The organism is Acidithiobacillus sp. IBUN Pt1247-S3, assembly GCF_041146875.1.
Classification (GTDB): Bacteria; Pseudomonadota; Gammaproteobacteria; order Acidithiobacillales; family Acidithiobacillaceae; genus Igneacidithiobacillus.
The window spans coordinates 1-57,671 of the sequence record NZ_JBFRXP010000012.1; the positions used below are offsets into that span (position 1 = coordinate 1).

The window sequence follows — 57,671 nt, forward strand, 5'->3', positions numbered from 1 at the left end:
ACTGAACATCGCACCCATCTCTACCTTGGCTCCACGCATGATCGAATCCCTCCGTGCCCTGTTCCGGCAATTATACCACGGACTTTTTCAGCAGCCTGTTAGTGCCGCAAAGACCGCCATGGCCAAGGCCGAGAGCATTCACTACCAATGGCTGGCCACTCCCAAGTTGCTCAAGGAAGCCGAGGCCGCAGAAAAGGGTGGCAAATATGATGCGGCCGTAGCCAAGGCGCAGCATGCGGAAGAGTTGGCCAAGCTCTCTTACGCCCAAGGCGAGGCGCAGGCAAAAAAATACGACGTAACCCTGGGCAAAAACGGCATCACCCTCAACTAAAAGGGCAGGATACGAGCCTGCACACCCATACCGCGCAAGAGCCTCTCTGCTGCAGCCATTTTACTGGCCGCCGCAGCGGAGGCAGCAAAGTGCAGGACCAGCGGGCCGAGTTTTCTGTCGGGAGGTGTAAGCGGCTCGCGCCGCAGCAGGAGACGATAGAGCTGCCGCGCCACGCCATCGTTCCCATCAAAAATAGTCTTTCCTCCAGACCACGCGGAGATTTCCTCGCGTAACCAGCAGTAGTGGGTGCAACCCAAGACCAAGGCTTGCGCAGATCCCAGTTGTGGCGCGATACGTTCGTACCAATAATCTTGGGCATGCGCGCGCCAGTCGTTTGCTTGCCTCTCGATGATTTCCATCCAACCAGAGCAGGCTAACGCCCGCACCCGCTGCTCAACGTCGCAACCGCGCAAAAGGTGCTCCAGTTTGGCACCGTGTACCGTCAACTCGGTGGCCAACAAGAGTACCTCGCCTGCGCTCTCTTGCAAGGCAAGCTTAATGGCGGGTTCGATGCCAATTACCGGCATGGGCGCTTGCTCGCGCAGGGGCGCTACGGCAGCGCTGGTGGCGGTATTGCAAGCGATCACCAAGGCATCCACGTCTAACTGGAGGAAATGCTGGCAAGCTGCCTGCGTGAATGCCCGTACCTCTTCTGCCGTGCGATCACCATAGGGAGCGTTGGCGGTATCGGCAAAGAAAAAATATTCCGCGTTGGGGAGATAACGGGTACAGGCCAGCCACGTACTCAGACCGCCCAGGCCCGAGTCAAAAATTCCCACCCGCATCAAGCCGACAGCACTTCTCGGGCGAGCAGGGCAGCGCCGCGCACCCCAGCTTCGTCGTCGCCATTTCCAGCGGCGATCTCTACGGTGTCCTGCAAAGCAGGAATCATATTGCTTCGCAATTGCGTGCGCAGCTCTTCGCCAAAGCAATCCCAAGCTGCACTCAAACCCCCGCCAACGCGAATCTGGCGACAATCCAGCACCTTGATCACATGCGCCAGGGCTTGCCCGAGATGCTCCGCCAAGGTCTGGAAAGCACGCAAAGCAGCAGGATTTTCGTCCTGTGCGAGTTGCGCAATGATCTTGGGATCGGCATTCATTCCGGTAGTTTCCAGATAGCTGGAGATCAGCCCCTGTGCCGACGCATATTGTTCTAAACAACCCTGGTTGCCACAGCCGCAGCGGCGTCCGCCCGGAACTACGGTAAGATGCCCAATCTCCATGGCTGCACCATCTTCACCCCGCCAGGGGCGCCCGCCCTGAATCCAACCGCCACCAACGCCCGTGCCTAGCCCCACATAGATCAGCGAGGTGGCATCGGGCCGCTCTTGGCGTAGCGACCAGAATTCGCCAAAGGCTGCTGCATTGGCGTCATTTTCCAGCACCACGGGTACCTGTAGCGCCTCAGTCAGCGCCGACTCCAAAGCAAAATCTTCCAGATGCGGGATGTTGGGAGACTGGCGCAGCACCCCATCGGCGGTAACAAAACCAGGGAAAGCAACGCCGATACCATCAATCTGCGGACACTGCTGACGTAGGCGGTGGTAACCACCGGCCAGTGCTTCTAGCACCAATTGTTGCGCCGCCGCGGCCTCTCCCGCTTGGGCACAACGCTCGCGCAGGTTCATTGCCGTGCGGTAGCTCGCTATGCACTGCGCTGCATCAAAAACCCCAAAGCGCAGGTTGGTACCACCAACATCCACGCCCAGGTACAGAGAACTCATGACTGTACCACCTTGACTTGTATAGATTCTGCAAAACCATCGCCAAGCAGAGGCCAGGTCAATTCCAGCACCCAAGCCTGCATAATTTTTTCAAAGCCCGCCTCGGACTGTGATACCGTACGGTGCGGCCAAGCCCGCCAGCGCGTCTGGCCATCCAGCTGAATCTCGACACTGCCACCGAGAACTGCGTCGTCCAGACGAAACTCCCGTGACTCGCCAGACAGCTCCGCCGCAAAGCCACCCAGAACAGCGCCATCGACCGACAAACAGCCCGCCGGGCCATCGCAACTCGGCATGGCAAGAAAGATTCGCGTGGAGAATTCACTTGCCCGATCACTCTTGCCATTTGCAGAATAATGCAGAGAAAGTAGACTCTTTTTCAAAACAAACAATTTCTCTATCTTCCATGCTTCCTGCGTCGCTACAAATCGTGGCGGATTCGCCCCATCAATCGCTTGATATTGCAACACCTCTCCCGCCAAGCGATCAACAAAACTTTGACAGGGAAAGTCATCAAAAACCAAATCTTCGGCGTGTATGGCGGTTTTGAAGCTCACACGATCATGGGCGGAGCTGATGCCACCGCTGCCACTCTCGCTATCTGTCGAACGCTCGCCTTGGCGAATTTTATCGTAGTACGCCTCGTCGCGGCGTGCCAAGGTATCACCTAGATCGTGCTCGCAGGGGTAGTGGTTCCACTCCTGGATGCTGGCATAGGGAAGATGGATAACGACTTGCATCTCGGCACTGTGATAGAAGCATTCTTCGCGGCCATCGAGGTCGACATCATCCCAGTATAACCCTAGTCGTTTGCGCAGATGATCGAGCCCTGCCTCCAGTCGCGTCAGGTGATGATGTACGGCACGGCGCAGATGCGGCAGATAAATTCCGCCAAAGAGTCCATGCCAGTAGGCATCGTTTGCTTGCGCCGCGTGCAGGTCGGCACGCAGGGCATCACTCTGCAGGCGTTTGGGCAGGGCATGGAAACGGGCTGACAACTGCAACATGCGTTTGTGCATCCAATTGGATTCGGGATAACGATGCAAGAATCCTTTCCAGATACCCCCCCGAATCAGGGCCTTGCGCGCATCCAGGCGGCCCGCGTCGGATTCCTGCTGCAAGAAATGTTCGTACTCGCGCGCCACATTGGGGCTTAGGGTCCATTCATTCATCTCACTGTAGGACACCGTCGGCAGGTAGATCATGCCGCGCGGGCGCCGCGCCTTGCGATAGCTGGCAAAGTGCTGTGGCACGATCTGCTCGGAGGCGAGCACAGCCTCGATGAACTGCGCCAGCCAACCACGTTCGTAAACCCAGTTGTAGGTCTCTGGCCAAAGGCCAAACTTTTCGATGTCGTCGAAGTAGATCGCCGCACTGCCCGGTTGTTGCACCCCCTGCTCATGCAAGAAGGCAATGGCATCCGCCACTTCAGAAAAGGGCAGACGGTAGCGCAACGCCTCGGAGATGGGGAAGACATCAATGGCCTGCCCATTTTCCTCCGTGCGAAAAAAACTACCCAGATCTGCTCTTTCTAGTCCCGCGCAGAGGAAGTGGTAATCATCAACTACCACATAGCGAATAGCGGAATCGACCAGGGCCGGTACCACCGATGGATCCCAAACGCGCTCTGTCAGCCATGCCCCTTCCGGGCGCTGCCCGAAATCCTCCTGCAGGCGATTACTCATGGACTGCAACTGTTCCATGCGGTCGATATAAGGAATGGCTGCTAACACCGGTTCCGTGTCGCCCGCACCTACCAACTCTACCTGACCGCGTGCCACCATGGCACGCAGCAGCTCCATGGTCTCGGGATGATGTTCGGCAATGTAGGCGAGCAACCAACCGCTGCTATGGAAGGCAAAGACAAAGTCAGGGTAGCGATCGACAACCTGCAAAAACGGGTGATAACAACGCTGTACCGCGTCGTCTACGACCTCAGGAAAATTTCCAATGGGTTGATGGGCATGGACTCCAAAAAGAAGGGGCAGGGCATCGGGCATCTGTCAGGTTCCTTCGGCGTGACCGCGGCGCATGGTACCACCGGCCTCGGCGCTACCGCCTCCGTGGCTGATGGCTTGATCGAGTTCCGCTGGCGCAGCTTGCTCCAGCAGAGTGTAAAGTTGCCGCAGATGATCGCGGTACAGGCCATCGAAATCGCGTACGGCATCACCCGGATTATAGTCACCAAACCACCAGAACCAGTCCGAGCCCTCACAGCGAGCGAGTTGTTGGCGAATCTGTTCCTGGCGTTCGGCAGCGAAGCTACCGATCTTTTCGTCCACTGCGACCTTGGCATGGCAAAGCAGATCCCAAGCGCGGTTTTTGGCCGGGTCGCCAATCCAGGTGCTGAAATTTCCGTATACCCAACTACCCGAAGCGAGTACTGGCAGCGTATGCGCCTTATCTCCATGGTCTCGCACATAATCAGCAAAGGTACAGAGCTGTAAATGCGGATGATTACTCAAGGCCCGGTATAGCTCTCCGAGAAAATAATAGCCGTTGTAGGGGTAATATTCCCAGGCGTTTTCACCATCGAGAATAACGCTAACTATCGGTGCCTGCTGACCCTCGGTGTCGCGCCAGATCCCTTCCAAGCGCTGGATAAAGTCCGTGGCGGCGTCATGTCCCGACCAAGTCTTGTAGTCAAAGCCAATACGGTCGGAAAGGGCATCGTCACGAAAGAACAGATGTGGCCCTTGTCCTGCCAGGCGATAAGCATGATAGAGGTAGTCCGCGCGCCCACCAGCGGGCGAGGAATCCGGGAAAGAGTGAAACAGACTACGGCCCAGGACACCTTCTCCCGAGGCAGTCCATTGCACACCCTCTTCTCCTAACAGTTTGGCAAAATCCGCCGACACCCCGCCCTCGGCTGGCCAGATTCCCTGCGCCGCCCGACCAAAATGACGCTGATGGCTGTCTAGCGCACGCCGCAATTGCCACCGCACCCGCTCTTCTCCCCCTGGGTACTGCGGGCTTTCTGGCAATGGCGCATCGGGCAATCCGTCGCGCGCGGCCTGAAAATCAAGCAGCAACGGGGCGATAGGGTGCTGATAGGGGGTACTCGAGATCTCGATCTGCCCCGCCTGCGCCAGGGTTTGGTAGCGCGGCAAAAGGCCCGTAATCGTCGTTCCCAAGCAATCAAGCAACGCCGTACGATCAGCAAAGCTGAAGCCACTACCTTTGGCCATGAGCTCCTGAATCGGTACGCTGCGTCGGCGCAGGGTCTCACCCGTCCAGGCCAAGTGGTACCAGACCAGGAGATCGGCCAGATATTGCACCGAGAGATAATCGCCCATCTCCGCGGCATCCTGGCGAATGAACCGCCAAAGGTCGTAGAGGCGCCGATAGGCGGGGAAGGGGTTGAGCATATGCTCGGGATCAAGACGAAAGCACTGTTCGAGCAAGCCGTGGCGCAATCCTACATCCAGGGTCTTGAGATCAGGGGTCGCCAGTGCCAGCAGTAGCGGGTCGCGAAATTGGCGACTGCGAAATTGCTCGGAATAGTCATCGAGCTGTTCGACGAGCACCGGGACAAAGTTGAACACCGCCCGCGCCAGGGGATTCTCTTCCAGGTGCGAAATCATATCGACATAGTCTTTGCAGGCATGCAGATAGGTCCACGGAAACCGATACTCGCCCTGGGCATCACGATAGTCTGGCTGATGCATATGCCAGCAGAATACGACGTGTAGTGAGCGTGCCGGCACCATGAGATCACCTCACAAAGTGTAACTGCTGCCCAAGAGATTCCGGCGTGATCAGGGTCACGCCATTGGGAGTGCGATGAAAACGCCGAGCGTCCTCCTCGGGGTCCTCGCCTACTACCAAACCGGCCGGGACTACCGTGCCCTTGTCGACTACCACCTTACGCAGCCGTGCGCCCTCACCCAGACGCACGTTGGGCAGGATGACCGAATCTTCGATCAGGGTATGACCGTCATTGACCCGCACATTGGAGAAAAGCAGCGAACGGCGTACCGTTGCGCCACTGATGATGCAACCACCCGAAACGATACTGTCAAGGGCCATGCCGCGACGACCATCATCGTCAAAGACAAACTTTGCTGGCGGCAGTTGTTCTTGGTAGGTCCAGATCGGCCACCGACTGTCGTACAGGTCGAGATCCGGGGTTACGTGCACAAGATCAATGTTGGCGGCCCAGTAGGCATCGATGGTGCCCACATCGCGCCAATAACAGCGATGGCTGTCGGAGCCGCCCATGCCTGTGGTTACGCAGCTGTGGCGAAAGCGATGCGCCAGCACCCGATAGCGCGAAACCATGTAGGGGATCAGGTCCTTGCCAAAATCATGATCGGAATGTCGGTCATCGGCATCGCGAATGAGCTGTTCATAGAGGAAGTCGGTATTGAATACATAGATACCCATGCTCGCGAGCGCCTTCTCCGGATGACCTGGCAGCGGACTGGGGTCGTCGGGTTTTTCGCTGAAACCAATAATGCGGTCTTCATGATTCACCGTCATCACGCCAAAAGCGCGCGCCTCGTGCAGCGGCACCTCGATGCAGGCCACACTCATATCTGCCTGGCTTTGCACATGTTCGGCAAGCATCTGGCCATAATCCATACGATAGATATGATCACCGGCGAGGACGATCACGTAACGCGGTCGGTGCGCGCGAAGAATGTCGATATTCTGAAAGATGGCATCGGCAGTGCCCTTGTACCAACCGGTATTCATACGCTGTTGCGCCGGCAAGAGCTCGATGAATTCGCTGAATTCGCCACGCAAAAAGCCCCAGCCAAGCTGCAGATGTCGAATCAGGCTGTGCGCCTTGTATTGGGTCAGCACCCCAACGCGGCGGATACCGGAGTTGATGCAATTGGAGAGACAGAAATCAATGATGCGGAATTTTCCGCCGAAGGGTACCGCTGGCTTGGCACGCCAATCCGTCAGTGGTCCCAGGCGGCTGCCACGCCCACCTGCCAGCACCAAGGCCAGGGTATTCTTGGTGAGATTGCTAACGAAACGCGGTGAATTGGCAACGCTGACGTCTTCGGACATATTGGCAACTCCGGAGGCTAATGACCCAAAAAATTTCCCATTTTGAAAAAGTATAGCAACCCTGCCGCGTCTTCCCTCTTCCTGCTACCCTTAGTAATGAAAGTACCGCATACCGGGGCGCAGGAGCAAGACACACTGCGCACCCTCTACAGGAAGATTGCAGCATGACGACAATTCGAACAAATTCAGGATTCTGGAACTTCACCCGGGAATTTTTTCGCGACCCCCGCGGCATTGGCGCGCTATTTCCCAGCTCGCCGTTTCTCGCCAAGCGGATGGCAGGATTAGTGCCTGCTGGTGAGGGCGCAGTGATTGAATTGGGGCCGGGGCTCGGCCCGGTGACCCGCGCCCTGCTCGAGGGTGGCATTGCGAGGTCGGATCTCGTGCTCATCGAACGCTCCGCCAACATGGTACAGCACCTGCAACAAGAATTTTCCGGGGTAAAAGTTATCCATGGCGATGCCGCCGAATTGGCCACATTGGTTGCCGATCGCTTGCCGGTGCGTGCCATCGTTTCTAGTTTACCGCTGCGCACCATCCCGCCCGTCATCGTCGAGCGCATTCTGGCGGAATTCCCAAAATGTGCACGGCGCGGTACGGCCTTCATCCAGTTCACCTACCACCCCTTGAGCTCATGCACGGGCCTGAACACCGGATTTACCCACAAACGGGCCAGCTACGTCTGGCGTAACCTGCCACCGGCGCGGGTCGATTGCTTCTTATTCAGCGATTGACCACCCACAGGAAAGACCGGATCATGGCCGCCCATGAGTCTTTCGCGTCACAGCCGCTCCCACGCTGCCCGGGCACTCTGGCCTTGGCTTTGTCTTCCTGCCTCTCTCACTGCGGCCCTGCGCCGCGCCTATGGAGCGCCGCAGTGGCCGCAAGCGCGGGTACTCGGCTGCGGCCGGGCCCGCCCACGGCCAGAAGAGCGGCGTGCCCTGGGGCTGGCGCGTGGCGCTTGGGTCTATTGGCGGGAAGTGGAATTGCACGGACCCGACCCTTTAAAACCAGCCATCTGGGCGCGTTCCAGTTTTCCGATACGCGCCATCAGCCAGGGTTTGCAGCCACTCACGCGCCACGGTAGCCGCCCCATTGGTAACACCCTGTTTCGCCATCGGCGCTTACGCCGCAGCCCAATCCAGATTGGCGTCACCCCGGCGTTTGGCCAACACCGGCGCTGGCGGCGCAGCTCGGTCTTGCAACGCGGTCCGCGACGCGTTTGGGTAGAGGAGCACCTTCTACTGGATTTGCCAGCCTGGCGTGGGCGCGGCCGATGAAGATCAGCTGGCGTAGTCGCCTAGCGGCCTATGCGGCCCTGATGCGTATCGACCGCCCCATCGGTACCCTGCTTTTGCTGTGGCCCACCTATTGGGGGCTATGGATCGCCGCGCGCGGCACGCCGCCGTTGGCGCTGTTTTTGATCTTCACCCTGGGCACCTGGCTAATGCGTTCGGCTGGTTGCGTCATCAACGATTATTTTGATCGTGACTTTGACCGCCAGGTCGCCCGCACTTGCAACCGTCCTTTGGCGAGCGGGCGGATTCGCGCTCGCGAGGCGTTATTGCTCTTCGTCATTCTCTGTCTGTTAGCCGCAGCGCTGCTGCCCTTTCTGAATCGATTGGTGTTCTATCTCGCCCTGCTTGCCGTCGTCATCAGTGCCAGTTATCCGCTCTTCAAGCGCTTCACGCATCTACCCCAAGCTTTCTTAGGATTGGCCTTTTCTTTTGGCATCCCGATGGCCTTTGCCGCGGTGCAAGACCGCATCCCTGCGCTGGCTTGGTGGCTAATGCTCGCCAACGCCTGTTGGGTGATCGCCTACGATACCGCGTATGCCATGGCCGACCGGCCGGATGATCTGCGTGCCGGCATTCGTTCCACCGCTATACTCTTCGGACGTTTCGACTGGCTGGCCATTGCTCTTCTTGAAGTCGTTATGCTGGCGATTTTGCTCGCCATTGGTCTTGACCTGAAACTCGCTTGGCCATACTGGTTCAGCCTAGTAGGTGCTGCCATTCTCTTCGTCTACCAGCAAACTCTTCTCGATGGCGATCGCGACAAGGCCTTTCGTGCCTTTCTCCACAACAACTGGGTGGGACTATGGATTTTCTGGGGATTGGCGGCCACTCTTGGCCACGCTTGAGGCGAGAATCGACGATTACTTATACACAGTCTAGCCATGTACTGACGCTCGCTGGCAAGAATCAATGGCTTAGGATGCAGCCCAGAAAAAATATTAAAAAACAACATGTTATGTATGCCTGTTTTTTAGGCATCGGGAAAAAACGCAGATGGCTCAGAGCCTTTGCGAGGTTGAACCCATTTCACTCACAGACTTATCCACAGAAATTGTGGGCAACTTATGACAATTGATACAAACTGTATCGAAGTCGCAATCCTCGGCCCGCTACCGCAACATTTTAGCTACCGCTGCGATGCACCTTTCCCGAAGTCTGGATGCCGCCTTCGCGTGCCCTTCGGGCGAGGCGAACGCATTGCCATCGCCATTGGTACCGCAACCTGTCCCCAGGACATCCCAGTCAAAGGGATCCACCGCATCCTCGACGAACAGCCACTGCTGCCAGCCAGCTTGCAGGCCCTCCTGGGATTTGGCAGCAACTACTATCACTACCCTCTAGGCGCCGTCTGGGAAGCCGCATTGCCCGCGCGGCTCTGCCAGGGGCAACAGATACCCTCCCTCGCGCCCACAGCTTGGCGTCTGATCGCTGATGCGAACATTGCAGAAAGAGGTCTAGGCGCACGGCAAATGGTCCTCTTGCAGCGCTTAGGCAACGGCAACGTGCGCATGGCGGAATTGGATAGCAGCGACCGGCAACGCCTACGACAGTTTCTTGCGGCTGGCTGGATAGAGGCAGCACAGGAGCCACTGCAGCTACGGGAAGCTCCTCTCGCCCTGCGCCCGGAGCAGGCGCAAGCGGTCATGGCTCTCCGAGCGTCTACCGGTTTCCAAGCTTTTTTGCTCGACGGCGTTACCAGCAGCGGCAAGACCGAGGTCTATCTGCAGGCCATGGAACGCTTGGTTTTGTCGGGAAAACAGGTGCTGTTTCTGGTGCCAGAAATTGGCTTGATCACCCAGACCCAAGCACGCTGCGCCGCCCGCTTTGGCGCAGACGCGGTTGCCGTCTATCACTCGGGGCAAGGCGATGCTGAACGCTTGCGAGTTTGGACGCAGGCACGCAGCGGGAGCATCTCCATCGTCATCGGTACCCGCTCCGCACTCTTTGTTCCCCTCCTGCACCCGGCGCTGTTGATTGTCGATGAAGAGCACGACCTGTCTTACAAACAGCACAGTGGCTGGCTCTATTCTGCCCGCGACTTGGCCCTGCGCCGCGCCCAACTCGAGGATGTTCCCATCGTACTGGGCTCAGCGACGCCATCGCTAGAGAGTCTGCATAATCGCCAGATCGGTCGCTTTGCCGACCTGCGCCTGCACGAACGCGCCAGCGCCCAGAAAATTCCCCCAATCGAGATCTTGCCCCTACGCAAAAAACGCCTGGTGGCTGGACTCGACCCCTCGCTCCTGCGTGCCTGCGGCGAAACCCTCGCAAACGGTAAACAGGCGTTGTTTTTCCTCAATCGACGGGGTTTTGCCCCGGCCCTGCTTTGCCGTGCCTGCGGGCATGTGCCACATTGCCAACGCTGTAGCGCGCCACTGACTTGGCATCGCCGTCAGGCGCGCCTACGCTGCCATCACTGTGGACTCGAGGCGCCTGTACCGGAACAGTGCCCGAGCTGTGGTGCCGCTGAAATTGCCGGCATTGGTATGGGCACCGAAAGCCTGGAGGAATTTCTCCGCGAACGCTTTCCTAACATCCCACTCCTGCGCATCGACCGCGACGAGGTGCACACCCCACGGCAACTAGCCGAACGCCTGCAGGAGATCCTCCACACCCGTCCTGCCATCCTCCTCGGCACGCAAATGCTCAGCAAGGGACATCATTTCCCAGACGTCACCCTAGTCGGGATTGTAGATGTGGACCAAGGACTCTACAGCGCCGACTTTCGTGCGCCGGAGCGCTTGGCGCAAACAGTAATTCAGGTGGCCGGGCGCGCTGGTCGTGGCGATGCGCCGGGGCGCGTCATCCTGCAGAGCCATCTCCCCGAACATCCGTTATTGCTAGCACTGCAAAACGGTGATTATGCGACCGCTGCTACCCAGTTACTGCGCGAACGCCAGCAGGCGGGGCTGCCCCCGTTTCGCGCCCTCGCCCTGCTCCAAGCCGAGGCACAACGGGCAGAACCGGTCTATGCCTTTTTACGTGCAGCGCGTAGCTGTTTTGCCACAGAGCTGGACTGCAGTGGCCCGGTACCCGCGCTCCTCGAACGTCGTGCCGGCTTTCACCGCGCCTATCTCTGGCTCGAGGGCGCCAACCGATCTGCCCTTCATCACCTCCTCGCCAATGCCATCAGCCTGCTCGGCAATCTGCCAACTGCTCGGCGTGTGCGCTGGAGCTTGGATGTAGACCCGCAGAATTTTTAGTGCCGTTGTACTGATCTCTACAGAAGTTTGTATCTGGTGCAAGCTCGGGCTAATCTAGTGAAAAGTTCTAAGACGAGGGAAGACATGGCAGCAGTGGAAGACACACAGATCGTGCAGTCTAGCAACCTCCGTCGCGTCGCCTTGTACCTTGGTCCCGAAGAGATTATCGCGCGCGCGCAAGAAATCCTCAGCACAAACGAGTGGAAACTCCTGCAGTTTCGCCACATTGACGAAGTGTCAGCAGCACTGCGCAAACAGCAACCCGCAGTTGGTATATTGGTGCTGCAGGAATTGGACGCAGCGAAGTGGCAAAAGCATGTTCTTCGATTGATTGCGCAAAATGAAAGCATCCGTTGGTTGGCACTAGTGGATCGAGAGCTCCTCAGCCAATTATCGGTGCGGCAACTGATCGGCAGTGCTTTCTATGACTACCACACCACACCAATTGACCCTCAGCGTCTTCTCGTCATGTTAGGCCACGCCGCGGGTATGGCGGAGATCTCCCGCGAAGCCCTTTTCACTGCAGACCCGCATGCCGACCTAGTAACTACAGAAGATCAAATGGTGGGCGCCAGCAAGCAGATGCAAAAAATCTATCAAGACATTCGTAAGGTAGCCGCGACAGATGCGCCCGTCTTGGTCACTGGCGAGAGTGGTACCGGAAAGGAGCTGACGGCAAGGGCCATTCACGAACGCTCCTTTCGCAAAGGCGGGCCTTTCATCGCCGTCAACTGTGGCGCGCTCCCTGCCAACCTGATTCAGTCGGAACTTTTCGGTCATGAGAAAGGTGCATTCACCGGCGCCACGGAAAGGAAAATCGGTCGTATCCAAGCCGCTGATGGGGGTACGTTATTTCTCGATGAGATTGGCGACCTACCGCTCGATTTACAGGTAAACCTTCTCCGCTTCCTCCAAGAGCAAACCATTCATCGCGTCGGCGGCCGAGAGGAAATTCGCGTGGACGTCCGCGTTCTTGCGGCCACCCACGTAAATCTAGAGGAGGCCATCAAGAGCGGACGCTTTCGCCAGGACCTCTTTTATCGCCTGAATGTTCTACAGATTCACATGCCCCCCCTGCGCGCCCGCGAGGGAGATATTCCTCTACTAGCCAATTATGTGTTTCATCGCTTTGCCGACGAACGTGGTCAACGGGTCAAAGGTTTCAGTGAAGATGCCATGCAAATCATGAATGGCTACGCCTGGCCAGGAAACATTCGCGAACTGATCAATCGGGTACGTCGCGCCATGGTGATGTGCGACAAAATCCTTATCAACGCCGAAGATCTCAGCCTGGAGCGACGACAAAACCAACGCGCCAGGATTAGCTTGATTGAGGCGCGCGACGCCGCTGAGCGAGACGCAATCAAGGCCGCTATCGCCCATAGTCTCGGCAGTATCACACGTGCAGCAGAGTTATTGCAGATATCGCGCGTCTCCCTCTATCGACTGATGGAAAAGCATGGCATTACCCCGCCCGGGCAGAAGGATCGATAGTAGTCGTCACATTTCTGCGTTACGTTCACAAACAGCAAAACAATCAGCTTGTTACCAACACCTACAAAACACTGTTACGAACGTGTAACAAACCCCGAAATATCCACATTTTATCCATAAAAACAAAATATTATGCTTCTTCTCTGGATACCGGCAGGGTCTGCCGTATCCCCATCCTGTAACAACAGCAATACAAAGAGCGTATAGGGCGATCCCCGCGATAATAAGTTATCTACTTGTTTTGTATTGTTTTTATAAATTGGCACGCCTATTGCTTAGGAACAAGCGTCACAACGTTTCGAGGGAATTGGCCATGATCAGGAAAGCACATTGCGCGAGAGTCCGCAGGACGCGATCCATACTCCTAATGGGTATGTTACTCGCTTTTCTCAGCGGCCCAGCGTTCGCCAACAAGGCACCAGATCTTGGCCAACCTGTACAAACGAAGATGCTCGCCAAGGTATGCGGGAAGGGTGAACCAATCAACCTTCCGAAAATGCATTCTGGCAACCCCGGCGTGGTTCTCTGGGATGAGCTTCCCGGCAAAGGCGGCAAAGGGAATAACATCCAGATTGGCTCCATGAACCTGCAAAACAACACCATGATGAGTACACGTTGAGGGACGCAGCCATGTTACGCAATCATCACCTACTCAGCGGAATTCTTGGAATGAGTGCCCTACTGGCGCTCGGGACTGCCGCGGCATTCCCCCTACCCAATACGGCGCAAAGCATCATTTCCGACAACGCTATGGGCAATGTTCGTGGGGCGCTGCAAAGTAACATGGCGGCCGGCAACAACAATCTTCAGGCCAATGTTGCCAACATCATCATGAGCCCCAATGGCCAAGGGGTTGCCACAACATCAGGTGTAGAACAACAGGCCAGCGGCACACCATCCGCGAATTTCGTCCAGCAGCAAGCGAAAATCCTGGGCAACGCCTTTCACGGCGCCACCGGCCTGATGTCGATCAACCAAGCGGCTGGCGCGGGTAACGCCGAAGCAAACCACATCGAGATTGTTATGGGCGCGGCTCAGCCGGTATCGAACCAGACACTTGCCCAAAGTTTATCCAGTGTCCACAGAGACACAAGTAGTAGTAGTAGCACCCAAGGAGGAAATAGCAGTCAGGTCGCGGTCGCAGCCACTGCCTTCCACAACGCCGGCGGCATCGCCCAGGTCAATCAGACTTCCGGCTCAGGCAATGCCTCGGCAAACAGTTTCGCTCTCGGGGTGGCTCCCGGAGTGATGCAGTAGTGACACAACGTTCTTTCTAGTTACTCACTTAAGGAGATTACCATGAACACGGTTCGCAAGTTAACCCCCATCGCCCTTGCCGTTGCCGCTCTATGCGCGGCCCCGTTCGCTTTCGCTGGCGCTGCTGTAAGCAACAATCAGGCTAGTGCCTTGAACGAACAAGGATCCATGTTTAATGCCACCGGAAATGCTGTGTTGTCCGACAATGCGGGCGCGAACGCCAGTGGCAACATCGGTTTCAATATCGCCACCGGCTCCCAGAACCAACAGGCCAATGCCGGTAGTTTGACCTCTAACACTAACGTCGACGACTACGCGGCATCCGATGCCAGCGTCAATGCTAGCCAAACCGAACTTCTGGACTTTGCTTGGCAAGTCATGAACGGCGCAAACGCGGTAGATTTCATCGGCAACGCTTTGCAGGGTGCGAGCGGCAATATCGGCGTCAACATGACCTCCGGCATTTTCAATCAGCAAGGCAACAACCTTGCCGCCTCCTATGCCAAGTACTCGGACTACGCCAACGCCTATGTTGGTGCCAGCCAGACCAGTATGCTCAACCTGAACTATAGCAACTTGAACTATGGCCACGAGGTCGGTGCCAGCAACGAGACGGGTCTCTACGGTAACGTGTTGCAGAATGCCTCGGGCAACATTGGCGTCAACGAAGCGGCTGGCATCAGCAACCAGCAGAGCAACAGTCTTGCCATCGCCATGGCTGCCAACAATGATAGCGAAGGCTATTCCATTGGCAGCACGGCGAATGTCGGCGCAACCCAGACCTTGGCCGCAGACGGCACTGCCCAGGGCAACCCCTTCTTCTGGTGGGCTTGGTCCTATGTCAACAACACAGCTGGCTTGGGTAGCAACGCCCTTGAGGGTGCCTCTGGTAACATCGGTGTTAACATGGCTTCTGGTAACAGCAACCAGCAGAGCAACAACACCGCTCTGAGCGCCAGCAACAACACCTACAAGTATCAGAATAGCACTGATTATGCAGACGCTACCGCTGGTGCGACGCAGATGTCTCTGTACAACGGCACCATGGACACGAATGTGCAAGACAGCGCTACCGTCAACGGCAATGCAGGCGCGAATGCCAGCGGTAATATCGGCATCAACGTCGCTGCGGGTGCGCAGAACCAGCAGGAAAATGGCCTGGCCATGGCAACTATGGCTTCACCCAAGACGATGGCCAACGCGTCCGCGCCAGTGGAGCAGGTTGCCTACTACAACGGTGGTTCGACCACGGGTTCTATGTACAACAGCAATGTCAGCGGCAACGCCTTGGCAGGCGCCTCTGGCAACATTGGCCTGAACGTCGCTACGGGCAACGGCAATCAGCAGGTCAACACCCTGGCGATCGCCAGCGGCCAGTAATACGCTGGTTCTTTGCCATCCCGCAATGGGGTGGCAACATCTTACTTTTCTGACCCGGAGGCCATATGAACATGCCATCGATCTTGCGTAACTGGATGATCATCGGCGCCATGGCTTCTGGGCTTTTTTGTAGTCAACTATCGGTCGCCGCGCCCTTTGGCAATGTCATTCCCGGAGCCGGCGTTATCCATGTCCCCGTACGTAGCATGGTGGGCATGCATTTCATTCATGTAGTTCGTCAACATACGGACTTCTCCTGTGGCGCAGCCTCGCTGGCCACCATTCTGAAATACGGCTTCAACCGGGACGTGACGGAAGAATCCGTCATGAAAGGGCTGTTTACCGTCAGCAATCCCGCTGAAGTGGAGAAGGTCGGTTTTTCCATGCTCGACCTGAAAAACTATGTGGATAAAATTGGCTTACAGGCACAGGGATATGTGGTTACCCCTGCGCAACTCGAAAAAATCCACATTCCGATCATCGTCCTCTTGGATTTGAACGGATACAAACATTTCGTCGTTTTGGAAAAAACCACGACAGACAAGGTTTATCTAGCGGACCCTGCATTGGGCAACCGCATCATGCCGAAGAAGGTTTTTTTGCAGGACTGGAACAAGATCGTTTTCGCCGTGTTTGGCAAGGGCTTTGATCCACATTCCGTATTATTAACCCCTCCGGAAGCACCAAGTGCCCTGCGGATATTGCATGGCATCTTGCCCAAGGTACCGTTGGATTCTGTACATTTTGGTTACGATAATGTTAATTATTTTTGACGGGGAATGATCATGAACATCAAGACAAAAGCTCGTTTGATGATTATCACAACACTATTCGGCTACGCAGTTTTTTCTGGCTATGCCAGCGCCGCCCCCTTCGACTTGGCCGCACCTGTCGTGCCGGACCCGATCTTGGCGAAGATGGTGGGTAAAGGGGTAATCGGCGGTCACATCGTATATTTTGGTGTACAGATGCAAACCAATTGGACAGCACCGGGAAACAATGCTGCCCTACAAGGCAATTTGAATGTCGCGTTGAACAGTAGCAACAATGTATTCGTTCCCACCATCACGTATTCCGTTCACAATGGGCAACTTCCACCAACAATCAGCAATCCCGGTTCTGCCATTGATGGCGCCGGCCTTGCGAACATCAAAGGAGTTTCCCAGGGGATCCAGATTGCGGGTCAAGGCAATGGCGTACAAAACGCAATGACGCTGAATGTAGTGAACGGTACCCCCAGCACACCCCATACTGGTTCCAATCTGATGCCGGGAACCACCCAACAGGGTGACGTCACTATGACCGTTCAACCGGGTCAGCTGTCCATGCTCATCAATAATGGCGCCAATACCGTCCAGCAGGGAATCGGTGCCGGCGGTGCTTACCAACTCGCCCAAATTGCGAGCAACGGCAACTTGATTAGCAATACCATGCACATGACACTGGGGATGGAAACGGGAGCCGTACACAATATCTCCCAGCAGCAAATGCAGTCCATTTTACAAAGCGCTATGCCACCCAGCATGCCGTGATGATTCTGGGTGTACATAAGAAGAATAATTAACCGCCAAAGGAAGAAAAATGAAAACTATACAACAATTTCATACCGACTTAGCTGATCACCAACCGCTAGATGCTGCCCAGGAAGCGCCAGGAGAGATGCAAACAGCTCCGCAGAATGGGCAGCAGCACAGTGCGCGCCATGGGCTAAAGTGGTTTCGTTATCTTCCTGTTTTTGCGAAATTTATACTCGCACAAGTTGGAGCGCTCCTTTGGGTGCTGTTTAGTTTTTGGATAGCCCTCCCCTGGATTCACAACCTAGACCTGGTACTTGGTCCGATACTCACTGCCGTGATTATCTTGGGTGTTGCCGTCTTCCCTGGTTATATTTCCGGCTTCGTGCTCTTCAGCACCCTGATGGACCGCCGCCCCAAAATCTTGGAGATCACAGAATATCCGGCCGTTTCCGTTCTGGTTGCAGCTTACAATGAAGAGTTGGCGATTGCCGATACGCTGAAGTCGGTCCTTAGGCAGGAATATCCAGGCGCCTTGGAGGTCATTGTGGTTGACGATGGATCCAAGGATGGAACGGCGGCACAGGTAGAGGCCTTTGACCACCCCTCGCTGCGCCTCATTCGTCAGCCCATCAATGGCGGCAAAGCAAGCGCGCTGAATGCTGGACTACAGCACGCGCAACATGGCTTGGTCATCACCATTGATGCCGACACCTATCTCTACCACAACGCCATCAAATTTATCGTCGGCCGTTACCTGAGCGATCCCAGCAATACCGCTGCCGTGGCCGGAGCGATTGCGGTACGGAATTCCCGTAAAAACTGGATTACCCGCCTGCAGGAGTGGGACTACTTTCACGGGATCGCGATCGTCAAACGGGTTCAGAGCCTGTATCAGGGCACACTGGTCGCCCAGGGGGCCTTTTCTCTCTACGAAAAGTCGATACTGTTGGAGTTAGGTGGATGGGCGCCCGTGGTTGGTGAGGATATCGTCCTTTCTTGGGGTATGCTTACCAAAGGCTATCGCATTGGGTATGCCGAAAATGCCGTGGTGTTCACCAACGTACCAGAAAGCTATCGGCAGCTGTTCCAGCAGAGAAGACGCTGGGCGCGCGGTATGTTCGAGGCTATTCGCGCACATCCACGCATCCTCATTCAGCCACGCTTGACCTTGCAATTCGTTTTCATCAACCTGCTATTTCCATTTATTGACTTGAGTTATATGTTGTTTTTTGTGCCTGGCATCATCGCCGCGTTTTTCGGCTTCTTGCTGATCGCCGGCCCCATTACACTCTTGCTCATCCCTCTCGCGGCATTAAACAACACTGTCATCTTCCTGGTTCAGCGGAGAATGTTTAAGGAGAGAGGATTGCGCATTCGGCGTAATCTACGGGGCATGTTTCTCTATGTCTTCTTTTCTCAGCTTCTCATGAGTCCTGCATCTATCGCCGGCTATGCGTCCGAGGTTTTTCGTCTCAGCAAAACCTGGGGCACCAAATGAAGACGAGCACTTTGGCCATAGCAGGAGGATTTTGTGCACTTGCTATCAGTCAGTTTGCCGTCGCGGAGCATACTGACAATCCCGCAGCACAGATACGTGCGGGGCGCCACGCCCTGCAACAAAATCACCCAGAGGCCGCGTTACAGGACTTCAATGCTGCCCTACAGGGTATCAAGCAAGCACCACATCAATATCAGCCTGACCGCTTGGCAGCCCTTTCGGGTAAAGGATACGCCGCGCTCTGGCTGGGAAACGATCATCAGGCATATCGCGCCTACGCGCAGGCCCTTCCCTTGGCAAAAAAGCCCATCGACCGCCAGGCGGTCAGTGTTGGCCTGGCGCGCGCCTTGATCGCCAATGGCAGGCCTATCGAGGCCTATGATGTAGTGCAACCATACCGCCACACTGCACCCGCCGCCTTACAAAGTGCCATTGCTGCCAATTTGCTTGACTGGAATGTGATGGCAAAGCACGATCTAGCGCTGGCTGCCCCCACGGGAATCTACCAAGGACCGGATTGGCAATCCCGTCTTTATCAAATCACCCAGAATTATGTTGATTTTGCACTGCGCCCCAAGCTGCGCTTGGGTTTCCACTACAGTAGCGACAGCGATAGCAATATCAATCAGGTCTATTCCGCTGATGCTCTATGGCCGGGTCATTGGCTGAGCGCCGCAAATTTGAATCCAACGTTTTGGCAAGCCGGCTACCAGCAAACCCAAGTCTCCGATCCCACTGGTCAAGTGGGTCTAAGTGCCATTCGCGCTGGCTGGACGGCAGTACCCAACCGAGATTGGCACTACAGCATACTCGGTGGCCTAGGTACGAGCAGGAACTGGACGTACACTACCGTCCATGCTGCCGCCTTATATCAACCCTCCGACAGTTGGGGCATAGACGCCGGCGCGGACCGTGAACCCATCCGTACCTATACTGCTGTGCAAAATCACATCCTCGTCAATACCTTAAGTTTGGGTGGTTTTGGGCGTTTGCGCGACATTGGGACTCTGAGCGCGACCTATTTTCATCAGTCTTTCTCCGATAACAACCAGCGCAATGGCGTGGTGATTCGTGCAACGCCAGAATTTCTCAGCCTTGGGCGCTGGCCGATCAGCCTCGGGATCCAAGGATATTACCGTCAATATCACAGCAGCACGGTACCCTATAGCGGCTACTTCAATCCCCGGAATTATCGCGAAGCGATCGGTTATCTCATCTACGTACAAAAATTTTCGCCTTATTGGACGTTACGCTTTTATTCGGGTTTTGGTTCGCAAACTATTGATGGGGCCACCTCTGGCGTACAGGATTATTTTGGCACGCTAACCGGCCTGGTAGCCCCCTACTGTGCTGTTTCCCTCACCGGTGGTTATAGCAATATCGCCAATGCGTATGGTGGCGGTCCGGGATACCATCGCAGTTATTTCGGGGGGGAGATTTCCATCCCGTTTTAATATGGGGCTATATAGGTAGGAGCTGTGCCCGCGCATAGCTCCCAATGGCAAAACGATTATAGGTTGTAGGGAATCGTTGCCGTAAGCTGAAAGTTTGGCGCGCTTGAAGTCAGACCGATCCCGAGGTTCATGATCAAGGAGCTCGATGGGGTAAATGCATAGGTCAAACCGAAGTTCGCAACGCCGACATTAGCGCCACTGCCAACAATAGGGGTCCATGCCGCGCCGTCGGTACGAATACTGGTTTGCTGCTGTAGACGATCGGCAAAAGACGTACTTACACTAAGGCGATCGTTGAGCGCATAAGCGACCCCCATACTGAACTGAAAGGCATTGCCCAAGCGTACCTGACCTGGCTGCACCACTCCCAAGGTCGTGCTGATGTCTGAAAAACTATGCGGCAAATTGTAATAATAGTTGGCACTACCGAAAAATATGGCGGGGTCAGAGGTGGAAACAAAAGAAATACCCGGCGTAATCGTCCAGACGCCATTACCCGTCGGCAACGTGGTAGGTACTTGCAGATTGGTATTATTGGGGTCCGGTTGGTATACCTTGATACCATACGGCTTGATGCCGGTGGGCGCGGTAAGTAAAAGACTTGCCGTCAAAGTCGGCCAATTTTTTGATTCCTGGAGTAATTGGTAGTAGGCGCCGACACTGATGTCTCCCAATCGGGGGCCGTTGGAGGTCACTGAGGCTTCACTATACTGGTTGCTTGCATAGCCCGCCCCACCAATCTCATATGTGCTCTGGCGATACACCATCGGGACGTTGAGAACCAATTGTAACTTCCGTCCCAACGGAACATAAGCGGATTCCGTGAAGGTAAAAATACTCGACTTGACCTTACTCACGTTGATATTGCCGAGAAAAATTGCGCCAAGCGCGAGGAAACCATTCAGATTGATCGTATTCTGGTCCGAGTACGCATAGGACATGCTCGATTGCAGCGTAATATGGTCGTAAAAAAAATCCGTATTCTGCTGCAAAATTGCCTTTTTGCTTGCCGATTCAGGGGGCGCCTTGAGGTTCTGCTGCGCTGTATCCTGCGCCAAGGCGGCGCTAGAGCTGCCGAGCACGGAGAACATCAACACCATTACTGCTGCCGACTTTGTACGCCGTTTCATTGTTCACTCCAATCATGGTCTTTCCGCGCCAGAGAGTAGCACAAGACCCGCGCACTATCCTACTCTCCTTTGCTTTTGTCGCGGAAAGGCCTATACTGTCTTTGGCCAGTTCGGCTGTTTTTATTTATTTGGGGTGTAACATGGCGGTTGGTACGGTAAAGTGGTTCAACGACAGCAAGGGGTTTGGTTTCATTACGCCGGAAGATGGCAAGGAAGATGTCTTCGTGCATCACTCCGCTATTGAAGGCTCAGGCTTCAAGACCCTAGCGGAAGGCGAGCGCGTCAACTTTGAAGTGACTCGCGGCCCAAAGGGTCTGCAGGCTGAAAAGGTCCGTCGGGCCTAATTAGCCCGCGCAGGGCAGTGTGAGCTGCCCTCCCCCCTTGCGGGGAAAACACTTACCGGCCCGGTTTCTGAGCCGGTATTTTTATGTCCGCCGCTCGCGCTTGCGCGTACTTGGTCGTGCCTCGCGCCGATCTTCACTAGCATCCGTCTTGCGTTTTACCGCTGGCCGGCGCGGTTTCATCTCCCGTCCCGCATCACCGGACGACAGCGGGCGAATTTGCAGGGGGCGGCCACAAACCCAGGTCTTCTTGAGATGCTCGATCACCGAGCCGTGCAGGTCTGCAGGTAATTCCACCACGCTGTGATCACTAGCGATCTGTACTTTGCGAATCAAGCGACTCGGCAAACCCGACTCATTGGCAATGGCGCCAACGATATTTTTCACCTGCGCACCGTGTTCCTCGCCAACATCCAAGCGATACATACGCATGCTGGGATCGCTATCACCAGCAGAGAACTCGCGGCGGGACTCCCGTGCCGCCTGGGGCCTTTCCCCCCGTTTTTTCGCCTCGCCATCGCTATCGCGTCGCTCGCGACGTTGGCGTGCGGGAGATGAAACAGCTGTATCCAGTGCGGCGGAGGGGCGGGTTTCCGGTGCTGGCAATAGCGGCTTGTCTTTCTGCACCAAAAAGGCCAGGGCCGCGGCGATCTCGCCCAAGCCAATATCGTGCTCTTCTTGATATTCGGCGATCAGCGATTCAAAGGGTCCTAGGTCCTCCCCCTCGATCACCGCCAGGAGCTGTTCTTTGAATTGCGCGACGCGACGATCCGCAACATCCGCAAGGCTCGGCAAATGCATGGCTTCGATGCTCTGTCCGGTGGCCCGCTCAATGGCCTTGAGCAGATAGCGCTCACGCGGGGCAACAAAGAGGATCGCCTCGCCCTTGCGCCCGGCGCGTCCGGTGCGCCCAATACGATGCACATAGGCCTCGGTATCGTTGGGGATATCATAGTTGATGACGTGAGTAATACGCTCGACGTCCAGGCCGCGCGCCGCGACATCGGTGGCGATGACGATGTCGAGGGTGCCAGACTTGAGGCGTTCGACAGTCTGCTCGCGCAGCGCCTGACTCATATCGCCGTTGAGGGCACCACAAGCGTAGCCACGCGCCTCCAGTCGTTCGGCCAACTCGACCGTGGCGGTCTTGGTCCGCACGAAGATGATCCAGGCATTGCTGTCTTCGACTTCCAAAATGCGTGTCAGCGCATCGAGCTTGTGTGTGCCACTCACTTGCCAATAGCGCTGGCGGATGGCAGACACCGTTTTGGTGGCGCTCTTGATCTTGATTTCTACCGGCTCGCGCAGGTAGGTGCGCGCAATCCGATGGATCGCCTCGGGCATGGTCGCGGAAAACAGTGCTACCTGGCGTTGCTCGGGGGTATGCTGGAGGATGTCCTCAACGGCGTCGATGAAGCCCATGCGCAGCATCTCATCGGCTTCATCCAAAACCACCGCCTGGAGGCGGTCGAGCTGCAGGGTGCGGCGACGCAGATGGTCTTGAATCCGCCCCGGTGTGCCCACCACCACCTGCACGCCACGCGCCAGTTGTTTTAACTGCAGGCCCATGGACTGGCCGCCGTAGATGGGCAAGACATGAAAACCAGGCAGGAACTTGGCGTAGCTCTGCATTGCCTCAGCCACCTGGATGGCGAGTTCGCGCGTCGGCGCCAGCACCAAGACCTGCGGAAAGCGCTGCGAACAATCCACTCGGCTAAGCAACGGCAGGGCGAAAGCGGCCGTCTTGCCCGTACCGGTCTGTGCCAGACCGATAACGTCTTGGCCAGCAAGCAGTGGAGGGATGCTCTGGGCCTGAATGGGTGAAGGCTGCTCGTAGCCAATTTCGGCCACAGCACGTTGGAGCGGTTCGGCAAGGGCAAAATCGCCAAAACGCTGTATATTTTCCTGTCCCATTCCTACCCCCTACGCAAGCGAGTGCGCACTATACGCCAAATCTCGCGTCTATGCATGATTCAGTCAGCAGCCAACAGTTCCTGCAACGCCGCCGCGATACCCGCGTCGGCACCCGGACCAAAAGGCGTTTGCCCGGGGGTAAAGCGATCACAAAAGGCGTATTCGAAGGCCACATCTTGTAGGCCCAGGCTACCAAAAAGACGATTTTCCCAAGATTGATCGTCGGGGTGCGGTACCAGACTCGGCCAGCCCGTCGACTGAGCCGGCTCGAGGATGGGCCCGAAAAAGATGGCTCCAGGTTTGTTACGCAAGCGCAGTGCACAAGAACCTGCCGTACGGCCAGACATGGGCAAGAAATCGATGGTGCGCGTGAGTCGCAATTTGCTATCCAGCGCAACATCGAGGTCGATGCCCAGGGCCTTTCCTTCTACCGGCTGGGCTACCAGCCGTAGCCCCTTCTCCTGCCACTGGGGGAGGTCCTGTGCGCCGAAGCGACTCGGTAAAAAAAGGATAGTAGGCGGCGCCAATGTTTCTAACTGCTGCCAGGTTGCTGCATCATAACGTGGCGCATTGATGATAATGCCTCCAGCATCCTTGTCGGCAATGTAGTACACCGCCGGGGAATCTTCTCCCGCCTCGACATAGTGAATACTGCGGTCAAAGAAATGACAGAGCTCCTGCATAACACCCCCAAACAACAAGGACTCACCTTCGCGCAAAAATCTTGCAGGCGCAAGGACTAGGCGCCATCCGATCCGCCGATTATCCTAGCACTTCCAATCCACCGAGACCTTGACCATGGACATCGCTCAGCTTCTCTTCGCCCTCGCTCTCATCCTTCTAGCCGCTGAGCTGTTCACTAATTCACTAGAGCACCTGGGCGACCGACTGGGGCTCTCCGAGGGCGTTACTGGCTCCGTCTTTGCCGCTGTCGGCACCGCCCTGCCGGAAACCATGGTCCCGCTGGTGGCTGTTTTTGCATCGAGCAGCCTGGCCAGCCCCGAGGTTGGCGAGGAAGTCGGTGTTGGCGCCATTCTTGGGGCGCCAATGATGCTTTCTACCCTTACCTTGTTTTTGATGTCCGTTTTCGCCGCCGCGCAGCGGGGCTGGCGGGGCAAGCTATTGCCTGAGCGTAGCGGGCTGCGCCGCGATCTTTCTTGGTTCATGGCCGCCTTCGCCTTGGCTACCCTAGCGCTGTTCATTCCCCATCAAGCCGCTATCGTGCGCAGCGCCATCGCCGTAATACTCGTGTTATTCTATTTTTTCTATGTCCTGCTGACCATTCGCGCCTCTGCCGCCCTGGTCGCTGACGGACACGCCACCGAGGCGGAAGCAGCGCTGTATCTTTCTCGTCTTGGTCTACCCAATGCCCTGCCAGTCGTCTTCCTGCAGCTTGCGCTGGGTCTCGCTGGCATCATTTTTGGTGCCGAGCTTTTTGTCCATGGCGTTGAGCATCTATCCGCCTGGCTCGGAGTCTCGGCCCTGATCCTTTCCTTACTGATCGTGCCTGTGGCCACTGAATTGCCAGAAAAAATCAACAGTATCTTGTGGATACGGCGCAAGAAGGACACGTTGGCCTTTGGCAACATTACCGGCGCTTTGGTCTTTCAAGGTTCCCTGTTGCCAGCCATTGGCGTATCCCTAACCCCCTGGACCCCTAGCCCGCCAGTATTGCTTGGTGCCACATTGACGCTCTGCGCCGGTGGCTACACGTTGCTGCTCGTTTGGCGTGGCGTGCAGCTGCGGCCAATGCATTTCCTGCTCAATGGCGTGCTATATGCCGCCTATTTTGCCGTGCTGAGCTAGGCCCAAACTGTCATAACCTGCTACCATCGTACTGCAGCCCCAGTAGCTCAGTGGATAGAGCAACCGCCTCCTAAGCGGTAGGTCAGCAGTTCGATTCTGCTCTGGGGCACCAATAAAAACAAGGTGTTAAACAATCTTGCGGCATGGATGCAGCAGTGGCGCGAGGCCAGAGTCGGCGCTGCACTCGCTGCACGGGTGTGCCACCCGTGCCATGTCGCCTAATGCCGGGTGATGTAAAACAGGCTTGCATCTATCGCGCTTCAACGGCGGTATCTATTTTCACTCGTGGTGCTTCAAGGTCGTGCCATCAGGGGGCGATCGGTTTCGGAAATACTCCCCGCCTCGACGTTCTTTGACAGACAGATCAATTTAACGCTCAAAGCAGGTGGATACCTCTTGTCCATGCTGTCCTAAGTTCTGTCTCAAAATGCATTGATAATTGTTGATATCCAGAATACTATACCACATCAAGCTATGGAGGGCTGAATGATGATCAGTGCTGACTTGGGGAAGCAGCTCGAAACCTACATCTCGAAGCTCGTCGAATCCGGTCGTTACAACTCCAAAAGTGAAGTCCTGCGCGAGGGCGTGCGGCTCGTACAGGACCGTGAAGCGCGGCTTTCCGCGCTGGACACCGTGATCGAACGGGCTCTCGCGGATTCCGATGCAGACAGAGGCAAGCCGGTTGATGAAGTGTTCGACCGACTTGCAGCGAAGTACCGAGCCATGGCGGAAGGGGAATGATCGTCCACATCCTTCCCGATGCGGAGTTAGACCTTGAGGCCATCGGTGACTATATTGCCCGTGACAACCCGCGCCGCGCGCTGAACTTCATGGCGGAGCTACGCGAGAAATGCTTTGCCCTCGCCAGCATGCCGCTCGCTTTCCCCTTGGTACCGCGTTACGAGAAGCGAGGTGTGCGTCATCGCGTGTACGGGAACTATCAAATTTTCTACCGCCTGATTGGGACACCGGTCGAACGCATAGACGTGCTGCACGTCTTGCACAGCGCCCGCGATTACCTCCCGATCTTGTTTCCCGATTGACTCGGCGGTGGACGCATACAACTCTCGGGCTCGCCCCAAACACTCCATCCGAGCGTGTACTATTCTATAGACGTATCCAATTATATCTTTGTGCTAGGCCGCCGCGGCGAAAGTGAACCCCTTAATTTCCCCTGGAGGGCAGGGTATGAATGAGATGTCTACAGATGTACTGATCATTGGTGGCGGGCCCGCGGGCATGATGTGCGGCATCACTGCCGCGCAGTTTTCGCCGCACAAGCAAGTACTCGTTGTGCGCCCGGAGAGCGATGCCGTGATTCCCTGCGGCATCCCCTACATCTTCGGTACCCTGGGCGGCACCGACGAGGATATGGCCGGGCGTGCGCCACTATTGGCCGCCGGTGGCAAGCTCCAGACTGGTAGAATCAGTGAAGTGGATCGCCAGCAACAGACCGCCACCCTCGACAACGGCGATCTGATCCATTGGGAACGTCTGATTCTGGCCACCGGTGCCGACAACTTTGTTCCGCCCATCCCCGGCTTGGACCTCCCGGGTGTCTTCAGCATCCAGAAAGACTACAACTACCTTGATCAGCTCTTCAGCACCCTGATCCCGAAAGTGAAACGTCTGGCCATCATTGGTGGCGGTTTCATTGGCGTGGAATTTGCCGATGAGATCCGCAAGCGCGGCATCGAGGTGCATATCATTGAGATGCTACCACACCTGATGCAGGCCGCCTTTGATCTCTATGCCTGTGAAGCGGTGGAGAAAGAACTGCAAAAACACGGCGTACAGATCCACACCGGCTGCAAGGTGGAAGCGGTCATTGCCGACAGTATGGGAAAACAGGTTGCCGGGGTGCAGATTGCGGGACAGGATCTGCTGGCTGTCGATGCCGTCTTGGTCGCCATCGGCACCCGCCCGCGCACCCAGTTGGCCCAGGCCATGGGCCTCACCCTGAGCCGCTCCGGCGGGGTATGGGTGGACGCCTTTCAGCGCAGCCGCGAAGACCCGAGCATCTTTGCCGTGGGGGACTGTGCCCACAAGCAGGACTTTTTCACCCGCAAGGCCAATCACGCCATGATCGCTTCGCAAGCGGCGGCGGAAGGGCGGATTGCTGGCATGAACCTCTATGGACTGCGCGAGCTGCGCTTCAACGCCGGCTCGGTAAGCGTCTATGCCAGCGAGATCGACGGGCTAGCCTTTGGCGTTGCCGGCATGACCGAACACCAGGCGCAGCAGGAGGGCTTCCCAATCCTCGTGGGCGAGGCGCGCCTGCCGGATCACCACCCGGCGGCCATGCCCAATACTACGGAAATCTACTGCCGCGTCATCTTTGCGCGCGACTCCCTGCAGCTATTAGGAGGGCAGATACTGGGCGGGGCGACGACGGGCGAACTCATCAACACCATCGGCCTCGCGGTACAGATGCGCGCCACCGCTCCCGATCTGGCGAGCATGCAATTTGGCAGCCAACCGCGCCTTACGCCGTCCTTGCATCCCCTCGTCGCCGCCACCGGTGATGCGCTACACAAACATTATCAAAGCCTGCATCCCTGTGTGGAGACACCCGGTTGAGTTATCCAAAGCAGCTACAATAGGGTCAACTTACGATGGCGAGCTGGCCGCTTGGCGGAGTAGCTCCAGCCCATGCTGCAACTGTTGCCGAGGGGTTCCGTAATTGACGCGAACAAAGTTAGAGCCCCCTTCGCCAAAAGAGGGGCCCCAATTCAATCCTAAGCCGACGTCGAGAATCCTGGCTTCGATTCCCTCATCCCCAAGCCCCCAGGCGCCGAGGTCCAACCAGGCTAGATAACCAAAGTCCGGCTGGCGGAAGCGAATCTCTGGTAGATATTGATCCAAGTAAGAGTGCAAGAGTAGGGCGTTTTCAGCAAGATACTCTTGTAGCGCGTGTAACCATGGCGCACCCTCTCGCCAAGCAGCACGCATGGCGGCTTTGGCAAAGGTATGCGTACCGAGGATACCACTACGTCGCAGTTCTTCGACAAACCTTGCCTTTTGCGCGGCCCCTTGGAGCCAAGCAACTGCGCCACCCAAGCCAGCAATGTTGAAGCTTTTACTTGCCGACGCCAGGACGATGGCCGTGGGGTCCACCTTTCCTAGCGGGCGATGGGTTAGCTTGAGACAAGATAGATCGGCATGAATTTCGTCACTGACGATCTGCACGCCATGTCGCTGACATAGTGAGACCAGCAGTCGTAATTCGTCCCCGGTCCACACCCGTCCTACCGGATTGTGTGGAGAACAGAGCAGCAACATGCGGGCCTGTGGCAATTTTGCCTCTAACGCGGCGAAATCCATCTCATAGCGTAAGTCCGCATCCTTACGCAACGGCACGGAAATCAACTGTCGTCCTTGCGCTTCTACCGCCGCAAAAAATGGAGGATAGATCGGTGGCATAATAACGATTCCATCTCCCGGCTGGGAAAACGCGCGCACTGCAGCATATAACGCCGGAACAACACCTTGAACCAGAACGATTTCCTCCCGATTCACCGCCCAAGAGTACCGCCTTTGCCACCAGTCCGCCGCCGCTTCCTGTACCCTTTCATCATGATCTGGATACCCCAATACTGGTTCTGCAAGCCGCCGTTCCAAGGCTTGCAAAATACAGGGAGCGGCCGCAAAGTCCATATCAGCCACCCACATGGGGAAAACTGGTTTGCCAAATTTTTTTTGCGCTCCAGCCCATTTGACGCTGTCGGTATGCTGGCGATCCACAACCGCATCAAAATCGAATAGCGCATCAGTCATGGATTTTTCCTACGATAATCAAAATACAAGCCACCTATTTCTCGGCCCAACTGGGATGGACATTTCCGTGAGGCCCCATACGATAGGCATGATCGTACCAGCCCAGCGCAAATAGGGCGAGATTCTGGTTGTAATAGTGTACTGGAGGGCGCCCATAAACGCCCGTATTGGGGTCTTTTTCTCGCGCCAGACGCTGTAATTGAATGGAAATGGATTTTTGCATCTGATAGCGCGCCAAAAAAGGAATGATAGCCGCCGAGAATCCGCTGGGCCCAATCCCCTCTCCCTTCCCAGTCAAAACGTTCACTTTTAGTGGCGGGAGATCGTTAGACTGCATATATAGCGCCATTCCCCACAATGCATCCAGCACCGCCTTTGCACCTATCGTAGATGGGTCCGTCATCCCTGCCCACAGATAGACGCGAATAGCGTTATAACTTCCATAGACTCCTTGTGGTGCAGGGAAAAAACCCCGATTTTCATCATAGGCAACCCATCCCGGAGAGAAGCCATTCGGCGCCGTTTTTTGAGTAACATAAGGCAGTTTATCGAGCATTTCGGCCCATGGTCCGCCGGGCAGCTGTTGTGCCAAGGCTGCGAGCAGAAAAGGCGGCAGATAGCTTGGATTAATGATCAGCGTCGAGCCAAAATGAAAATATTTTTCTCCCGGTATCAACATTGGACCGACACCCTTCATTGGCAAGACTTCTTGCGCGGCAATATGCTGCGCCAAAGCTTTTCCCAAGCGAGTGTAATCGGGATTTTTCCACAAACGACCGGCCTGCAGTAAATCATAAGCAATCCAAAGATCCGAATCTGCCGCATGGTTTTCGCTCAATAGTCCCCATTTCCCATCTTTGTTTTTGCCCCAACGCCAAGCTGGTAGATTCTTTGCGAGATCACCCTGGGCAAGATTGCTCTGTGTCCACGCCAGGATTCGCGCGAAGACCTGCGGTTCATTCGCAACCAAAGCAAAGAATAACGCGTAAGACTGTCCCTCCGATGTAGTGATTCCACCCTCATACCAATCGATAACACGACCGGATTGCGGGTCTACGAAAACCCGTTGGTAATCCGTCCAAAAATGCTGCCAATCAGTCACGCCATCCGCCCGCGCCTGAGGAATCAACAAACTGAGCAGGACAAAGCCCAGTACAACTGGAGATAGTGCCCGTCCTACGCGCCCGGGCCATTGCCATATCCTTGCCTTCATGGATTGAGTCGCCACATATTCCCCAAAAGCGCAGCCAGAGAAAGGGTTCTAGGCATCAGACCAGAAAAGACGTAGCGAATTCCCACACCGACGTTGGTTTGGGAAAACGCCGGATTCGCCTGATAACTAGCACTGCTATCTAGATACCAATTTTGCCCAATTTTCTGGGTAACACGCAGGTCAATGCTGCCCGATATATTGCTATTATCTGCAGCGGCAAATTCCCCAATGGCCCCGCCGCCAGCCGCCAGTGAGAAGCCTTGCAGCGCAGAAGCTCCAATGAGTGGGGCTGCAGCGGTGCGTGCCCATTGGTAACCGATCCCAGCCGCAAGCGATAATGACCCACCGTCCCACCAATGGCTTACCGCTACCGCAAGTTGCGGCTGTAACAACCATTTTGGACTGTAGTAATTGCCATATCCTGGGGTGGTAAAGTTTTCGTTCCGCGCGTAACCCTCTGAGTATAATGCCGGTCCCACGGCAGACCACCAGGATTCGTTTACAACAACCGGCTTCATCGCCGATAGGTAGCTCGTCCAACCATAGTTGCTACGAATATTGTGACCCGTAATCGCATTGAAATGAACGGTAGCCAAGTAATTCCAGGACATTGTTTTTTGCCCGGCATAATAACCATTGATCCCAACCTGATTGCGCATCGCCGCACCCCACTCGTAAGGTATGGATTGCGCGCTTTTTCCAGGCTCATTCAGCGTCAAAAAGCCCCGGGTTCCATTATAGGAAATCCAGCTTTGCCGCAGCGCATCACGCAATGCGTCTACCGCCAAGTATGAGCCTTTGGATCCTATATTGTGCTGATATTGCAAAACGGCCTGCGGCGAACCACCGCCGATGCTGCTCGGCGAAGTCCAACCGAATCCAACACGCCATTGATATTCAGGCAAGAGGTCGTCAATACCAAGCAAAATACTGGGTGCACGCCAGTTAGACAACGATCCAGATGGCACAAAGCCAAGCGACTGCGCTGCACCAAACGGAGTTGTCGATTGCACGGAATCCACATTGGAGTTTAACCAGGAGCCATGTAACTGTGCGAATGCTGAGTAATGCCAGTTCAATCCCCATTGCGCCAAAACGCCAGGCGCAATCTCTTGCAGGCGGCTACTTCCAGCACCCCGCCCACCGCGTTGCATCCAACCCGCGCCCAGCAATAGGAAGCTGGCGCGTTTCGCTGGCAAGATAACCTGCCCCTTCGCGTTCATGCGCCAGGTGATTTTATTGATATTGTCCAAATTAGCGGCCATCGCTGGCATGGGCAAGTATGTCGACAAAGCCCCGGGGACTTGCTGCGCCAACAGATAAGCCGAGGCAAGTGATTTAGTGTTATAGTCCGCAAGGGCAACGCCTGCTGCATTATCGGAATTGGGCTCCGCGCGGTACAAAGAATGGAACATTTCGCTCGCATGCGAGTACTCATGTAGGTGAATAAGCGACCATGCGCTTATACTCTGCATCCCGGCTGAGAGTGGCTGTTTGCTTCTCAACTCCCGCAAATAATACAATGTCTGCTCATAGTCTTTGTGCTGAAAGGCGTTTACCGCACGTTGTTGAAAATACCATCCATATAGGGTGCGTGCTGGTGTTGATTCGGGCGGGAGGTGTGCCATAGCTTCTCCAGCCTGTACGGTGGCACCATCGGCCATAGCTAATGTACCGGCAGTCTGCCAATCTTCTTCTTTCCCAGACCAGCGAGCCGCCAAGAACCACCACTGTAATGCCGAGGCACTATGTTTCAGTGCGCCCTGAATGGCGGCAATCAATCTCGCGTCGCTGGGGCGCTTGGCCCGTTCGATCTCGGCGATCTGCGGCATTAACAGCAACCAGGCGCGCATATTCTGCCCCTGCGCATGCCAGCGCGCAGCAATACCTAACAGGTAATTCAGATGCCAGCGTTCCAATTGCGTCGTTGCATCCGGATATTTCTCCTTCGCGGTTTTGTAAAGGCTGTTAACCGCAAACTCGGGCAGCACCTCACTCGCGTCATTAAGAAGCAATTGCGTGCGTGCAAGATTTTTACTTGTTTGTATCTGCGAATAGTAATATCGACTTGCTTGCAGAGGATTGCCAGAAAGCGCTTGCGCGTGGGCAAGTAAAAGGGCGTTCTCGGGGTACTTTGCGGAGGAAAAGACCAGTGGATAGCGCTGAGCCAACGCAATGACAGCATTCCAGTCATTTTTCTTTGCCAAATCTGGGACGCTATCTGCAGCTTGATCCGTCTCTACCACCCTCAGCAGTGCCGGCGATGGGTGATATCCAGGGATTTCACTTTCCGCATTTTTAATTTTTGTGCGCATTTCGCTGGCAGTTGCGCGCTGCTGTAAGTCCCACCAAAGCCGGCGATCCATCAACACAGATTGCATGCTGATCTGATCTTTCTGCTCCTGCAACGCCTCCGGCCCCTTGGCATAGCGCGAGGTAAAACGCCGCAGTTCCTGCGTCGCATGTTCTATGCTACCGTGCTTTATTTCCTGCCACACCTTTAGTTCTGATAGAACAAAATCCATCTCGGCGTTCGGATGCCAGCCGTGATATTTCGCTTCTGTAGACTGTATCTCGGCTGTTGCCAACGCGATGTTTTTTTGATTTATTTTCTCCCAGATGTTCTTTACCGCCGCATCTAGCTCAGGCGAACTCGACCCTTTCTCGCCACTGATCTGCTCAACCAGGTTACTTGATTCATGGTGATTCACAACCGCTGCGAATACCGGTCGACTGGCAATCCAAATGAACAGTAGAAGAACCAAGCCCAACAACCTTCCAGTGACAAGGCCAACATAGAACCGGCTTTGATCGTTACTGTCCATGAGATTCCTCCATACGCCAACGCCGACGCCTGTTTTTAATAATTGCCCAACCAGAAAGTGCGCCTCCTGCGACGAGCAGGAGCGCAATTAATATCCACCAGTATGGTTGGACGGAAAATAGATAAATCCAGTACCATGGACTGTCTTTTTTACCATATATTTTTTGTCCACCAAATAGCGTTGAGCGATATTCCCCCCCCTTATCGAGCCAGGCGAAATTGCCGCTAAGAGTGTGCCAGCTTTTCGTGTTGACAAGCTGCCAAGCGGCTGTTGCGAAATGTGCGGCGTCACGCGCCGCAAATAAAACTTTCCACGTCCGACCATGCGGATCATTGGGGCTTTCCAAGAGAAACGCGGATGGTTGTTGCCCCTCCACTCCACTCCAAGAACTGGTGGAACTACCAAGCTGCCAACGTAATCCGGTGCGCGTCAACTGCAGCGGCGCGCCCACTAGTTGGGATTTGGAAAGGTCTGGCAACGTCCCAAGGACGATCTCATTGGACCCGCTCAGGGAATCACCGATTTGCGCGCTAGCGGCGGGTAGGTTACTCCTCGAAGCCTGAGCCAAGCGTGCAAACAGAGTAAGCCCCGCGCTTACCTCCTGTGCTGACGGATCAAGGTAGGCCACCCCCAGTTTTTCTCCATCCGTGCGCACCAAGGGATAGCCCGTGCGGGCAAATAATCGCAAATCAGGCAGCATCGCATAGTCATGGGTCTTGGGAATATGCAACGTCGAGCCGGGGAGCAATTTAGTTGTCCCACCGGTAACTTCCAAGCTGATATGGTTGGTTCCGGCATCCAGGGTTGAAAATGGCACCTTTGTCTCATAGTGTCCCGCACCAAGGCCCAAATGCCATTGTGATATCCATTCACCATTCGCGCGAATGGTAACCAATGGTGGGTTTTGCGTTGTTCCACTCGGCGCAACATCGAGATTTAATTTCATCGTCATCTGCGCCTGACGGTCCGCAAATTGCCCGCCGGGCATCCAAAAGGAAAAATGAATCAAGTTGGCGGCCAACTCCTCCGCGCTATTCGTATCCAAATTCACCTTATTAATAGGGACCTCGGTTCCCGGTCGCAAGACGGCGGCGAGTTGATCACCCTGTCGCATATCGCTCGCCAAAGGCAAGTGCTTTGGCACTTGCCACACGGCGCCAGCAGGCACGGCATTCCGATTACTCCCGAAAGCCAGGGCTGCCTGCAGGACTTCAGCAGGAGTGCGCCCGGTAACGATCAACTGCACACCATTCGCACCATCTTTGGGTTGGCGCAGAATTAGCTCAGGTCCTTCCGTCTTCCCAATATCTGAATAGCTATTTCCAATATCCTTTTCTGTGCCAATGACGACAGAAATTGGCACCGTGGAACTCTGGGAATCTGTATCCCCCGCCTTATCCCCAGCAACGCCAAAATTAGCCTGTACTAATAATGGCTCACTACCCCGCAGTGAAACACCTGCAACTACCTGTTGGGCTGCGGACAATAAGGTCGCGGAAACTGGACCAAGCAACTGTAGCGGCAAAATCCGTGGCTCGCTTTGATCGCTTTGGCGAAGAACCTTGTCCAAATCCGCAAAGTCTACTTGCCGCCAAGGAAGGTGGTCGACGGTATAGCTGAGAGATGATCGATAGAGGTCAACCTGCGTCCAGACTGGCGATGCGGAAGCAACAGTTTCTGTCGTCTCTAAGCGTATAGATATTTTATGGCTCCCCGCATCGATTGGTTGATTGGTGAGGCGAATTACGGCTTGCCCTTCTGGATATTTTGGATCTTCTTTAACCGCAGCGACATCCCGTCCATCCAAAGCAACCACCAGTTCGCTACCCGGTACCGTCCCCGGACCAACAAAATAAAACAAGTGAAGTAAAACTTGCTCCGCTTTTTGGTGCGCTGGGATCACCCAGGGAATATCGAAATGGGAGTCATGCGGCGAGAGGTGGACATATTGCGGCCCATGCAAAAGGTTGGCGACGGAGTGATCGACTGTAGCAGCATTTACCCCAGCGGATACCGACATCGCCGCAAGTAGAAGGATCATCCGGCCCAGCATGCGGAGAATCCCTTGCGCCAACGGAATGTAGCTACAAAATCTCATGATCGTGAACGTCCTACTAGCTCTGGAACGCGACGCACTACTGCGGCGGTCGCGACTGGCAGGCGCGCAATATGTCCGATAGTGTCACGCAGATTTCTGGTCCACAGAAATTTACCCCAATAACCGACCCCTGCCGCAGTTTTCGCTAAAAAATAACTATATGAATAGACAAAGCCTACCCGTTTTTTACGCCGCTCGGAATATCCCGCAATCTGCCCACTATCACAGTACAAAAGGCCAACCAACTCCTTTTTCTGTGTCATATCCCGATACTGAAATTCCAACCCCACTTCATCGCCGCGCCCCTGCACCATACAAACGGGTATGAGACTTGTTGAATAAATGCTTGCTCCTTCCGCAGTCAGACGAACCCCAGTGATATTCGCCCGCATTTGCTCAATACTAGCGGGCCAGTGCGCATGCCGAAATCCCACTCCCCCCATGGACAGGTCAGAGACGGGCAAACGAACCATTGCACCTGATTTGAGAGCGATCTCCCCGTACACTTGAGCGTCTCCGTCACCAAATCCTACGCGGTAGTTTCCCCGTACCTGACGCCTCTCCAACATGACCACGATTGTCGCCGTAATGATGAGGAAATTAAGCACTTCCCAAATCATCGTAAACACCAATTGCGGGCGCTCACCTGGCGAGCTTACCCAGCGCCACGCGCCAACCAACAGGGAACCAACTATGATGGCAAAAAATATCAGTTGCACCCGAATCGCCGAAGACACGAAATCGGTGTCGAGTTGTTCCCCCTTTGGGGTAACATTAAACGGTCGCTTCCCCGGCCGCAATAAGGTACTGAACAGCATTATCGACGCCAGCGGCGTCTGCACCATTTCATAGACATCCGAAGTCAACGGCCAGCGGATTTTTCCATAAATAAAATCCGAATATATCCATGTTGCCAAGAAATATGGCGCTCCATAGATCAAATATTGGCCAATGGTAGCGTCATATACCATGATACCAAACAACAAAAACATCGAGGGCGCAAGCATATTGATCATTCGTGCATAAGGAAACAACCAGTAAGAAAAGCTGGTAATATAGGTCATTTTCTGTGCGAGACTCAAACCACGAACAAAAATCGGGTTCTTCATTTGCAGAATTTGTATGGCCCCCTGTGCCCAACGAACCCGCTGACTGATAAAGCTAGTCACAGTTTCCGGTTGCAATCCGAGAACCTGCGATCGGTTCAGGAAGACACTGTGATAGCCACGCGCATGCAACATCATTGCGGTCTCAACATCTTCGGTAAGGGTATCGGTTTGTATACCGCCAATTTCCATCAACATGTGTCGACGTATAACGGCCGCCGAACCAACAAAAAAACTGGCGCCCCAGCCATCGAGTCCGGATTGTATGTACTGCTGGAACAAATCCGTTTCCGGCGGCGAATCGTGATAAATGTCGAGATTTTTTTCAATGGGATCGGGATTGATAAAACTATGAGGTGTCTGCACCACCGCACAGAGCGGATCTTTGATAAAAAATCCTACGGTATTCGTGAGAAAATCGCGTGTAGGTACATGGTCGGCATCAAGAATTACCATCAGATCGCCATCTAAAGACGCAAGTGCGGCATTGATATTTCCAGCCTTGGCATGGACATTGTGTGCGCGAGTATGATAAGTCGCACCCAATTGGGTACAGAGCGACTGCAACTCGGCGCGGCGAGTTTGTGCCATTGCACTGGTTTTCGGGCTTTGGCAGCGATCGTCGGTGCCACCATCGTCCAAAAGATGCACACGCACTTTCTCTGGTGGATAATCGACATTCAAGGCGCCCAGCAGGGTAATTTCCAGAACGTCGGACGTCTCATTGTAGGTTGGCACAAGAATATCTACCGATGGCGAACTCGCCATTCCTTCCGGCAGCGGCACTGGTGCTCTATTGCGCGGCGAAAAATTCACGAAAAAACCCAACACTGCATATATTGCAGCGTATACCTCTGCCGCAAACAGGAGCGATCCAAAAACCGTACTCGCTATTCCATAGCCACCAATAGTGAATTCCGCCCGCCACACCAGATAACGAACAATCAAATATAAGGCAATGAATATGTTCAATACACGTATGACATCAACCATCTCGGTAGGCACCGGAAACCGCTTGATGACGAAAAGCCCAAGCATCATGATCGCAAGCAGCGTCACGCTCATATAGACCTGCGCCTGATTCTGTACCGGCAGCACTGCCAACATAAACAACAATAAAACTGCTATGGAAAAACCAACTACGGGTAACAGCCTAGCTCCAAACTGGGAGATATAACGAACCATTTTACGCATAATTAACGCCCCCCCTTCACCTCATGCGATTTTGCGTAGCATCTTCCAGTTTTTCCGGTACCATTCCAAAGTGCTATTTAACCCATCTTCCAATGCAGTTTTTGGCTCCCATCCTAACGACTTCCTTGCCTTATCGACGTTGAGGTATTTAATTGCCGGACGCTCTCTTTTCTCTCCTGCAAATATTGGGGTTCGCTCTTGGCCATCATAACGGATGGAGATTTTTTTAGCCACATCAGTTATTGAGGTGGCAGCTCCACTGCCAAAATTGAAAGACTCCCCGCGACACCCCGGCATTGCTTCTGCGGTTCGCATATATGCCTCCGCCATATCGCCTACATAGAGGAAATCCAGGCGCGAACTGCCATCATCCCGTGCGCCAAAATGATAGGCCTCAGCGTTTAGAAGATTGCGTATTGCCCGCGGCACCAGACGAGTAAAATTGATGTCGCCTGGTCCATAGGTGTTCATGAAGCGACACACTGCGACGGACAACCCATAGGCTCCCCCGTAGCTACGCGTTACCGCATCTGCTGCGACCTTCGACGACGCGTAGATGTTCGTTGCTGTGCGTGGCGGATCCGTCTCCAACAACGCGCTATCGGTGGTGGTAGCGCCATAATATGCGCCACTGGACGCCACCACCATGCGCTCGACGAATAAACTCTGGCGCATCGCCTCGAGCAGCACAAACGTACCCATGGCATTGGTGTGCAGGGTTTCCATCGGCAGAGTGTTACTGATTGGCACGATGGGTTGGGCTGCGAGGTGAAAAATTGTGTTGATCTCGAACCGCTCTAATAGCAGGCGGACAAAAGCGCTATCAGTGATGTCACCGATGATCATTTGCACATGGCGTTCAAAACCTTGCAGACGGAAATAGGACAGGTCGTGCACAAGTTTATCGAGCACATATACCTGCGCCCCGCATGCCAATAATTTTTCACAAAGATGTGCGCCGCCAAACCCAGCGCCGCCGGTAACCAGACACTTTCTATCCTGCCAGACGTTGTGCATGGCCTGCCTCCGCCCCACTTGCCATAAAGTAGTCCAGATAGAAACGTATAGTCGCCTTCAATGCATCTGCAAATGACTCACCCGGCTGGAAACCTGTGTCATTTATCAGCTTCTCACCGTTTAAGTGTTGTTTACTGATGGCATGGACCGTTGACGCATTCGCACTAACACGCACGGCGATGCCGTTACGCAGAATTTGCGCCGCACGCGTCTCGTCGTACGCGCCCTCCACCTCCGCGCACAACTCTACAATCGTGCGCAACATGGTTGGGGTACTTAGATAGGTGCCACCAGCCAGGTTGTAAACTTCTCCACGGCACACATTTCCGTGCGCGAGCAATATGATGGCATTTACCAGATCATCGACATAAAGATAGTCACGATGATGCTCAATTGCATCAAAATAGAGTTCCGGCGCTACTGGCTCAGTGCCTCCGTAGATGCTTTGCATGGCCTTTGGGAGCAAACGGTAGGCGCTATTGAAGTCATAGGGTCCGTAGATGTTGCACATCCGTAGCGTCACGGTAGGCAGACCAAACGCCTCATGATAGGTCCGGGAAAACACATCTGCGGCAAGTTTTGCGGAGTCATATACACCAATGCCGCGCAACGGCGTGATGTGTTCGAAATAGGAGTCTCCATCCATCTCACCGTAGACTTTGTCGGTTGACGATAGAAAAATCATATTCGGTTTATGATCGGTCATGCGACAGGCTTCCAACACATTGATCCAGCCTATCGTATTTGCCATGATCGTGTCGTAGGGTGCGGTCAGCGCCTTTTCGATTACCGACGCATAAGCAGCAAAATGAAATATATAGTGAAAGCGCCCCTCTTCGATGACTTCCTGCATAGCCAGCTTGTCCGTCACGTCTGCTTCCACCACGCGCACCTGGTCGCGCAATCCCTGCTGCGCACAATTCATCATCGACGGACGACTAGGAGAGGTGTCGATGTCCAGTACTGTCACCTCCGCACCACAATCCAATAGATGGCGCGCCACGTGCCCGCCAACAAAGCCGAAGCCACCGGTAATCAACACCCGTTTGGCATGGAAATACTCCAAGATTTGGCGCGCGTTTGCAGCATTGTATCGATTGATGTCCTGTAGCATGTTGGCCTCCAGCGGCTCACGTTATCCCCAGTGCCACCCCCTGCTGTTCCCGTTCCAAGAAACACAAAAGATGCCCTTTACCTTACAAGCAGGGAACATGCCAATCTATAAGTGTCTGTATATTATGATATATTAGACGTTTTTTATATATAATCTTGTATCGTTTCTATTACAACATTTGAAGGCTTTATCATTGATCTTTTATAGAACAAAGGAGTACACCCTGCTACAGGAGTGTTACGGTGCGCAAAAAAGGGGAGAAGGGCATCACCATGGCACCAAGCAAGGGTAATAGAGGCTTATGCTCCCACCGCTTCTGCGCCCACGTCTACTCCGGCATCCGTGTTGAGAAACTCTCCCAGCCCCGCTGCCAGGGTGATCTTAGGCGCGCCCAGCAAGGTTCGCATGGCGGTAATATCCGCACAGGAATGGCGTATATCGCCGGCGATGGGAGGAACCCAGGAAAACTCACCAGAACCATGCAAATCACAAAGTGTCTCACCCAGTTGGCGAATAGTCGTAGCACACCCGGAGCCGATGTTGAGCACTCCTGAGCAAGTGCAGAACAAGGCTGCAACATTGGCGCGCGCGACATCTGCGACGTGAATAAAGTCCCGTTCCTGTAATCCGTCTCCGCGAATGCTCAGAGGCTGCCCTGAACGCATCTGTACTATAAAGCGAGAAATCACTCCACTATAGGGTGAGTATGGATCCTGGCGTGGCCCATAAACGTTGAAGTAGCGCATCCCCAAGTGCGAAAGGCCATACATTTTTTCGTAAAGTTGCGCATACAGTTCGTTGCTGTACTTTTCCAGCCCATAGGGCGAAATTGGCACAACCGGATCACTCTCGCGTAATGGCAGAGTTTGTGGATCGCCGTAGACTGCCGCTGACGACGCATACACCACGCGCACGCCGCGTTTCCGCGCGAGCTCCAGCACAATGACAAAATTCCGGATGTTTTCGGTACAGGAGTTCACCGGATTTTCTATGCTTTTTTGCACTGACACCTGAGCGGCCAGATGCAAAATGCCATCGATGTCAGCAAGCAGATTGGCCCAAAGGTGGCTGTCCCCAATATCACCGGTCACAACCTCCAAGCGCGGATGCGATGCGGGAAGATTCTCGCGCCGACCGGTGGAGAAGTTATCAAGAACCCGCACCGAGTAACCCTGGGTGAGCAAATGGTCCACCGTATGCGAACCGATAAAGCCAGCACCACCAATCACCAAAATACGCTCACCCATTATTTCTTCGCTCCTCTACGCAATTTTCGCCGCACTCTCTAAGCAGGAAATATGCCATGCAGAAAGTTGCAGTATATTATACAATTACAAACGGTTACCCACAGAATTTTGTATGATTTACATTACACCACTTCCAAACAATTTCATCAATCCATTGTAGAACAGCGACCTATGTCCTGCTACACGAATGTTACACTGCGCCCTACCGGGCGCGAATAAAGGTAAGGTAATCGATTCGTCCTAAATCACGAGCGAGGAGATAGATTCCCAACGTATCAACCAAAAACAGTCCGGCAACAAAACCCAAACCATAGAAAAACGGCCCGGCCCAAAGCGTCAGCCAGGTAAACGCGAAATTTCCCACCAAAAACAACACACTCAACAAGACTGCACGAGCGCGCAGGTCAAGATAAAAATAGACATTCAACAGGCTCATCAACAGTAGCTGCAAACTCACACCAATAACATCGAACTGAAAGATACGGGCATAGCTTTCGGAATAGCCCAACACATGCAACAGCTGCGGCGTAAACGCAAAAGCGAGCAAAACTGTCACACCCTGGATCTTAGCAATATCCCATAGTCCTGCACGCGTAGCCATGATCATACCAATCTTAGCTGCGCGTAGCTCCTGCAATGTTCCACCTTCAACGATCGCCCGATTATAAGCTTGGTAGGCCTCAACGAAATCTGTTTCGAGACGAAAAAGAAACACCGCAAGACCCGGCACAATCAGGAGATAACTCAAAAAGATTGGTACATCATAAATTGGCGAGGCATGCAAGGGTCCAATGACGCGCGCTCCCGTAGCTTGATTAAACCAAAAGAGAAATTTATCGGTCCAGACTGCTCCATTAAATGCCAAACCGACAAGGGAAAGCGACCAGAAAAACCGGTTGGCTCGCGTTTTCGGCCATTCTAAATAACCCGGAAATTCACGGATCACCGTCACGCCCAGGCCAAACAAGAGAACTAGCTGCCCGAGTGAAAACGCGGCTAAATAACCCAACAAGCCCCAATGACGGCCCTCAAAAAAACCCAATATTACAATTGTGGAATAGCCTAAAAAGTACCAACTAACCAAAGTTTTGTAATCTTTCAGGCTGGTGCCCATAATCGTTAGTACCCATACGCCACAAAGCTCAACAAAACTAAGCCCCATGAATACTTGATAGAGAATCGGCGTTCCCTGAAAAAATAAGAGCAAAACCAAGCTGGCAAACACCGCACCTGGTACGATTGCCGTCACCAACATGGTAAGCAGTATCGTCACGACCGCACGCGCCTGGCGCGCAAAGAGCATATCGGCGATGTAACGAGTAAAAAGCAATTGTACTGGTCCAGTAAAAATCAGCGAAACCGCAATCAGATAGGTCACAGATACCTGAAACTGGATGATTGGTAGCGCCGCCGATCGGTCACTCAAGGCAAGAAAACCAAGGAGCAATATACCAAAAATCGATAGCATCCACGGCCCGGATGAGACAATACCCGCATATCCGTAGGCCTCAATCAGTGCCAAATAACTATTTCGGCGCAGAATACGACGCAGCTCAAACCCAATGCCTGCCATACTCAGCTCCCTCGCAGGGCTTGATCGTACAGGTGGCGATAAGCAGAAAACATTTGCTCCTCCCGATACTGACTCTCTACGCGCAAGATTGCCTGATCGCTACAACGCTGCCACTCTGCAGTATCGTCCAGCAACTCATAAATAGCCTTCGCCAACGCCTGTGCTTCCGCGATGGGCACCACCTTCCCTGCCGGAGCAGGGTGAGCCCCATCTGCGCCCAGGATCAGTTCTCGGCAGGAGCCAACGTCGGTGCTTACCACTGGCACACCGGCCGCGAAACTCTCGAGTACGGAAAGGGGAAGTCCCTCACTGATGGAGCTCAGCACAGTAAGTCGCACCTCTTGCAATACTTCTGTTACGGCACGAAACCCCAAAAACTTTACTTGTTCTTGCAGCTGGAGATGGCGCAGCAATATCGTGCACTCGGTGAAATATTCCTCGTCCTCCTCCGTGGGACCGACAATCCAAAAGCGGGTACTTCGCCCCTGGTCACGGGCCACCGCTGCGGCACGGATGAAGGTCTTGATGTCCTTGATCGGCACCACACGCCCAATCAAGGCTACTACATCCTGCCGTTGCGCATAAGCTTTGCGGCAAGAAATGAAGTTCTCCACGGCTATTCCATTGGGAATGGTTTGCAGTTTTTCTGGACTGGCACCATCGGCGACTTGCAATGGAATAACGCCCGCATAGAGGTTGATGATGCTATCGGCCTGCCGGTAACTGATCCGTCCAAGCAAGGCAAAAAAATTGATCCAAAGTTGCCGCAAATAATGGATATGCCCAGCTCGTTGTAAAAATTCCTCATCTTCCTGAATCCAGCGGGCCAACATCAAATCAATCCGCCGCTCCTTAGTGTAAATACCATGCTCCGAGAGGATCAGCGGACGATCTTGCTGATGGCTGAGCAGTGCCCCAAGATAACCTGCATAGCCGGTCGATGGGCAGTGCATTATCTTTGCTTGCGGTGCCTTTTCCAGCGCGTTTTGGATCACCCACAACGGTGCATGCATACCGCGGATCGTCCAAAAATAGTCGACAAATGGTGGCTGGTCGGGAATCTCCGCATAGCGCGCGAGAAAATACTCCCAGATCTTTTCAGAATAAAGGAAATTTTGCTGGTTTACAGAAAAATTATTCGCATAAGCACCAAGATCAAGGTCTTCCTGCTTACCAGCGATACATTTTCTCATCTGTGCATGGGCAACCTCCACTGGCTCCAAACTAGTCGCCAAGTCCGTCGCACCGAATCGTTTATGGGGTAGCTCAGCACTATCATGGAGAAAATATTCTGCGTAATAGTCTACGTTCTCCGGCAAGGCATAGGGTTTTGCCATATACTCATTGCGGGCACTGCCTAAGAAAATTACGCCAAAGCGATGTCCCGGAAACCCCTGTATCATCCGGTTCACCCAAGAGGACACCCCACCACGTACGTAGGGAAACGTACCCTCAAGGAGAAGAAGGATGTCCACGGAACTCGCCGATTTATGCATCATCAGTCGCACCTCTCCACCCAAAAACGATAGGATGCACCATAGCGCGCGGAGAGAGCCAATTCAGGATGATGGCCGTAGAGCTTACGCAGGCTTGATATATCGCGCCGTAAATACAGGGCCGCCGCACGGTAGGGAGCTATCACAGCCGGTGCGATATTTTCTTGCTCAGCTTGCTGAAGGAATTCTAACACCTTAGCCGTATTGCCTGTTTCTAGCGCACGTAACCCTTCCAACATGGCCGGCAGCACCTCCGCTTGACCTCCTGACTCAGGCATGGGCAGCGGCGTCTCACGCCGTGTATCTGGTTCGGCAAGCTCACGTGAAACGGCATGATCAATGTTCCAGCGCAGCCAAGCCAAATATTCTTGCAGACGCCGCCGGAGACGGGGGTCGGAATTACGCTCGATCTCCTCCTGTAGCTGCAACAGGAGTTCTGTATTTTCTTGCTCGCGCTGATCCAGCGCCGCATACGCAAGTAAACGAATTTCTTCCGCTTCATCTCGCAAGGCACTACGCAACAAGCGGGTCTGTTCGGCAAAGCGCGAGGCAACAATTTGTGAAAGCGCTTCCACCCGTTGACTCGGATCCCTGGATCCTCGCAAACGGCCTGCCACAGCACCCTGAGAAACGCTAGAAATACGCAAACGAGAATCCCGCGCTGGTACCGGTACGATGATAGGCTCGACTTCAGCCGTGTGAATACGTCGCCGCACCGAACGTAGGGCAATTGCATAACTTATGGCAAGCACTGCGCCAATAAAAAGGAGAAAAACACAGAGCAATAAAAACAATAGCCAGGTCGGCGACCAGCCGTGCCACATCTTTTCCCGCGGCGCGATGATGCTCGCCAGGAGTGAAGCGGCCAGCGTTACCAGGAAAAAGAGGATAGCGAGCAAAATCACCCGGGCTCTCGCTCTTCGAGAAACGCACGAATTTGGGTGACCGCCTCACTTCGATCTATCTGCAAGGAATCACGACGTTGGAACATTTTTTCCCAATCCGTGGGGCAGCATTCCCGAATCCGCGTTTCCACTCGCTGCAAGTAGCCGTCGACCGCGCTCGGACCGGAAAAAGGTAATAGCACCAATAAATACAGCCTGCTATCAGAACGGTGCAACCACAGCACATCCAGCCCACGGCGCAAGGTTTGAACCTTGCGCACAACTGCTTCGACTTCTGGGCCATCTAGGAAAACATAGCGAATGCAAAACCCCACCTGCGGCACAACCCCAGCCAAACGCTGCAGTTGCAGGAGATCAACAGCAAACTCCGGCGGACAATCAGGCCAACGCTGCAACACCTGCTGCGAAAACTGGATCGCGCTGGCATAATTGCACAAATATTGGAACAAGACTTCGATGATCTGCAGATTTTCGCGACTAATGGCAAAAAAAGACATATCTTCAATGCCAAGACAGTGCTGAACTCCCATTTTATCTTTATATACATGAACGCTTAGATATTGTTGAATCTGCCCCAATTCCAAGCCAGCGATATTTTGGCTCTGACCCTCGGCAAGTGCCTGCCGCCAAACCGGATCTGCATCGTCCAAGCTAACAACGTTACCAAAACTGGCAAGCAAATTGGGGCTTGTACCCGAACCGTTACAAGCGTACCAAGAAGCAACTTGTACGCCCGCAAGTTGATTCAGGAAATACAAAACGCGCGAGGCAATCTCTTGATTCAAGACACCGTGGTTAGCAGCCAAGCTTTGCCGCAGCTCTTCTACCGCAGTGCGCACGGAAACCGGTTGGTAAAGCAGACTTTGTTCCAAGCGATCGAGCGATACCCGGGTAACGTATAGGTCATCCGCAAGTTGGCGTAGACGGGTTGCGGTAATTTCTTCCTCGAGCGCACGTCCCGTCTCGCGTCGTGACCAGTATGCGCTGAATTCCGAGGCAATGAGTACCACCAACACCGTCCCGGCGGCAACCGCTAAGCCCTGTACCAGTGGATAGGGGTGCCAGAGGAAGACGCTTGCCAATATCACCGACGAAGTCAGCGCCGGGAGAAAGGCGTAGCGTAAGGCAATCAACAACGGGATGATCAGTAACCAGGGAAAATCCTGTGCGAGCAGCAGGGGATCCTGGGGATTGAGAAAATTACTGAGCAATAAGGCGAGAACCGGCAACAGAATTGCCTCGAACCAGCCCTCGCCCCGCCGTGGCAGCACCGTCAGCATACCCATGCTAGTCTCAGTCTCAATGCAACGCGCGACCGAGAAGACGCTGGATCAAGTGCTGCGCAACACCACCCGTACCACCACGCCCGAGGCTCCCGCCGTGGGCATTACCCACGCCGCTCCAGACCACTTTACCACTGGCAACATCTACCACCCAGAGGGTCACAGCTACTTCCGGCTCAGCATTGATACCCGCCCGATAATCCCATTCATCTACGCTTCCCGCCAAGGCATAGCGCGCACCATCAGCGCGTGCCTCGCGCAAAGCGCCGGCATATTCCTGCTTCCAGTCACCGCCGAGAAGGGCCTCAGTACGGGTACTGATGGGCAGGTTCCCCAGCACCGGCCGCCCTTCACTTTGCAAAATGCCCGCTGCTATCGCCGCCGCGCGGGCATTTGCCATAGGCGTTTCGGTATTGTTGGCAAAGGGAAGTACCGCCCACGTGGTCCCTTTGTTGTTTGCGATTGGGCTGGCGGTTTTTACGTTCATTCCTGCACAGCCACCAAGCAGAACCATCAGTCCCAAAGACACTGTCACTGCGCGCCAATTCATCATCATTTCTCCCTGCGATTCTTAAAAATAAAAACGATACCCGACGCGCACCATGCGCTGATTCAAAGCAAGCCCATTCCCGCCTTGCCCTTGGGCAAAGCCAATACGTAGTCGATCTGGCCCAAAGACTGCGGTACTAACACCCGCATCGACCTGATACTGCGGGCCAAAGCGTGTGTTTTCATAAACGCTTAGGGCGAAGTACGGGGACCAATCACTGGCCAGGGAGCGCTGCCAGGCTCCCCACTGCATGCGTAGCCCAACATCGGCGTAGCTCCCCGGCAAAACAAGATCTGGGTTCCGGGCATCTGGCTGCATTACGTCAGCAAGCACCCCTTGCAACTGACTGACGCGCGTAAGGTTGTGATAATCTGCAAACGGTCCAAGCTGTAGCTCCCAAGGACCGAGAGAATGACGCCAAAGTAAGGAAACTTCGCCATATCGATCGCTTCCCAACGCTTTGCCATCCTGCCCCTGATATTGGCTCCATCCCCCCGTGATGTTGCCCAACCAGGATCCAAATCGCTGTGCCCACTGCAGATCGATACGATTCGTCATGCCCGCAACCGCGAGGGCTGGGCTTTGCAAACTGCGATCGTGATAATCGAAATTTGCCGACAACTCGCCGTTGTCTGTCGCCTGCCACCCGAGAGAAAAACGTCCACTCACAGTGCTTCGTTCTCCCCGATAGGTTCCTACCAAGCCCTCAATCTGCCAACGCGGATCTTGCCAGCGCAGTCCAAGCAAATCGCGGCTACTCCAGGCCGGCACACGCAGTAATTGTGAGGCGGCAGACGCGGATTGCGACAAGGCATCGGCGTCGAAAATCAGGCTCCAGCGGTCACTCCAGGCAAGACGTCCGCGCAAGCGAGGTCCATACAAGTTGAGACCATTAAAACTCTGCCAACTGCCCGCCAAATCGACATAACTGCCACTTTCCCGTACCGCCTCCAGATACTGGCGGCGCAGTAGGCGATCAAACGGGCCCTTTTGTAGCACCAATAATGCGTCACGCCGTGCTTGGCGGTAGCGCCCAAGGTCCATTTGCGCCTGCATACGGTCACGCGCTGGTAAGTCCTGCGGGTGGCGCAAGAGATGAGCCAAAGCAGACGAATCGTGCGTGTGCAGGGCGAGGCTCAATCGTGCCCAGCGCGGTGTGGGCTGGGGATTATTGGCGATCAGCACTTGCGCTAAACCCCAGTACCCATGCGCCAGACTCCAGGATATTGCCGGCAAAAAATCACCCTGGCGTGCTGCTGTGAGCAACACGGAACGGGTCACATTACCGCCCACAGGCGATGCAGCCAAGGCATCGGCAAGGGTATGCAGAGTATCGCGTTTTTGCACCACTTCTAGGTTGGGCGCCGCTCTGCTTGCCGGAGGCAAATGGTCTTCGCCCACCGCGATTCCATCGCTGGTGCCAGGTTGGGCCGAAGCTGGGGGATTACGTTCGCCAGCAGCAAGAGTCACTCCAGAATAAAAACAGATACTTGCCGTCAACAGTGCCAAGACGTTTACCTCTGTACGTCTCATCGAGCACCTCCGTCTCTGACGCGTAAGTCCTGCATACTTTGCCAGGCCGCCTGGCGGCGCAAGGCCCAAGCCAGACCCGTCTGTCCGACGCTACCCCAGAGCGAGGCTTGATTGAGCAAACGTGTTGCTCGCTCACTTGGCACCGCAGGCGGGAGAGTTGCAGCCAAGCGCAGGGCTTGGCGATTCAGATTCAGACGTTCCAGAGCGTTGAGTACCGCATCGCGCATACCCGGCTCCGGTTGCACCGTATTGCCCACCAAAAGCGCTCGCAAGGTACGCACCTGTCCACTATCAATAAGCATCCACAACAGATTATTTTTTGCCACGGTATCTTCGGGGTTGAGCTTGAGGGCTTGCGCATAGGCAAATCCGGCAACGCGATAATCCAAACGTGCATTAGCCCACTGCCCCATAGCCAGCCAATACGCGGGGAAATTTCGCACACCGTCGGGGTCCGATTTTTCGACTGCTTGTAAGAGCCCCCCCAGGGTCTCCCATTGCTTGGCTGTCGCTGCGTAATATAACCCTTCGAAATAAAAGAGCGGGAGCTGATATTTTTTCCAGCCCTGCAAGGCAACCGCGAGAGCCGCCTCGGGCTGCTTCTCTCCACTCAATAGCACCAAGCGCTGCAAATCGTATTGGTTTGCGGCGCCGAGAAGATATAGCGTTTTTTCCGCCTGGAAGGCGGCGGAATTATCATGTAATTCCCAGGCCAAAACTGCGTACAGTTGCCAAAATGGAACATCCTCCAGGGTCGCCTGCGCACGCACCCGCTCCAATGCGGCAAATGCCAGTCGATAATTCCCCTGCATGGATAACAAATGCGCCTCATCAATCGCCAAGGATGGGCTGGAACCATAGTGCCCGGCACTGCGCTGCAATGCACGCAGACTGGTCTCAATATCCCCCATCTGGTAGCTGAGGTAGGCCTTTTGATTCAACAAATAGTGCCGCGAGCCAAAGTGTTGGAGAGCAAAGTCGAGAGCTCGCAAAGCGCGCTCCGGCTCGCCGAGTTCGCCGTAGGCGTAAATCAGCGATTTCCACTGTGCATCGCTGAGCGGACGGGCGCGCGCCGCAGGCGCGAGCATGGCAATAACGATATCGGGGCGTGCCAAGGTCAGGGCCAGCGATACCGCTTTTTCCTGTGCTGCTGCATCACCATGCTCTACCAGCCAATGGAGTTGGCGTAAAACCTCTTCGCGCTGACCTAACCAACCTGCGACCTCGATCAGTCGCTGCCGCCACAGGCGATCATCGGGCCGTTGCTCGACCGCAGTATAGGCTAGGCGATAAGCCTCGTTGAGATTGTGGCTTTGCAAAAAGGCGCTATAGGCCAAGTCATAAAGCTTTTGCGAATATTTCGCCGGAAAGGGCTGCACCACTAAAGGCGGACTGTACCAGGATGGTGATGCACCGCCCTGATCCAGATAACTCATCCCTTTCCCGGATTTTTGACTAGCTTGCAGTTCTGCCGCGAAGGCGTTCGCTACCTCTTTTTGCGCTAGATACTTCGCCCGCCATTGCGCATCGTCGGCGGCGAGACTGCCCGGCGCCTTCCACCAGTCCGTAGGCAGCGTAGTCGCAAATGTCGGTAATGCCGGACACGTCAGCACCAACCCAACAAGGAATGTTCGCAGCCTCATGGCATCTTCTTTACGGGCGCCGCGCGCAGCAACTCGCGATGCAGCCACTGCGCTGCCAGCTCCGGGCGCCCGGCGGACAAGGCCAAGCGCGCCATGGACAACACGACATCGTGGTCGTGCCACAATGCTGGCAACTTCTGCAAAGTCGCTTGCCCAGCTTGCAGGGCCGATTCCGCACCTTTTCCGCCTTCTAGCCAGGCAAGTCCTCGCAGGAAAAATGCTTTCTGCTGCGCGCCATTTTGGCTCTGCTCCGCGAGCTGCAAAAGTAAATCACCCGCCTTTGCGGGCTGATTGCCCGCAGCCCAAGCGCGGACAGCGGCAAGCATGTTAGCGGTCCGCTGCTGTGGATCCAGCTTGGCTGCTTCTGACCAAGCCTGTGCGCTGAGTTCATAGGCACCCAGGGCGAACGCATCTTGTGCAAAACCTTGCCATTGGTCGACTGACCAATCGCCCAGCGCGAACAATCCTGCCAGCTGTGGGCGCAACGCCAGCATAGCCGCCTGACGAGCCGGTGAATCCGCCGGAATGGCGAGAGCCTGGGTTTTGGCAATCCGCCATTGCAGCAGCCGCGCCTGACGATACATCGGCCCCCGCGGGTCCCGCAGAATTGGAGCGATTTGTCGCTGTGCTGCCGGATATTGACCACTACGCAACATCAGTTCGGCGCTCTCCAGTTGCGCCCGGGCATCGGCAGCAGACTCCTGAAAGAAAAGACGTCCATGCCAACCATACTGCCAGGCCACGCCAAATATGACTGCAAGCACGATCGCAACAAACAACAGTACGCTTGCTGGTCGCAGCAGACGCGCCTGATTTGCAAGCCGATCACGTTCCGGGGCAGTGGACATCGACGCGTGCATGCGGTGCGCTGCTTTGTAGCTGTGCGGAACTCGCCACTACTTTGCCGTTCAGTTGCAGCTGACAACCCTGGATGTTGGCAAGATGCAGCTGAACTGGGACAAAACCATCCAATTGCGCCGTAAAACCACCGGCATTTTCTTGAAATGCGCTGATCGGGGCGTTGGCGCTGATAATGTAGGGCACCTTCGGAACACTGGGTTGTAGGGCCAGATATACCGAATCTTGACCATCCATGTGAACATAATAGGCACCATTCGGCGTGTCGTTATAGCCAGCAATTCCTGAACTAGACGAAATATTCGGATAGCCAAGACTTTTCGGCATACGTAGCTCACGCAAATCGGTGGCATTGCCGATCCAGAAACCATCGCCTTGTCGTGCGATGTGAATGGTAAAGAAATTGTTGGCGATATGCGCATAATTTGCGACATACGTGGGGGTGATGGATTGCGTCAGAACCCAGTCATACACCTTCTCCAGCGCCGAAAGAGAAGCAAGCTTGGTCGCCGTATACCAGTGCGTGTAGATGTCGATTGGTTTCAAACGATGGGGCTTATTGGTCATCTCAAAGGTCTGAATGACGTTGATATAGCCCCAGAACGGCCCGTGCCACTGGTTAGTAAAATAGTCTTCGTTCGCGTCGGGGGCAAACACTTGCAGCCATTTACCGCGAAAGATCCCAATCGGTGGGACGGCAGTGATACTCGGGTCTTTCTTACTGATATAACTGTCACCACCGTTGATGTTCATTAGCCCCGCACCATAGGCTAGGCCCACCACCTGCGCATCTGGCTCACAGTCACCCGACCATTGATCGATCACGACCTGTTTATCGGGCGGTGCGAGGTGTTTATCGATCCATTTTGCCGCACCTACTGCTTCCATGTAGGGACTAAATTTGTAACCGGGGACCGGCAGCAAATTGATACCAGGATAATCCTTACCCGCCTCAATTGCCGGCCAATTGAAGGGGTGCGACCACATATGCGAACCAATTTCCACATAGGGTAGACGAAACACCTCCCGCGCCACCTTTGTGCCCAAAGGCGCGAGGGCAGGATACAAACCGCGGTCTCCGGGAAGCAGGTCGCCAACGATTACGGAGCCAGTAAAGGGTAGTTTATATTTCTCCAAAATCCGGTGCATATAGACTTCAGCGGCAATATGGTAGGGCGGGAATTGCGCTCGACTCACAAAACCATCCCCGTCGGTGTGCGCCATAAACAAACGTCGCCCGCTCTCGGTCGTGGTGTCGGGAACCGGCATTTCTGGCAACCGCAGCGCCGCCCGATATAGGGCAAACGGATCAATCAACCAACGAGTATCTTTGTTCGGCAGAGTCCTCAAGATGTAAGGGGACAAAACATAACCACCCCAAGGGGTAATCGCCGCTGCATCCTCGCTCCCACCTGCGGTATCGAGCACGTGCAACCAGACTTGGCTACCCTCTGGCGCAGTCACCGCGAGAAAATCCCGGGTGCTGGCCTCAATTGGCATTTCATAATTCATTTCTTTCGCAGCGCTCGCAACCTCTGCCGAATTCGCCGCCATGGATACTGGGCGAGACATGTTTACCGCTTGGTAAAAGCCAGAGTCGAGATCATCCTGAAAGTCCCCAAGCAGAAGGATCGGAATTCCCGCCTTTTTCGCCTCGCGCAACCAGTGCGAGAGACCCGAGACATCATCAATCGGGTCCCCATCACTCCACAGCACCACTCCTGCATATTCACCAGGATATGCAACTTTAGGTAACCCATCGGCCAAGCGTTGGAACTGCGGAATATAACCAAGGTACTCCAGGGGCATGGCGCCATTGGCGAATGCTTCACTGTACTCTTCTGGGCCAGTGCTGTTGTACAAAATCAATACATGGCGCGGCATCGGTTCACGCAATCCGGCCCCAACGGCCGTCAGTTCGGCATTCGTTACATAGGGAATGAAACCGAGAGACCGGATCTTCTGAGCATCCTCCCACCAACCCTCGCGATTGAGTTTGGTCGGCAAGTAGTCGATAACGATGGCGGGCAACCCATAGGACTGCGCTTTGTGCAACTCCGTGATCAGCGCCTGCCGATTTGTTTCGGATACCTCGCGATAGCTATGGCTAGCTTGATCCCACTCGCGAAACAATGATTCTGCCAAAACCGCGGCCAAATCTTGGTGAATTTGCGGCAACACTGTAAAACCACGATTGGCAATCAACTGGGCTTGCGGATGCGCCGCCTTGATTGCCGCAATGAGATCCACCAACCCCTGTTCCTGCGCCTTCCGTGCCGCACCCTGCGTTACCGCCTCGTAGGAGTCTAGGGTGTCGAGAAAAAATCCTCGGTAGCCCTCTGCCCATATCGGATCGATAATCTTATGCAAGAGATAATCGCGACATTGTGGCTGGGCAAGATCAATGATTTTTCCACCCCATGCTGCGTTCTGTCCCAGCACGCAGGATTTTGGGAGCTGCGCGTAACGGTCGTCACCCGGCGTGGTTTCCCCGATGCTGACATAGGCGAAGATTTTTTGTTGGGGGGAGAAAGCGCTTGGCAGGCGTTCATTGCCGGGGTTCACGACTACCCAATCGAAGTCGCGAAAAGCCGCGGGCGCAGCACCACCGCCATAGTAAAAGCCGACGCTCGGCAACGAAGACGCGTGCACAGGCAATACGCTCATAAAAAGTAGCGTGAGAGCCCCGGTGATCGCCGTAACCAGCAGGTGGCGAACAGAATCTAAGCGCATATACTCCCTCTTTTGATTCGGCAAAAATAACACCATCGGAGATATCGAGCAATTTCAATAGTTCGTCAGAAAAAAGCCGAGGACACGGCCTCGGCTCAATCATCAGAACCAATACCCAGAAACCTTAGCGCTCCGACAACATCCGTTCGATGCGCGGCCCCAAGATCAATTCCATCGCATAGCCCATCTTGTTGCCGGGAATGACGATGCTATTCTTACGCGACATGAAGCTGCCGGGGATCATCTGCAGCAGATAGGGAAAATTCTCCTCCCGATGATCACTAAAGCGGATAACCACCATACTCTCATCAGGCGTGGGGATGTCGCGGGCAATAAAGGGGTTGGAGGTATCGACCATCGGTACGCGCTGGAAATTGATATGCGTGCGACTGAACTGCGGGGTGATATGGTTGATGTAATCCGGCATACGACGCAGGATGGTATCGACAATTGCCTCCGCCGAGTAACCGCGCTGAGCATTGTCGCGATGGATTTTCTGGATCCATTCGAGGTTAACCACCGGTACCACACCTACGAGCAAATCGACATAGTTGGCGACGTCATGCTCTGCGGTCTTCACGCCACCGTGCAGCCCCTCATAGAAGAGCAAATCGGTACCCGAAGGGATATCCTGCCAGGGGGTAAACGTGCCCGGCGCATTACCCCGTAGCTCTGCCTCGGCATCGTCGTGTACATAATAACGCATCTTGCCGGCGCCCGTTTCGCCATACTCTCGGAATAGGGCTTCCAAGGCGCCGAAATCATTTCCTTCTGGGCCGAAGTGGCTGATGGTCTTACCCTCGGCTGCGGCCTTGGCGATCGCCTCGCGCATCTCCACACGATTATAGCGATGAAAACTATCGCCCTCGATCACTACCGGGTTGACCTCCAAGCGATGAAAGACGTCATGAAAGGCGTGCTTGACCGTAGTAGTACCCGCACCCGAGGAGCCGGTCACCGCAATGACGGGATGTTTTTTCGACATGGAAATACTCCTTGTAGATTAAAGAAACTATTGGGTGCGGAGGGGAACGCACGAGATTAGCTGGGAGTGTATATCAGCGCAGCGGAATCGCTCAAATATCCAGACGTTGCGCAATGGCCAGAGTAGCGTCTGCCTGATTCAGGGTATAAAAATGTAGCCCCGGCGCGCCTTCCCGTAACAGGAGACTGCATTGGCGCGCCACCGCATCGGCGGCAATTTCCCGCTGTACCTCGGGATCGTCGGCGTAGGATTCCAACAACAAACGCAAATAACGCGGGATCTCCGCGCCGCACTGGGCAGAAAAACGCGAAATCTGCTCATAGTTGTGGATCGGCATCACCCCTACCAGCACCGGCACCGTTACACCACGCCGCGCCAACAAATCACGCAGCTGCAGATAGGCATCGGGGTTGTAAAAATACTGGGTAATGAGGGCATCTACGCCGGCCTCGACCTTGGCCACCAGATAGTCGATATCCAGACGGGCATGTTCGGCCTGTGGATGCACCTCGGGGTAGGCCGAGGCGAGAATCTCGAAACCGCCAAAGTCGCGGATGAACGCCACCAAGTCGCTGGCATGACGGAAGAATCCCGGGTTTTCCATACCTTCGGGCAGATCGCCGCGTAACGCCACGATACGGCGCACGCCCCAGCCCCGATATTGTTGCAAGAGTTCGCGAATCCCTGTCTCGGTGGACCCGATACAGGTCAGATGTGGCACCGCCTCATAGCCATCCTGCTGCTGAATGAGGCGCACCGTGGCCAGGGTACGCTCCTGGGTAGAACCCCCTGCCCCATAGGTGACAGAGGCGTAAGCGGGACGCAAGGCCGCCAGGGCAGCCATGCTCTCACGCAAACGCTCCTCGCCAGCGGGATTCTTCGGTGGAAAAAATTCCACCGAGATTTCCGGCCCGGCCATCAGTAGCGGTAGGCGTCGTTTTTGAACGGGCCATCCACCGGCACGCCCAAGTACCCCGCCTGCTCCGTGGTCAACTGGGTAATCACCCCGGCAAAGCCCTCTACCATATAACGCGCCACTTCTTCGTCGAGGTTTTTCGGCAATACATCCACGCGGATTGCTTGGGCCTTCTCCAGCGCCGGGAGCTTGGCGAAGCCTTCCTGGTAGAGGTGGATCTGCGCTAGCACTTGGTTGGCAAAGGAGCCGTCCATAATGCGGCTGGGGTGGCCAGTGGCATTGCCGAGGTTAACCAGACGGCCTTCCGAAAGCAGGATCAAGTAGTCATTGCTGGCCGGATCGGCCTTGCCACTAGCAGTCGTATCGCGATAGACCTTGTGCACCTGTGGCTTCACCTCTTCCCAAGCCCAGCTCTTGCGCATGTAGGCGGTGTCGATCTCATTGTCGAAATGGCCAATGTTGCAAACCACTGCGCCATTCTTGAGTGCCGCCAGCATGCGCGGGTTGCAGACGTTGTAGTTGCCCGTTGCGGTAACCAAGAGATCCGTCTGCGCCAAAAGATCACGGTTGATGCAGGCATCCGAGCCATCGTCCACGCCGTTGCTGTAGGGAGACACCACCTCGTAGCCATCCATGCACGCCTGCATGGCACAAATCGGATCAATCTCGGTCACCCGCACGATCATGCCTTCCTGACGCAACGAGGCGGCGGAACCCTTACCGACGTCACCATAGCCGAGCACCAGGGCGCGCTTACCAGAGAGCAGATGATCTGTGGCGCGCTTGATGGCGTCGTTCAAGGAATGACGACAGCCATACTTGTTGTCGTTCTTGCTCTTGGTCACCGCATCGTTGACGTTAATGGCCGGAATCTTGAGACTGCCTTCCTTGAGCATCTCCCAGAGGCGGTGCACGCCGGTGGTGGTCTCTTCCGACACCCCATGGATTTCGCTCAGCATTTCCGGGTGCTTCTCGTGCAGCAGGCCGGTGAGATCACCGCCATCGTCGAGGACCATGTTCGGTTTCCAGCCCCCTGGCCCCGTGATGGTCTGCTCCACGCACCACCAGTATTCCTCCTCCGTCTCCCCCTTCCAGGCAAACACGGGAATACCCGCCGCGGCAATGGCTGCCGCCGCTTGATCCTGGGTAGAGAAGATATTGCAGGAAGACCAGCGCACCTGCGCACCCAAAGCCACCAGGGTCTCAATGAGTACAGCGGTCTGGATGGTCATATGGATACAACCGGCAATGCGCGCGCCCTTGAGCGGTTGCTCGGCGCGATACTTTTCACGGATGCGCATTAGGGCGGGCATTTCGGTTTCGGCAATCCGCACTTCCTGGCGTCCCCAGCCAGCCAGGGACAGGTCAGCAACTTTATAATCGGCGTTATCTTGCAACACGGCATTCATCGGGGTTCAGCTCCTTTGAAAGACGAGCGCGGTTGAAGCAACAACCCGCACCCGAGCCTGACCGCCTGGAAACAGCGGCTGCAGCGCCCCTCGGGTCGGGTTGGAGAATCAGTTCAGGCCAGCCGCCGACCGCAGGGCCGCGGCGCGATCGGTACGCTCCCAGGTAAATTCCGGCTCTTCCCGGCCAAAGTGTCCGTAGGCGGCCGTCTTACCGTAGATGGGACGCAGCAGGTCGAGCATCTGGATGATACCCTTGGGGCGCAGGTCAAAGTGCTCACGCACGATAGCGGCAATGCGGTCGTCATCAATAACACCAGTGCCAAAGGTATCGACCATCAGGCTCACCGGCTGGGAAACGCCGATGGCATACGCCACCTGCACCTCGCAACGTTTGGCCAGGCCGGCGGCGACGATGTTCTTGGCCACGTAGCGCCCGGCATAGGAAGAAGAGCGATCAACCTTGGACGGATCCTTGCCGGAGAAGGCGCCGCCACCGTGGCTACCCTGGCCACCGTAGGTATCGACGATGATCTTGCGCCCGGTCAGACCGCAATCGCCTACGGGTCCGCCAATCACGAAACGACCGGTGGGGTTAATGAAATAATTAGTGCCCTTGTGCAACATCTCCGGCGGCAGCACCGGCTTGATGATCTCTTCGCGCACGGCCTCTACCAAGTCGGCATGGCTCACGTCCGGGCTGTGCTGGGTGGAGAGGACAACGGCGTCGATGGCCACTGGCCGACCATCCTCATAACGCACTGTTACCTGACTCTTGGCATCGGGGCGCAGCCAGGGCAAGCGCCCGTCTTTGCGCACCATCGC

The 57,671-nt window shown here is 55.1% G+C and carries 47 protein-coding genes, 1 tRNA gene and 1 riboswitch (1 of these 49 running past the window's edge); of the genes, 19 read left to right on the forward strand and 29 right to left on the reverse strand.

The window, feature by feature from the left end; all coding sequences use genetic code 11:
• Positions 1-37: 37 nt before the first annotated feature.
• The gene (locus AB4090_RS09535; RefSeq protein ID WP_369573712.1) at positions 38-331 is read left to right on the forward strand and encodes a hypothetical protein; all 294 of its coding nucleotides are present in this window, start codon (positions 38-40) and stop codon (positions 329-331) included.
• Here AB4090_RS09535 and murI read toward each other — a convergent pair.
• The 5 genes from murI to glgC are packed head-to-tail and all read right to left on the reverse strand — an operon-like array spanning position 328 to position 7,079.
• Positions 328-1,116, reverse strand: coding sequence for a glutamate racemase (gene murI, locus AB4090_RS09540; protein ID WP_369573640.1), 789 nt, complete (start codon positions 1,114-1,116; stop codon positions 328-330). The two genes, AB4090_RS09535 and murI, sit on opposite strands and share 4 nt — an antisense overlap.
• On the reverse strand, positions 1,116-2,057 hold the full coding sequence (locus AB4090_RS09545) for an ROK family protein (RefSeq protein ID WP_369573641.1): 942 nt from the start codon (positions 2,055-2,057) through the stop codon (positions 1,116-1,118). The genes murI and AB4090_RS09545 overlap by 1 nt, the downstream gene beginning before the upstream one ends.
• The gene (locus AB4090_RS09550; protein ID WP_369573642.1) at positions 2,054-4,057 is read right to left on the reverse strand and encodes an alpha-amylase/4-alpha-glucanotransferase domain-containing protein; all 2,004 of its coding nucleotides are present in this window, start codon (positions 4,055-4,057) and stop codon (positions 2,054-2,056) included. The genes AB4090_RS09545 and AB4090_RS09550 overlap by 4 nt, the downstream gene beginning before the upstream one ends.
• A 3-nt stretch (positions 4,058-4,060) precedes the next feature.
• Positions 4,061-5,767 carry a glycoside hydrolase gene (locus tag AB4090_RS09555; protein ID WP_369573643.1) on the reverse strand — a complete coding sequence of 569 codons (1,707 nt, stop codon included), beginning with the start codon at positions 5,765-5,767 and terminating at the stop codon, positions 4,061-4,063.
• Positions 5,768-5,771: 4 nt separating this feature from the next.
• Complete coding sequence (gene glgC / locus AB4090_RS09560; RefSeq protein ID WP_369573644.1) at positions 5,772-7,079, reverse strand: glucose-1-phosphate adenylyltransferase; 1,308 nt, start codon at positions 7,077-7,079, stop codon at positions 5,772-5,774.
• Between the two features lie 164 nt (positions 7,080-7,243).
• Between glgC and AB4090_RS09565 the strand changes: the two genes are divergently transcribed.
• From AB4090_RS09565 to AB4090_RS09620, 12 genes are all read left to right on the forward strand, one after another.
• Positions 7,244-7,813, forward strand: coding sequence for a class I SAM-dependent methyltransferase (locus AB4090_RS09565; RefSeq protein WP_369573645.1), 570 nt, complete (start codon positions 7,244-7,246; stop codon positions 7,811-7,813).
• A gap of 33 nt (positions 7,814-7,846) precedes the next feature.
• On the forward strand, positions 7,847-8,359 hold the full coding sequence (locus AB4090_RS09570) for a chorismate lyase (RefSeq protein WP_369573646.1): 513 nt from the start codon (positions 7,847-7,849) through the stop codon (positions 8,357-8,359).
• Positions 8,356-9,222 carry a 4-hydroxybenzoate octaprenyltransferase gene (gene ubiA / locus AB4090_RS09575; protein ID WP_369573647.1) on the forward strand — a complete coding sequence of 289 codons (867 nt, stop codon included), beginning with the start codon at positions 8,356-8,358 and terminating at the stop codon, positions 9,220-9,222. The genes AB4090_RS09570 and ubiA overlap by 4 nt, the downstream gene beginning before the upstream one ends.
• Positions 9,223-9,441: 219 nt before the next feature.
• Positions 9,442-11,580: a primosomal protein N' gene (locus AB4090_RS09580; RefSeq protein WP_369573648.1), complete on the forward strand. Its 2,139-nt coding sequence runs from the start codon at positions 9,442-9,444 to the stop codon at positions 11,578-11,580.
• 84 nt (positions 11,581-11,664) lie between these two features.
• Positions 11,665-13,074, forward strand: coding sequence for a sigma 54-interacting transcriptional regulator (locus tag AB4090_RS09585; protein ID WP_369573649.1), 1,410 nt, complete (start codon positions 11,665-11,667; stop codon positions 13,072-13,074).
• 496 nt (positions 13,075-13,570) lie between these two features.
• Complete coding sequence (locus AB4090_RS09590) at positions 13,571-13,693, forward strand: hypothetical protein (protein WP_369573650.1); 123 nt, start codon at positions 13,571-13,573, stop codon at positions 13,691-13,693.
• A 50-nt stretch (positions 13,694-13,743) separates the two neighbouring features.
• Positions 13,744-14,331, forward strand: coding sequence for a hypothetical protein (locus AB4090_RS09595; protein ID WP_369573651.1), 588 nt, complete (start codon positions 13,744-13,746; stop codon positions 14,329-14,331).
• Between the two features lie 42 nt (positions 14,332-14,373).
• Positions 14,374-15,711, forward strand: a complete 1,338-nt coding sequence (locus AB4090_RS09600) for a hypothetical protein (protein WP_369573652.1) — start codon at positions 14,374-14,376, stop codon at positions 15,709-15,711.
• A gap of 95 nt (positions 15,712-15,806) precedes the next feature.
• A complete protein-coding gene (locus AB4090_RS09605) occupies positions 15,807-16,484 on the forward strand; it encodes a C39 family peptidase (protein ID WP_369573653.1) in 678 nt (225 codons plus the stop codon).
• Between the two features lie 12 nt (positions 16,485-16,496).
• The gene (locus tag AB4090_RS09610; protein ID WP_369573654.1) at positions 16,497-17,243 is read left to right on the forward strand and encodes a hypothetical protein; all 747 of its coding nucleotides are present in this window, start codon (positions 16,497-16,499) and stop codon (positions 17,241-17,243) included.
• A gap of 49 nt (positions 17,244-17,292) precedes the next feature.
• Positions 17,293-18,726 carry a glycosyltransferase family 2 protein gene (locus AB4090_RS09615; protein WP_369573655.1) on the forward strand — a complete coding sequence of 478 codons (1,434 nt, stop codon included), beginning with the start codon at positions 17,293-17,295 and terminating at the stop codon, positions 18,724-18,726.
• Positions 18,723-20,180 (forward strand): tetratricopeptide repeat protein, encoded by a 1,458-nt coding sequence (locus AB4090_RS09620; protein WP_369573656.1) that lies wholly within the window; start codon positions 18,723-18,725, stop codon positions 20,178-20,180. The genes AB4090_RS09615 and AB4090_RS09620 overlap by 4 nt, the downstream gene beginning before the upstream one ends.
• Before the next feature lie 56 nt (positions 20,181-20,236).
• On the opposite strand, the gene AB4090_RS09625 is transcribed toward AB4090_RS09620, so the two are convergent.
• Positions 20,237-21,310 (reverse strand): transporter, encoded by a 1,074-nt coding sequence (locus AB4090_RS09625; RefSeq protein WP_369573657.1) that lies wholly within the window; start codon positions 21,308-21,310, stop codon positions 20,237-20,239.
• 140 nt (positions 21,311-21,450) lie between these two features.
• Here AB4090_RS09625 and AB4090_RS09630 point away from each other — a divergent pair, with 140 nt between their 5' ends.
• Positions 21,451-21,654, forward strand: coding sequence for a cold-shock protein (locus AB4090_RS09630; RefSeq protein WP_163098445.1), 204 nt, complete (start codon positions 21,451-21,453; stop codon positions 21,652-21,654).
• An 81-nt stretch (positions 21,655-21,735) separates the two neighbouring features.
• On the opposite strand, the gene AB4090_RS09635 is transcribed toward AB4090_RS09630, so the two are convergent.
• Together AB4090_RS09635 and AB4090_RS09640 are read right to left on the reverse strand one after the other, a co-directional pair.
• Entirely contained in the window at positions 21,736-23,565 is a 1,830-nt protein-coding gene (locus AB4090_RS09635; RefSeq protein WP_369573658.1) for a DEAD/DEAH box helicase, read from the reverse strand.
• 59 nt (positions 23,566-23,624) lie between these two features.
• Positions 23,625-24,263, reverse strand: a complete 639-nt coding sequence (locus AB4090_RS09640; RefSeq protein WP_369573659.1) for a hypothetical protein — start codon at positions 24,261-24,263, stop codon at positions 23,625-23,627.
• 100 nt (positions 24,264-24,363) lie between these two features.
• On the opposite strand from AB4090_RS09640, the gene AB4090_RS09645 reads away from it, so the two are divergent.
• The 5 genes from AB4090_RS09645 to AB4090_RS09665 all read left to right on the forward strand — a co-directional run bounded on the left by AB4090_RS09645 (position 24,364) and on the right by AB4090_RS09665 (position 27,954).
• Positions 24,364-25,371, forward strand: coding sequence for a sodium:calcium antiporter (locus tag AB4090_RS09645; RefSeq protein ID WP_369573713.1), 1,008 nt, complete (start codon positions 24,364-24,366; stop codon positions 25,369-25,371).
• Positions 25,372-25,407: 36 nt separating this feature from the next.
• Positions 25,408-25,483, forward strand: a tRNA-Arg gene (locus AB4090_RS09650).
• 374 nt (positions 25,484-25,857) lie between these two features.
• Complete coding sequence (locus tag AB4090_RS09655; RefSeq protein ID WP_369573660.1) at positions 25,858-26,115, forward strand: type II toxin-antitoxin system ParD family antitoxin; 258 nt, start codon at positions 25,858-25,860, stop codon at positions 26,113-26,115.
• Positions 26,112-26,417 (forward strand): type II toxin-antitoxin system RelE/ParE family toxin, encoded by a 306-nt coding sequence (locus tag AB4090_RS09660; protein ID WP_369573661.1) that lies wholly within the window; start codon positions 26,112-26,114, stop codon positions 26,415-26,417. The genes AB4090_RS09655 and AB4090_RS09660 overlap by 4 nt, the downstream gene beginning before the upstream one ends.
• A 145-nt stretch (positions 26,418-26,562) precedes the next feature.
• Positions 26,563-27,954: an NAD(P)/FAD-dependent oxidoreductase gene (locus AB4090_RS09665; RefSeq protein ID WP_369573662.1), complete on the forward strand. Its 1,392-nt coding sequence runs from the start codon at positions 26,563-26,565 to the stop codon at positions 27,952-27,954.
• 30 nt (positions 27,955-27,984) lie between these two features.
• Here AB4090_RS09665 and AB4090_RS09670 read toward each other — a convergent pair whose 3' ends face one another.
• From AB4090_RS09670 to metK, 21 genes are all read right to left on the reverse strand, one after another.
• The gene (locus AB4090_RS09670) at positions 27,985-29,151 is read right to left on the reverse strand and encodes a MalY/PatB family protein (RefSeq protein WP_369573663.1); all 1,167 of its coding nucleotides are present in this window, start codon (positions 29,149-29,151) and stop codon (positions 27,985-27,987) included.
• A 34-nt stretch (positions 29,152-29,185) separates the two neighbouring features.
• Entirely contained in the window at positions 29,186-30,364 is a 1,179-nt protein-coding gene (gene bcsZ / locus AB4090_RS09675) for a cellulose synthase complex periplasmic endoglucanase BcsZ (RefSeq protein ID WP_369573664.1), read from the reverse strand.
• Entirely contained in the window at positions 30,361-33,189 is a 2,829-nt protein-coding gene (locus AB4090_RS09680; protein ID WP_369573665.1) for a cellulose synthase subunit BcsC-related outer membrane protein, read from the reverse strand. The genes bcsZ and AB4090_RS09680 overlap by 4 nt, the downstream gene beginning before the upstream one ends.
• Positions 33,179-35,287, reverse strand: coding sequence for a cellulose biosynthesis cyclic di-GMP-binding regulatory protein BcsB (locus AB4090_RS09685; protein WP_369573666.1), 2,109 nt, complete (start codon positions 35,285-35,287; stop codon positions 33,179-33,181). The genes AB4090_RS09680 and AB4090_RS09685 overlap by 11 nt, the downstream gene beginning before the upstream one ends.
• Positions 35,284-37,587 carry a UDP-forming cellulose synthase catalytic subunit gene (gene bcsA, locus AB4090_RS09690; protein WP_369573667.1) on the reverse strand — a complete coding sequence of 768 codons (2,304 nt, stop codon included), beginning with the start codon at positions 37,585-37,587 and terminating at the stop codon, positions 35,284-35,286. Before bcsA ends, AB4090_RS09685 begins: the two co-directional genes overlap by 4 nt.
• A gap of 21 nt (positions 37,588-37,608) precedes the next feature.
• A complete protein-coding gene (locus tag AB4090_RS09695) occupies positions 37,609-38,604 on the reverse strand; it encodes an NAD-dependent epimerase/dehydratase family protein (RefSeq protein ID WP_369573668.1) in 996 nt (331 codons plus the stop codon).
• The gene (locus AB4090_RS09700) at positions 38,582-39,718 is read right to left on the reverse strand and encodes an NAD-dependent epimerase/dehydratase family protein (protein WP_369573669.1); all 1,137 of its coding nucleotides are present in this window, start codon (positions 39,716-39,718) and stop codon (positions 38,582-38,584) included. Before AB4090_RS09700 ends, AB4090_RS09695 begins: the two co-directional genes overlap by 23 nt.
• A 299-nt stretch (positions 39,719-40,017) precedes the next feature.
• Positions 40,018-40,965: an NAD-dependent epimerase/dehydratase family protein gene (locus tag AB4090_RS09705; RefSeq protein ID WP_369573670.1), complete on the reverse strand. Its 948-nt coding sequence runs from the start codon at positions 40,963-40,965 to the stop codon at positions 40,018-40,020.
• A gap of 202 nt (positions 40,966-41,167) precedes the next feature.
• On the reverse strand, positions 41,168-42,538 hold the full coding sequence (pelG, locus tag AB4090_RS09710) for an exopolysaccharide Pel transporter PelG (RefSeq protein ID WP_369573671.1): 1,371 nt from the start codon (positions 42,536-42,538) through the stop codon (positions 41,168-41,170).
• Positions 42,539-42,540: 2 nt separating this feature from the next.
• Positions 42,541-44,037: a GT4 family glycosyltransferase PelF gene (gene pelF / locus AB4090_RS09715; RefSeq protein WP_369573672.1), complete on the reverse strand. Its 1,497-nt coding sequence runs from the start codon at positions 44,035-44,037 to the stop codon at positions 42,541-42,543.
• The gene (locus AB4090_RS09720; protein ID WP_369573673.1) at positions 44,037-44,939 is read right to left on the reverse strand and encodes a hypothetical protein; all 903 of its coding nucleotides are present in this window, start codon (positions 44,937-44,939) and stop codon (positions 44,037-44,039) included. Before AB4090_RS09720 ends, pelF begins: the two co-directional genes overlap by 1 nt.
• Complete coding sequence (locus AB4090_RS09725) at positions 44,936-46,225, reverse strand: PelD GGDEF domain-containing protein (protein ID WP_369573674.1); 1,290 nt, start codon at positions 46,223-46,225, stop codon at positions 44,936-44,938. Before AB4090_RS09725 ends, AB4090_RS09720 begins: the two co-directional genes overlap by 4 nt.
• 13 nt (positions 46,226-46,238) lie before the next feature.
• A complete protein-coding gene (locus AB4090_RS09730; RefSeq protein ID WP_369573675.1) occupies positions 46,239-46,775 on the reverse strand; it encodes a hypothetical protein in 537 nt (178 codons plus the stop codon).
• Between the two features lie 18 nt (positions 46,776-46,793).
• Positions 46,794-48,305 carry a hypothetical protein gene (locus AB4090_RS09735; protein WP_369573676.1) on the reverse strand — a complete coding sequence of 504 codons (1,512 nt, stop codon included), beginning with the start codon at positions 48,303-48,305 and terminating at the stop codon, positions 46,794-46,796.
• Complete coding sequence (locus tag AB4090_RS09740) at positions 48,302-49,948, reverse strand: tetratricopeptide repeat protein (protein WP_369573677.1); 1,647 nt, start codon at positions 49,946-49,948, stop codon at positions 48,302-48,304. The genes AB4090_RS09735 and AB4090_RS09740 overlap by 4 nt, the downstream gene beginning before the upstream one ends.
• Positions 49,945-50,808: a hypothetical protein gene (locus AB4090_RS09745; protein ID WP_369573678.1), complete on the reverse strand. Its 864-nt coding sequence runs from the start codon at positions 50,806-50,808 to the stop codon at positions 49,945-49,947. The genes AB4090_RS09740 and AB4090_RS09745 overlap by 4 nt, the downstream gene beginning before the upstream one ends.
• Positions 50,774-53,539, reverse strand: coding sequence for a bifunctional glycoside hydrolase 114/ polysaccharide deacetylase family protein (locus tag AB4090_RS09750; RefSeq protein WP_369573679.1), 2,766 nt, complete (start codon positions 53,537-53,539; stop codon positions 50,774-50,776). Before AB4090_RS09750 ends, AB4090_RS09745 begins: the two co-directional genes overlap by 35 nt.
• A 124-nt stretch (positions 53,540-53,663) precedes the next feature.
• A complete protein-coding gene (locus tag AB4090_RS09755; protein WP_369573680.1) occupies positions 53,664-54,524 on the reverse strand; it encodes a phosphoribulokinase in 861 nt (286 codons plus the stop codon).
• A 91-nt stretch (positions 54,525-54,615) separates the two neighbouring features.
• Positions 54,616-55,443 carry a methylenetetrahydrofolate reductase [NAD(P)H] gene (gene metF, locus AB4090_RS09760; RefSeq protein ID WP_369573681.1) on the reverse strand — a complete coding sequence of 276 codons (828 nt, stop codon included), beginning with the start codon at positions 55,441-55,443 and terminating at the stop codon, positions 54,616-54,618.
• Positions 55,443-56,849 carry an adenosylhomocysteinase gene (ahcY, locus tag AB4090_RS09765; RefSeq protein ID WP_369573682.1) on the reverse strand — a complete coding sequence of 469 codons (1,407 nt, stop codon included), beginning with the start codon at positions 56,847-56,849 and terminating at the stop codon, positions 55,443-55,445. The genes metF and ahcY overlap by 1 nt, the downstream gene beginning before the upstream one ends.
• A 17-nt stretch (positions 56,850-56,866) precedes the next feature.
• Positions 56,867-56,947: riboswitch (S-adenosyl-L-homocysteine riboswitch) on the reverse strand.
• A gap of 10 nt (positions 56,948-56,957) precedes the next feature.
• Positions 56,958-57,671 carry the 3' portion of a methionine adenosyltransferase gene (metK, locus tag AB4090_RS09770; protein WP_369573683.1) on the reverse strand. 456 nt of this gene lie beyond the right edge of the window, so 714 of the gene's 1,170 nt are visible here — the last part of the coding sequence; the start codon falls outside the window, past its right edge; the stop codon is at positions 56,958-56,960.

Bases quoted from the DNA above. Each gene is read 5' to 3' on its own strand.
- AB4090_RS09730 (WP_369573675.1), bottom strand. From the start codon at position 46,775: ATGATGAATTGGCGCGCAGTGACAGTGTCTTTGGGACTGATGGTTCTG.
- AB4090_RS09670 (WP_369573663.1), bottom strand. From the start codon at position 29,151: ATGACTGATGCGCTATTCGATTTTGATGCGGTTGTGGATCGCCAGCAT.
- ahcY (WP_369573682.1), bottom strand. From the start codon at position 56,849: ATGAATGCCGTGTTGCAAGATAACGCCGATTATAAAGTTGCTGACCTG.
- AB4090_RS09700 (WP_369573669.1), bottom strand. From the start codon at position 39,718: ATGCTACAGGACATCAATCGATACAATGCTGCAAACGCGCGCCAAATC.
- AB4090_RS09600 (WP_369573652.1), top strand. From the start codon at position 14,374: ATGAACACGGTTCGCAAGTTAACCCCCATCGCCCTTGCCGTTGCCGCT.
- AB4090_RS09695 (WP_369573668.1), bottom strand. From the start codon at position 38,604: ATGCACAACGTCTGGCAGGATAGAAAGTGTCTGGTTACCGGCGGCGCT.
- AB4090_RS09725 (WP_369573674.1), bottom strand. From the start codon at position 46,225: ATGGGTATGCTGACGGTGCTGCCACGGCGGGGCGAGGGCTGGTTCGAG.
- AB4090_RS09535 (WP_369573712.1), top strand. From the start codon at position 38: ATGATCGAATCCCTCCGTGCCCTGTTCCGGCAATTATACCACGGACTT.
- AB4090_RS09545 (WP_369573641.1), bottom strand. From the start codon at position 2,057: ATGAGTTCTCTGTACCTGGGCGTGGATGTTGGTGGTACCAACCTGCGC.
- AB4090_RS09590 (WP_369573650.1), top strand. From the start codon at position 13,571: ATGCATTCTGGCAACCCCGGCGTGGTTCTCTGGGATGAGCTTCCCGGC.
- AB4090_RS09705 (WP_369573670.1), bottom strand. From the start codon at position 40,965: ATGGGTGAGCGTATTTTGGTGATTGGTGGTGCTGGCTTTATCGGTTCG.
- AB4090_RS09630 (WP_163098445.1), top strand. From the start codon at position 21,451: ATGGCGGTTGGTACGGTAAAGTGGTTCAACGACAGCAAGGGGTTTGGT.
- AB4090_RS09665 (WP_369573662.1), top strand. From the start codon at position 26,563: ATGAATGAGATGTCTACAGATGTACTGATCATTGGTGGCGGGCCCGCG.
- pelF (WP_369573672.1), bottom strand. From the start codon at position 44,037: ATGATGCATAAATCGGCGAGTTCCGTGGACATCCTTCTTCTCCTTGAG.
- AB4090_RS09580 (WP_369573648.1), top strand. From the start codon at position 9,442: ATGACAATTGATACAAACTGTATCGAAGTCGCAATCCTCGGCCCGCTA.
- bcsA (WP_369573667.1), bottom strand. From the start codon at position 37,587: ATGCGTAAAATGGTTCGTTATATCTCCCAGTTTGGAGCTAGGCTGTTA.
- AB4090_RS09615 (WP_369573655.1), top strand. From the start codon at position 17,293: ATGAAAACTATACAACAATTTCATACCGACTTAGCTGATCACCAACCG.
- AB4090_RS09750 (WP_369573679.1), bottom strand. From the start codon at position 53,539: ATGCGCTTAGATTCTGTTCGCCACCTGCTGGTTACGGCGATCACCGGG.
- AB4090_RS09620 (WP_369573656.1), top strand. From the start codon at position 18,723: ATGAAGACGAGCACTTTGGCCATAGCAGGAGGATTTTGTGCACTTGCT.
- AB4090_RS09735 (WP_369573676.1), bottom strand. From the start codon at position 48,305: ATGAGACGTACAGAGGTAAACGTCTTGGCACTGTTGACGGCAAGTATC.
- AB4090_RS09610 (WP_369573654.1), top strand. From the start codon at position 16,497: ATGAACATCAAGACAAAAGCTCGTTTGATGATTATCACAACACTATTC.
- AB4090_RS09680 (WP_369573665.1), bottom strand. From the start codon at position 33,189: ATGGACAGTAACGATCAAAGCCGGTTCTATGTTGGCCTTGTCACTGGA.
- AB4090_RS09740 (WP_369573677.1), bottom strand. From the start codon at position 49,948: ATGAGGCTGCGAACATTCCTTGTTGGGTTGGTGCTGACGTGTCCGGCA.
- AB4090_RS09685 (WP_369573666.1), bottom strand. From the start codon at position 35,287: ATGAGATTTTGTAGCTACATTCCGTTGGCGCAAGGGATTCTCCGCATG.
- AB4090_RS09745 (WP_369573678.1), bottom strand. From the start codon at position 50,808: ATGCACGCGTCGATGTCCACTGCCCCGGAACGTGATCGGCTTGCAAAT.
- ubiA (WP_369573647.1), top strand. From the start codon at position 8,356: ATGAAGATCAGCTGGCGTAGTCGCCTAGCGGCCTATGCGGCCCTGATG.
- AB4090_RS09550 (WP_369573642.1), bottom strand. From the start codon at position 4,057: ATGCCCGATGCCCTGCCCCTTCTTTTTGGAGTCCATGCCCATCAACCC.
- bcsZ (WP_369573664.1), bottom strand. From the start codon at position 30,364: ATGAAGGCAAGGATATGGCAATGGCCCGGGCGCGTAGGACGGGCACTA.
- AB4090_RS09570 (WP_369573646.1), top strand. From the start codon at position 7,847: ATGAGTCTTTCGCGTCACAGCCGCTCCCACGCTGCCCGGGCACTCTGG.
- glgC (WP_369573644.1), bottom strand. From the start codon at position 7,079: ATGTCCGAAGACGTCAGCGTTGCCAATTCACCGCGTTTCGTTAGCAAT.
- AB4090_RS09655 (WP_369573660.1), top strand. From the start codon at position 25,858: ATGATGATCAGTGCTGACTTGGGGAAGCAGCTCGAAACCTACATCTCG.
- AB4090_RS09625 (WP_369573657.1), bottom strand. From the start codon at position 21,310: ATGAAACGGCGTACAAAGTCGGCAGCAGTAATGGTGTTGATGTTCTCC.
- AB4090_RS09635 (WP_369573658.1), bottom strand. From the start codon at position 23,565: ATGGGACAGGAAAATATACAGCGTTTTGGCGATTTTGCCCTTGCCGAA.
- AB4090_RS09565 (WP_369573645.1), top strand. From the start codon at position 7,244: ATGACGACAATTCGAACAAATTCAGGATTCTGGAACTTCACCCGGGAA.
- AB4090_RS09555 (WP_369573643.1), bottom strand. From the start codon at position 5,767: ATGGTGCCGGCACGCTCACTACACGTCGTATTCTGCTGGCATATGCAT.
- AB4090_RS09755 (WP_369573680.1), bottom strand. From the start codon at position 54,524: ATGTCGAAAAAACATCCCGTCATTGCGGTGACCGGCTCCTCGGGTGCG.
- AB4090_RS09605 (WP_369573653.1), top strand. From the start codon at position 15,807: ATGATCATCGGCGCCATGGCTTCTGGGCTTTTTTGTAGTCAACTATCG.
- metF (WP_369573681.1), bottom strand. From the start codon at position 55,443: ATGGCCGGGCCGGAAATCTCGGTGGAATTTTTTCCACCGAAGAATCCC.
- AB4090_RS09595 (WP_369573651.1), top strand. From the start codon at position 13,744: ATGAGTGCCCTACTGGCGCTCGGGACTGCCGCGGCATTCCCCCTACCC.
- AB4090_RS09645 (WP_369573713.1), top strand. From the start codon at position 24,364: ATGGACATCGCTCAGCTTCTCTTCGCCCTCGCTCTCATCCTTCTAGCC.
- pelG (WP_369573671.1), bottom strand. From the start codon at position 42,538: ATGGCAGGCATTGGGTTTGAGCTGCGTCGTATTCTGCGCCGAAATAGT.
- murI (WP_369573640.1), bottom strand. From the start codon at position 1,116: ATGCGGGTGGGAATTTTTGACTCGGGCCTGGGCGGTCTGAGTACGTGG.
- AB4090_RS09660 (WP_369573661.1), top strand. From the start codon at position 26,112: ATGATCGTCCACATCCTTCCCGATGCGGAGTTAGACCTTGAGGCCATC.
- AB4090_RS09585 (WP_369573649.1), top strand. From the start codon at position 11,665: ATGGCAGCAGTGGAAGACACACAGATCGTGCAGTCTAGCAACCTCCGT.